This window comes from Taibaiella sp. KBW10, assembly GCF_003852495.1.
Classification (GTDB): domain Bacteria; phylum Bacteroidota; class Bacteroidia; order Chitinophagales; family Chitinophagaceae; genus Edaphocola.
In genome coordinates, this window is sequence record NZ_QAJI01000004.1 from 177138 (window position 1) to 234808 (window position 57671).

General features: G+C 42.0%; 57 protein-coding genes and 1 riboswitch (2 of these 58 cut by a window edge). Of the genes, 39 read left to right on the plus strand and 18 right to left on the minus strand.

The window, feature by feature from the left end; all coding sequences use genetic code 11:
• The 8 genes from DBR32_RS08445 to DBR32_RS08480 all read left to right on the plus strand — a co-directional run.
• On the plus strand, positions 1-274 hold the end of the coding sequence (locus DBR32_RS08445; RefSeq protein ID WP_124635879.1) for a sensor histidine kinase. 803 nt of this gene lie to the left of the window's left edge; only the last 274 of its 1077 coding nucleotides appear in the window; the start codon falls outside the window, past its left edge; its stop codon occupies positions 272-274.
• A gap of 15 nt (positions 275-289) precedes the next feature.
• Positions 290-1024 carry a LytTR family DNA-binding domain-containing protein gene (locus DBR32_RS08450; protein ID WP_124635880.1) on the plus strand — a complete coding sequence of 245 codons (735 nt, stop codon included), beginning with the start codon at positions 290-292 and terminating at the stop codon, positions 1022-1024.
• 39 nt (positions 1025-1063) lie between these two features.
• The gene (locus DBR32_RS08455) at positions 1064-3415 is read left to right on the plus strand and encodes a TonB-dependent receptor (protein ID WP_124635881.1); all 2352 of its coding nucleotides are present in this window, start codon (positions 1064-1066) and stop codon (positions 3413-3415) included.
• Positions 3416-3499: 84 nt separating this feature from the next.
• On the plus strand, positions 3500-4639 hold the full coding sequence (locus tag DBR32_RS08460) for a HAMP domain-containing sensor histidine kinase (RefSeq protein WP_124635882.1): 1140 nt from the start codon (positions 3500-3502) through the stop codon (positions 4637-4639).
• Between the two features lie 59 nt (positions 4640-4698).
• Positions 4699-5712 (plus strand): bifunctional heptose 7-phosphate kinase/heptose 1-phosphate adenyltransferase, encoded by a 1014-nt coding sequence (locus DBR32_RS08465; RefSeq protein WP_124635883.1) that lies wholly within the window; start codon positions 4699-4701, stop codon positions 5710-5712.
• Positions 5713-5749: 37 nt separating this feature from the next.
• A complete protein-coding gene (locus tag DBR32_RS08470; RefSeq protein WP_124635884.1) occupies positions 5750-6688 on the plus strand; it encodes a PfkB family carbohydrate kinase in 939 nt (312 codons plus the stop codon).
• Positions 6681-8105, plus strand: a complete 1425-nt coding sequence (gene pyk / locus DBR32_RS08475; protein ID WP_124635885.1) for a pyruvate kinase — start codon at positions 6681-6683, stop codon at positions 8103-8105. The genes DBR32_RS08470 and pyk overlap by 8 nt, the downstream gene beginning before the upstream one ends.
• A 163-nt stretch (positions 8106-8268) precedes the next feature.
• Positions 8269-8757, plus strand: a complete 489-nt coding sequence (locus DBR32_RS08480) for a hypothetical protein (protein ID WP_124635886.1) — start codon at positions 8269-8271, stop codon at positions 8755-8757.
• A 62-nt stretch (positions 8758-8819) separates the two neighbouring features.
• Here DBR32_RS08480 and DBR32_RS08485 read toward each other — a convergent pair whose 3' ends face one another.
• The 5 genes from DBR32_RS08485 to DBR32_RS08505 form a co-directional block, all read right to left on the minus strand.
• Complete coding sequence (locus DBR32_RS08485) at positions 8820-9974, minus strand: DegT/DnrJ/EryC1/StrS aminotransferase family protein (RefSeq protein WP_233559692.1); 1155 nt, start codon at positions 9972-9974, stop codon at positions 8820-8822.
• Between the two features lie 174 nt (positions 9975-10148).
• Positions 10149-11912 (minus strand): T9SS type A sorting domain-containing protein, encoded by a 1764-nt coding sequence (locus DBR32_RS08490; RefSeq protein ID WP_124635887.1) that lies wholly within the window; start codon positions 11910-11912, stop codon positions 10149-10151.
• Positions 11913-12015: 103 nt separating this feature from the next.
• Positions 12016-12199, minus strand: a riboswitch (cobalamin riboswitch).
• A 90-nt stretch (positions 12200-12289) separates the two neighbouring features.
• On the minus strand, positions 12290-13486 hold the full coding sequence (locus tag DBR32_RS08495) for an NAD(P)-dependent oxidoreductase (protein WP_124635888.1): 1197 nt from the start codon (positions 13484-13486) through the stop codon (positions 12290-12292).
• 138 nt (positions 13487-13624) lie between these two features.
• Positions 13625-16327: a gliding motility-associated C-terminal domain-containing protein gene (locus DBR32_RS08500; RefSeq protein WP_124635889.1), complete on the minus strand. Its 2703-nt coding sequence runs from the start codon at positions 16325-16327 to the stop codon at positions 13625-13627.
• A gap of 16 nt (positions 16328-16343) precedes the next feature.
• Complete coding sequence (locus DBR32_RS08505) at positions 16344-16763, minus strand: hypothetical protein (protein WP_124635890.1); 420 nt, start codon at positions 16761-16763, stop codon at positions 16344-16346.
• Between the two features lie 117 nt (positions 16764-16880).
• Here DBR32_RS08505 and hutI point away from each other — a divergent pair, with 117 nt between their 5' ends.
• The gene (gene hutI, locus DBR32_RS08510) at positions 16881-18104 is read left to right on the plus strand and encodes an imidazolonepropionase (RefSeq protein WP_124635891.1); all 1224 of its coding nucleotides are present in this window, start codon (positions 16881-16883) and stop codon (positions 18102-18104) included.
• A gap of 12 nt (positions 18105-18116) precedes the next feature.
• Positions 18117-18926: an aldo/keto reductase gene (locus DBR32_RS08515; protein WP_124635892.1), complete on the plus strand. Its 810-nt coding sequence runs from the start codon at positions 18117-18119 to the stop codon at positions 18924-18926.
• A 19-nt stretch (positions 18927-18945) separates the two neighbouring features.
• Here the strand turns inward: DBR32_RS08515 and DBR32_RS08520 are convergent, their stop codons facing one another.
• The gene (locus DBR32_RS08520) at positions 18946-19818 is read right to left on the minus strand and encodes an SDR family oxidoreductase (RefSeq protein WP_124635893.1); all 873 of its coding nucleotides are present in this window, start codon (positions 19816-19818) and stop codon (positions 18946-18948) included.
• A 65-nt stretch (positions 19819-19883) separates the two neighbouring features.
• Complete coding sequence (locus tag DBR32_RS08525; RefSeq protein ID WP_124635894.1) at positions 19884-21302, minus strand: arginine decarboxylase; 1419 nt, start codon at positions 21300-21302, stop codon at positions 19884-19886.
• Between the two features lie 155 nt (positions 21303-21457).
• Here DBR32_RS08525 and truB point away from each other — a divergent pair, with 155 nt between their 5' ends.
• The 5 genes from truB to DBR32_RS08550 all read left to right on the plus strand — a co-directional run bounded on the left by truB (position 21458) and on the right by DBR32_RS08550 (position 24873).
• Complete coding sequence (gene truB / locus DBR32_RS08530; RefSeq protein WP_124635895.1) at positions 21458-22201, plus strand: tRNA pseudouridine(55) synthase TruB; 744 nt, start codon at positions 21458-21460, stop codon at positions 22199-22201.
• 7 nt (positions 22202-22208) lie between these two features.
• Positions 22209-22676, plus strand: coding sequence for a hypothetical protein (locus DBR32_RS08535; protein ID WP_124635896.1), 468 nt, complete (start codon positions 22209-22211; stop codon positions 22674-22676).
• 201 nt (positions 22677-22877) lie between these two features.
• Entirely contained in the window at positions 22878-23801 is a 924-nt protein-coding gene (bla, locus tag DBR32_RS08540; protein ID WP_124635897.1) for a class A beta-lactamase, read from the plus strand.
• A 120-nt stretch (positions 23802-23921) separates the two neighbouring features.
• The gene (locus DBR32_RS08545; RefSeq protein WP_124635898.1) at positions 23922-24437 is read left to right on the plus strand and encodes an STM3941 family protein; all 516 of its coding nucleotides are present in this window, start codon (positions 23922-23924) and stop codon (positions 24435-24437) included.
• Between the two features lie 76 nt (positions 24438-24513).
• Positions 24514-24873: a VOC family protein gene (locus DBR32_RS08550; protein WP_124635899.1), complete on the plus strand. Its 360-nt coding sequence runs from the start codon at positions 24514-24516 to the stop codon at positions 24871-24873.
• A 32-nt stretch (positions 24874-24905) separates the two neighbouring features.
• Here DBR32_RS08550 and DBR32_RS08555 read toward each other — a convergent pair whose 3' ends face one another.
• On the minus strand, positions 24906-25457 hold the full coding sequence (locus DBR32_RS08555; protein ID WP_124635900.1) for a hypothetical protein: 552 nt from the start codon (positions 25455-25457) through the stop codon (positions 24906-24908).
• Positions 25458-25716: 259 nt separating this feature from the next.
• Entirely contained in the window at positions 25717-28731 is a 3015-nt protein-coding gene (locus tag DBR32_RS08560; RefSeq protein ID WP_158605943.1) for a fibronectin type III domain-containing protein, read from the minus strand.
• A gap of 361 nt (positions 28732-29092) precedes the next feature.
• On the opposite strand from DBR32_RS08560, the gene DBR32_RS08565 reads away from it, so the two are divergent.
• The 9 genes from DBR32_RS08565 to DBR32_RS15645 all read left to right on the plus strand — a co-directional run bounded on the left by DBR32_RS08565 (position 29093) and on the right by DBR32_RS15645 (position 34926).
• Positions 29093-29833: a hypothetical protein gene (locus DBR32_RS08565; protein WP_124635902.1), complete on the plus strand. Its 741-nt coding sequence runs from the start codon at positions 29093-29095 to the stop codon at positions 29831-29833.
• Positions 29834-29873: 40 nt separating this feature from the next.
• Positions 29874-30362 (plus strand): asparaginase domain-containing protein, encoded by a 489-nt coding sequence (locus DBR32_RS08570; RefSeq protein WP_124635903.1) that lies wholly within the window; start codon positions 29874-29876, stop codon positions 30360-30362.
• 2 nt (positions 30363-30364) lie between these two features.
• A complete protein-coding gene (locus DBR32_RS08575) occupies positions 30365-30832 on the plus strand; it encodes a YkgJ family cysteine cluster protein (RefSeq protein WP_233559694.1) in 468 nt (155 codons plus the stop codon).
• A gap of 115 nt (positions 30833-30947) precedes the next feature.
• Positions 30948-32048, plus strand: a complete 1101-nt coding sequence (locus DBR32_RS08580) for an MBL fold metallo-hydrolase (protein ID WP_233559695.1) — start codon at positions 30948-30950, stop codon at positions 32046-32048.
• 518 nt (positions 32049-32566) lie between these two features.
• The gene (locus tag DBR32_RS15575; protein ID WP_158605944.1) at positions 32567-33424 is read left to right on the plus strand and encodes an SRPBCC domain-containing protein; all 858 of its coding nucleotides are present in this window, start codon (positions 32567-32569) and stop codon (positions 33422-33424) included.
• 25 nt (positions 33425-33449) lie between these two features.
• Positions 33450-33818, plus strand: coding sequence for a VOC family protein (locus DBR32_RS08590; RefSeq protein ID WP_124635905.1), 369 nt, complete (start codon positions 33450-33452; stop codon positions 33816-33818).
• A gap of 19 nt (positions 33819-33837) precedes the next feature.
• Positions 33838-34269: a VOC family protein gene (locus DBR32_RS08595; protein WP_124635906.1), complete on the plus strand. Its 432-nt coding sequence runs from the start codon at positions 33838-33840 to the stop codon at positions 34267-34269.
• A gap of 169 nt (positions 34270-34438) precedes the next feature.
• Positions 34439-34774: an antibiotic biosynthesis monooxygenase gene (locus tag DBR32_RS08600; RefSeq protein WP_124635907.1), complete on the plus strand. Its 336-nt coding sequence runs from the start codon at positions 34439-34441 to the stop codon at positions 34772-34774.
• On the plus strand, positions 34774-34926 hold the full coding sequence (locus tag DBR32_RS15645) for a hypothetical protein (protein ID WP_199724426.1): 153 nt from the start codon (positions 34774-34776) through the stop codon (positions 34924-34926). The genes DBR32_RS08600 and DBR32_RS15645 overlap by 1 nt, the downstream gene beginning before the upstream one ends.
• Before the next feature lie 74 nt (positions 34927-35000).
• Here the strand turns inward: DBR32_RS15645 and DBR32_RS08605 are convergent, their stop codons facing one another.
• On the minus strand, positions 35001-35891 hold the full coding sequence (locus tag DBR32_RS08605; RefSeq protein ID WP_124635908.1) for a hypothetical protein: 891 nt from the start codon (positions 35889-35891) through the stop codon (positions 35001-35003).
• A gap of 152 nt (positions 35892-36043) precedes the next feature.
• On the opposite strand from DBR32_RS08605, the gene DBR32_RS08610 reads away from it, so the two are divergent.
• The 11 genes from DBR32_RS08610 to DBR32_RS08660 all read left to right on the plus strand — a co-directional run bounded on the left by DBR32_RS08610 (position 36044) and on the right by DBR32_RS08660 (position 44626).
• On the plus strand, positions 36044-36610 hold the full coding sequence (locus DBR32_RS08610) for a YdeI family protein (protein ID WP_124635909.1): 567 nt from the start codon (positions 36044-36046) through the stop codon (positions 36608-36610).
• Between the two features lie 3 nt (positions 36611-36613).
• Entirely contained in the window at positions 36614-37039 is a 426-nt protein-coding gene (locus tag DBR32_RS08615; protein WP_124635910.1) for a DUF1801 domain-containing protein, read from the plus strand.
• 15 nt (positions 37040-37054) lie between these two features.
• On the plus strand, positions 37055-37471 hold the full coding sequence (locus DBR32_RS08620) for a DUF6157 family protein (protein ID WP_124635911.1): 417 nt from the start codon (positions 37055-37057) through the stop codon (positions 37469-37471).
• Positions 37472-37506: 35 nt separating this feature from the next.
• Positions 37507-37920 carry an SRPBCC family protein gene (locus DBR32_RS08625; RefSeq protein WP_124635912.1) on the plus strand — a complete coding sequence of 138 codons (414 nt, stop codon included), beginning with the start codon at positions 37507-37509 and terminating at the stop codon, positions 37918-37920.
• A gap of 7 nt (positions 37921-37927) precedes the next feature.
• Positions 37928-38356, plus strand: a complete 429-nt coding sequence (locus tag DBR32_RS08630; protein ID WP_124635913.1) for a VOC family protein — start codon at positions 37928-37930, stop codon at positions 38354-38356.
• 28 nt (positions 38357-38384) lie between these two features.
• On the plus strand, positions 38385-38768 hold the full coding sequence (locus DBR32_RS08635; RefSeq protein ID WP_124635914.1) for a VOC family protein: 384 nt from the start codon (positions 38385-38387) through the stop codon (positions 38766-38768).
• Between the two features lie 92 nt (positions 38769-38860).
• Positions 38861-39580 (plus strand): DUF1003 domain-containing protein, encoded by a 720-nt coding sequence (locus DBR32_RS08640; RefSeq protein ID WP_124635915.1) that lies wholly within the window; start codon positions 38861-38863, stop codon positions 39578-39580.
• A gap of 44 nt (positions 39581-39624) precedes the next feature.
• Complete coding sequence (locus DBR32_RS08645; protein WP_124635916.1) at positions 39625-40503, plus strand: bestrophin family protein; 879 nt, start codon at positions 39625-39627, stop codon at positions 40501-40503.
• Positions 40504-40788: 285 nt separating this feature from the next.
• Positions 40789-41298, plus strand: coding sequence for a T9SS type A sorting domain-containing protein (locus DBR32_RS08650; protein ID WP_158605945.1), 510 nt, complete (start codon positions 40789-40791; stop codon positions 41296-41298).
• Positions 41299-41342: 44 nt separating this feature from the next.
• Positions 41343-42488, plus strand: coding sequence for a tail fiber domain-containing protein (locus DBR32_RS08655; RefSeq protein WP_124635918.1), 1146 nt, complete (start codon positions 41343-41345; stop codon positions 42486-42488).
• 89 nt (positions 42489-42577) lie between these two features.
• Positions 42578-44626: a collagen-like protein gene (locus DBR32_RS08660; RefSeq protein WP_124635919.1), complete on the plus strand. Its 2049-nt coding sequence runs from the start codon at positions 42578-42580 to the stop codon at positions 44624-44626.
• 71 nt (positions 44627-44697) lie between these two features.
• On the opposite strand, the gene DBR32_RS08665 is transcribed toward DBR32_RS08660, so the two are convergent.
• The 3 genes from DBR32_RS08665 to DBR32_RS08675 form a co-directional block, all read right to left on the minus strand.
• Positions 44698-46728 carry a BatA domain-containing protein gene (locus tag DBR32_RS08665; protein ID WP_124635920.1) on the minus strand — a complete coding sequence of 677 codons (2031 nt, stop codon included), beginning with the start codon at positions 46726-46728 and terminating at the stop codon, positions 44698-44700.
• A gap of 14 nt (positions 46729-46742) precedes the next feature.
• A complete protein-coding gene (locus DBR32_RS08670) occupies positions 46743-48242 on the minus strand; it encodes an APC family permease (RefSeq protein ID WP_124635921.1) in 1500 nt (499 codons plus the stop codon).
• 85 nt (positions 48243-48327) lie between these two features.
• Complete coding sequence (locus tag DBR32_RS08675; RefSeq protein ID WP_124635922.1) at positions 48328-49311, minus strand: acyl transferase; 984 nt, start codon at positions 49309-49311, stop codon at positions 48328-48330.
• A 66-nt stretch (positions 49312-49377) separates the two neighbouring features.
• Between DBR32_RS08675 and DBR32_RS08680 the strand changes: the two genes are divergently transcribed.
• Entirely contained in the window at positions 49378-49863 is a 486-nt protein-coding gene (locus DBR32_RS08680; protein WP_124635923.1) for a hypothetical protein, read from the plus strand.
• 11 nt (positions 49864-49874) lie between these two features.
• Here the strand turns inward: DBR32_RS08680 and DBR32_RS08685 are convergent, their stop codons facing one another.
• On the minus strand, positions 49875-52493 hold the full coding sequence (locus DBR32_RS08685; protein ID WP_124635924.1) for a putative LPS assembly protein LptD: 2619 nt from the start codon (positions 52491-52493) through the stop codon (positions 49875-49877).
• Between the two features lie 157 nt (positions 52494-52650).
• Here DBR32_RS08685 and DBR32_RS08690 point away from each other — a divergent pair, with 157 nt between their 5' ends.
• Both DBR32_RS08690 and DBR32_RS08695 read left to right on the plus strand, forming a co-directional pair.
• Complete coding sequence (locus DBR32_RS08690; RefSeq protein WP_124635925.1) at positions 52651-53502, plus strand: N-acetylmuramoyl-L-alanine amidase; 852 nt, start codon at positions 52651-52653, stop codon at positions 53500-53502.
• A gap of 55 nt (positions 53503-53557) precedes the next feature.
• Positions 53558-53881: a cytochrome c gene (locus DBR32_RS08695; protein ID WP_124635926.1), complete on the plus strand. Its 324-nt coding sequence runs from the start codon at positions 53558-53560 to the stop codon at positions 53879-53881.
• 81 nt (positions 53882-53962) lie between these two features.
• Here DBR32_RS08695 and DBR32_RS08700 read toward each other — a convergent pair whose 3' ends face one another.
• From DBR32_RS08700 to DBR32_RS08710, 3 genes are all read right to left on the minus strand, one after another.
• The gene (locus DBR32_RS08700) at positions 53963-54700 is read right to left on the minus strand and encodes a DsbA family oxidoreductase (protein WP_233559696.1); all 738 of its coding nucleotides are present in this window, start codon (positions 54698-54700) and stop codon (positions 53963-53965) included.
• A gap of 136 nt (positions 54701-54836) precedes the next feature.
• Positions 54837-55469 (minus strand): nitroreductase family protein, encoded by a 633-nt coding sequence (locus tag DBR32_RS08705; RefSeq protein ID WP_124635927.1) that lies wholly within the window; start codon positions 55467-55469, stop codon positions 54837-54839.
• Positions 55470-55483: 14 nt separating this feature from the next.
• Positions 55484-56368 (minus strand): NmrA family NAD(P)-binding protein, encoded by an 885-nt coding sequence (locus tag DBR32_RS08710; RefSeq protein WP_124635928.1) that lies wholly within the window; start codon positions 56366-56368, stop codon positions 55484-55486.
• Between the two features lie 156 nt (positions 56369-56524).
• Between DBR32_RS08710 and DBR32_RS08715 the strand changes: the two genes are divergently transcribed.
• Complete coding sequence (locus DBR32_RS08715) at positions 56525-56902, plus strand: helix-turn-helix domain-containing protein (RefSeq protein ID WP_124635929.1); 378 nt, start codon at positions 56525-56527, stop codon at positions 56900-56902.
• A gap of 89 nt (positions 56903-56991) precedes the next feature.
• Here the strand turns inward: DBR32_RS08715 and DBR32_RS08720 are convergent, their stop codons facing one another.
• On the minus strand, positions 56992-57671 hold the end of the coding sequence (locus DBR32_RS08720; RefSeq protein WP_124635930.1) for a GH3 auxin-responsive promoter family protein. The gene runs 817 nt beyond the window's last position; 680 of the gene's 1497 nt are visible here — the last part of the coding sequence; the start codon falls outside the window, past its right edge — the gene reads right to left on this strand; the stop codon is at positions 56992-56994.

Sequence of the window (57671 nt, forward strand, 5' to 3'; positions counted from 1 at the left end):
TTTGGGCGATGTGACCATTGTGATCAATTTTACCGAAATGGAACATTTCTTTAAATTTGAAATAAGTAATCCTTTCGATATTGAAAGCATTGCCCCTAAAGGCACCGGCTTCGGCTTGAAATCCATTTCGAGAAGATTGTACCTCTTATATGCCCGCAATGATCTGCTTAAGACCGATCGCACTGAAGGAGCACAGGCAGAGGATAATGACTATTATACCGCAAGATTATTTATACCTAAAGAAACGATTTATCATCAAAACGAAATTACCTAAAAACAAACAGACCATATGTTGAAATGTTTACTCATAGACGATGAGCCGCTGGCGCGGAGTATACTCAAAGAAATGTTGCAGGAGATAGAAGGTATTGAAGTGGTAGGAGAGTGCAGCAATGGATTTGAAGGCGTTAAAAGCATTCAGGCCTTACAGCCCGATATCGTCTTTTTGGATGTACAGATGCCCAAGATCAATGGCTTCGAAATGCTGGAATTGCTGGACGAAAAGCCTAATGTGATCTTTATCACAGCATTTGATGAATATGCCGTACAGGCATTTGAAGTCAATGCAATTGATTATTTATTAAAACCGATTGAACAATCGCGCTTAGTAAAAGCCATCACTAAGCTTAAAAACAATAGCCATCCCGTTAAGGCCGGCGATCCGGAAACGGAAAAAAGCATTTTCCTGCCCGAGCAGATGCAGCGTATTGTGGTGAAAGATAATGGAGAGATAAAGATTATACCACTGCCACAAATTCTGTATTTAGAAGCGGCCGATGATTATGTAAAAGTACAAACCCAGGATAAATATTACCTGAAATACCAGACCATGACCAAATTTGAGCAGCAACTACCCCCGGCGCAATTTGTGCGGGTGCATCGTTCCTATTTTGTTAATGTAAGTTATATCAATAAAATCGAACTACTGGAAAAAGAACAATATTGTATTTTGCTCAAAGACGGACAAAAGATACCCGTAAGCAAAAGTGGTTATGCCAAGTTGAAATCTTTCTTGGGCATTTAAGCCACAACCGCTACTTTTGTCTGAATTTCATACGATATTATGAGAAAACCGATCATATTTCTACTTGTTTTACTATTTCCTATATCCTTACTGGCACAAAAGAAAGTCTCTATCAGCGGCTATATTAAAGACGCCGGCAACGGAGAAACCTTAATCGGTGCAGCGGTTTTTGCCAATGAAACCAAAGAAGGGACGGCTGCCAATACTTATGGATTCTACTCCCTAAGCCTTAAACCCGGCGTGTATACCGTACGGTTTAGCAATATGGGTTTTAAAGAACAAACCCTAAACCTTAACTTATTAAGCGATACTGCGATTAATATTGATTTGCAGAACGCCAGCACCAAAGACCTGGAAGAAGTGCTTGTAACGGCAGAACGTGCCGATAAAAATGTGAGTGGTACCCAAATGGGCACCATCGGCCTCAGCACTGAACAGATCAAAAAACTGCCGGTTGTTTTCGGGGAGTCAGATATATTGAAAGCCATACAACTCTTACCGGGCGTACAGTCGGCCGGAGAAGGGCAATCAGGGTTTTATGTAAGAGGTGGCGGTCCGGATCAGAACCTGGTTTTGCTGGATGAAGCAGTGGTCTATAATACCGGTCACTTATTCGGTTTCTTTTCCATCTTCAACTCCGATGCCATTAAGAATGTAAACCTCATCAAGGGTGGGGCACCGGCCAATTATGGAGGCCGCCTGTCTTCTGTACTGGATGTGAATATGAAAGACGGAAACATGAAGAAGTTTGGCGGAGAAGGGGGCATTGGCCTGATTGCTTCCCGGCTTACTTTAGAAGGACCTATTGTTAAAAATAAAGGCTCCTTTATGGTTTCCGGCCGTCGTACCTATATCGATGTGATCTCTAAACCCTTTCTGAAAGGCAATGCCAAAGGAAGCGGGTATTATTTTTATGACGCTAATCTGAAAGCCAATTATATTTTAGGCAAAAAAGACCGTTTGTACCTGAGTGGTTATTTTGGAAAAGATGTGTTTAATTTTAATAGTGGAAGCGGTGATTTTAATGTAAAAGTACCTTGGGGAAATGCAACCTCAACCCTGCGCTGGAACCACCAGTTCAACGATAAATTGTTTATGAACGTTTCGGCGATCTACAACACCTATAATTTCCAGTTTACCGGAGGACAAAAAGACCTGTACATTACCCTTAAATCGGGCATTAGAGACTGGAACGGTAAAGTTGATTTTGATTATTACGCACCTTTCGGGCATCATTTTAAATATGGTGTCAACTATACCTATCATAAATTTACGCCAAGCCAGTTGTCCGGAACATCGGCAGACTCTATGCTGATGCCGGAAAACCCCTTTATCAAATATGCACATGAGTCGGCGCTATACCTGACTGATGAATTTGATTTAGGCCCTTCGGTAAAGATCAATGCCGGTATCCGTTATTCCATGTTTAACCAGACCGGACCGTATACCAGCTATACGTTTGACGGCAATGGCAATAAAATGGACAGCACTGTATATGGCAGCGGTTCTTTAGTGAAGACATATGGCGGCTGGGAGCCGAGACTGGGCGCACGTATTTCTTTAAGTGAGTCTTCTTCTATCAAGACCTCTATTTCGAGAAGTATGCAGTATGTACACCTGGTATCTAATAACGGAAGTACCTTACCTACTGATGTCTGGATGCCGAGTTCTCTGATTGTACAACCCCAAAAAGCATGGCAGTATTCCCTGGGCTATTTTCAGAACTTCCTGAACAATGCTTTGGAGACCTCTGTAGAAGTGTATTACAAAGACCTTAAAAACCAGATAGAGTACAGAGAAGGCTATACGCCTAATAATATCCGGGATCCGGAATCGGATTTAGTATTCGGAGAAGGTCAGGCATACGGCGCAGAATTCTTTATCAATAAAACAAAAGGCAAATTTACGGGTTGGATCGGCTACACCTTATCCTGGACCAACAGAAGGTTTGCACAGCTGAACAATGGCGATCCTTTTCCTGCTAAATATGACAGAAGACATGATCTGTCTATTGTAGCGAATTACGAGATCAATAAAAAATTGAACGTTTCAGCGGTCTTTGTGTACGCTACCGGCAATGCGATTACCTTACCTACCGGCTATTATTTTATCGATGGTAAACTGATACAAGACTACAGTAAGATCAACCAATACCGTATTTTTCCGTATCACCGCTTAGATTTATCGCTCAATTATACCCCCAGAGCCAATTCTAAGAAAAGGGTGAAAGGAACCTGGGCGTTTTCAATCTATAATGTGTACAGTAGACAAAATCCTTATTTGCTTTATGTAAGTACCGAAGGTACCTTGCAGCAAGGTACCAGTGTGAAGGTAAAGCAAGTGTCTATTTTCCCGATTATTCCGAGTATTACTTATAACTTTAAATTTTAAACGAAAGATGCACACCAATATGGGTGCATCTTTCGTTTAAGCTAGGAACAAACGGAATCGATTAATTATCCCTATTTTTGAAACATGATAAAACAATTGCTGAGCTGGCGCACTTTTGCGATCCTCTTTGGCTTGGCCATAGTGGCTATTTCTTTTTACTATATCAGTAGTATTACAAAAGAAATGGAGATTGCCGAAAAGGAAAAAGTGAAAACAACTGTTGAAGGGATCAAATACCTCAGCAGCTTGGAAAATAATGCGGATGCTAATTTTGCCACCTATGTTGTAACGCAAAATACGACCATTCCTATGATTATCGTAGGGAAAAATGGTACTATAGAGTTCAGAAATATAGATTCCTCGAAAATACAAAAAGACAGCACGTTTCTATCTCATAAAGTAGCAGAGCTTAAGGCCTTAAAACAATATATTGTAGCAGATTTCGGTTATGGAAAATCGACAATCTATTATGGCAACTCTCCCATGTTGGAGAAGCTGAAGTTGTATCCGCTGATGCAGATGGCCATTATTGTAGTGTTTATTTCTATTATCATTATTGCCATCTTTAATGCGCAGAAAAGCCTGCAAAACCAGGTTTGGGTGGGGATGTCGAAAGAGACCGCACACCAGATGGGGACACCTTTATCGTCCATAGTCGGCTGGATGGAATTGCTGAAAGATCATGAAGAGAACCGGGAATCGATAGTCGAAATGGAAAAAGACGTGATGCGCCTGCAATTGGTGGCCGATCGTTTTTCTAAAATAGGGTCTACACCCATACTGGAAGAAGAGAACGTAGTACCGCGGCTACAGAATATGGTCGACTATATGCAGCTCAGGGCACCTAAAAAAGTAAGCATTACTTTTGATAGCAATGGCGCAACAGAAGCGATCTACCTGCTGAGTGGCCCATTGTTTGACTGGGTGGTCGAGAACCTGATCAGAAATGCCTTAGATGCCATGGAGGGTGCCGGTACCATTCGCATCAACCTTACCAATACCACCCGCCAGATTGTGATTGATATTTGTGATTCTGGAAAAGGGATTCCCAAAACCTCCTTTAAGAAAGTGTTCCGCCCCGGTTACTCGACCAAACAAAGGGGATGGGGCTTGGGTTTATCACTGGCCAAACGTATTATCAGCGTCTACCATAACGGACAGATTTTTGTGAAAAATTCAGAATTAGGCAAAGGAACTACGTTTAGAATAATATTGACCCGTTAATCTAAAATTAAAGGTCATTAATCGGGAATAACCTAACTTTGCACTACCGTTAAATAATTATGAGTCACATTAATAAAGAAGAGCAACAGATCGATATAGAAGATATTTTTGAGCGTTTTGAAGGCCTGAAGATTGTCGTAGTCGGTGATGTAATGCTTGATAAATATTTCTGGGGAGCTGTGGAACGCATATCTCCTGAAGCCCCTGTGCCCGTTGTGAAAGTAAACCATAAGGAAGCACGCCTGGGGGGTGCCGCCAATGTAGCCCTCAATTGTAAACATTTAGGCGCGCATGTAACGATTGCCAGCGTCATTGGCAGCGATGCCGATGGTAAGGTTCTGAAAAAGATGCTGACAGAAGCGGGTATCGGTACCGAATTGCTCTTGAAAAGTGAACATCGTCCTACAACCACTAAATCCAGGATCATCAGCCGTAACCAGCAAATGATCCGTTTAGACGAAGAAGTAACGGAAGAACTGAATATAAAAGAAGAACACCATTTCATCGATACTACCTTGCGTTTTTTGCAAATTGAAAAACCGCACCTCGTTATCTTTGAAGATTATAATAAAGGTGTTTTAAAAGAAAACGTCATCCAGAAGATCATTATGCATTGTAAGAATATAGGGATCACGACTGCTGTAGATCCTAAATTCAACAATTTCTTAAGTTATAAGGATGTAGACATTTTCAAGCCCAATCTTAAAGAAGTCAAAGAAGGTTTGGGGATTACTATCGAAGTACTGAATGAAAAGTCATTATTCGAAATCCACCAGCAGTTACAGGAAGCCATCCATCATAAAGTGACCTTGCTGACCTTGTCCGAACATGGTATGTATTATCATGATGAACATCAGGGCGCGATGATCCCGACCATGGTGCGTAGCGTGGCTGATGTGTCGGGGGCGGGCGATACCGTTATTGCCGTAGCAGCAATGGTCTACGAGCTTACCAGAGATGTATCGGTAATGGCGCGCTGGAGTAACCTGGCCGGTGGCCTGGTCTGCGAAGAAGCCGGGGTGATACCGATTTCCAGGGAAGTATTCCTGAAAGAATTACAACAACAATTTTAATCTGTAAATCATAAATAATTAAAAATTAACATACAAAATGTCACTAGTTATCGTTGGTACCATGGCGTTCGACGCCTTAGAAACACCATTTGGGAAAGTAGATAAAATCATTGGAGGATCTGCGACCTATGCTGCCTGGGCAGCGTCTAATTTCTATCATAACATCAAACAGGTTTCTATCGTTGGTGGGGATTTTCCGCAGGAAGAAATCGATATGCTGGCCACACGTGGCGTGACTTTTGAAGGTGTAGAAGTAAAAAAAGAAGAGAAAAGTTTCTTTTGGAGCGGTCGCTATCATGAAGATATGAATACCAGAGATACTTTGGTGACCGATTTAAATGTATTAGCATCTTTTAATCCCATCTTACCGGAATCTTACCAGGATTGTGAATACCTGATGTTGGGCAACCTCGTTCCTGCAGTACAGCAAAGCGTGATCCGTCAGTTTACCAAACGGCCAAAATTGATTGTGATGGACACCATGAATTTCTGGATGGAAGTTGCGATGGATGATCTTAAAGAAACCATAAAACTGGTAGACCTGATCGTTTTGAATGACGCGGAGGCCAGACAACTGACCGGGCAATATTCTTTGGTAAAAGCAGCGCAGCAGATCCGCGAAATGGGGCCTAAATATATCGTGATCAAGAAAGGAGAGCATGGTGCTTTATTATTCTATAACGACCAGGTATTCTCCGCTCCGGCATTGCCTTTAGAAGAAGTATTTGATCCTACAGGTGCCGGCGATACCTTTGCCGGTGGCTTTATCGGGCATATTGCCAAAGAAGATGATTTTAGTTTTGAGACCATGAAAACCGCGGTTATTATGGGTTCTGCTATGGCCTCATTCTGTGTAGAGAAGTTCGGTCCGGAGCGTATGAAAGAAATCACAGAGAGCGATATTAAACAGCGTTTAGAGCGTTTTGGTGAGCTGACCAACTTTAACCAGGTTATATATACAAAAGAAAATGCTTAGAAAAACAAAAATAGTTGCGACCGTAGGTCCGGCTAGTGATACGTATGACAAATTATTAGGATTAGTAGAAGCCGGGGTAAATGTATTTCGCTTAAACTTCTCTCATGGTGCCTACGAAAAGCATAAAGAAGTAATCGACAATATTAGAAAAATCAATAACGATTTTCCCTTCAATGTAGCGATCCTTGCCGATTTGCAAGGCCCGAAACTGCGTATCGGGGAAATGGAAAATGATGGCGTCTTCTTCGATGAAGGAGATATCATCACCTTTACCAATGAAAAATGCATCGGGAATAAAGAGCAGGTATATATGTCTTATACCGACTTCTCGAAAGATGTAAAGGTAGGCGAGACGGTACTTTTGGACGATGGTAAAATCGAAACAAAAGTATTGGAAATCTTACCAAATGGTAAGGTAAAAGCCAGTGTAATTAATGCCGGAGTACTTTCTTCCAAGAAAGGCGTAAACCTGCCGGATACGGCAGTGTCGATACCTTCTCTAACCGAAAAAGACCTGAGAGATCTTGACTTTATCATTGAACAAGGGATCGACTGGGTAGGACTTTCCTTTGTACGGAAACCGGAAGATATTAAAAACCTCAGAGCCCTGATCGCGGCGAAGAACAGTAATGCCAAGATCATTGCCAAGATTGAAAAACCGGAAGCCCTGGAGCATCTCAGAGACATCATTATTGCCTCTGATGCGGTCATGGTTGCCCGTGGAGACCTGGGTGTAGAATTGCCTTTAGAGCGCATTCCGAATATACAAAAAGACATCGTGCGTAAATGTATACACCGTGCCAAACCGGTTATCATTGCCACGCAAATGATGGAAAGTATGATGGATCGTACGCGGCCTAACCGTAGTGAGATCACCGATGTAGCCAATGCCGTACTGGAAGGTGCGGATGCGGTAATGTTGAGTGGCGAAACCGCTATGGGGCAACACCCTGCTTTGGTGGTCAAAACCATGTCTAACATTATTGTGGAAACAGAGAAGCAGGAAACCGTTTATAATAGAAACCTGACACCTCAAAAGCATTCTCCGAGCTTCCTGAGTGATGCTTTGTGTTATAATGCCTGTAAGATTGCAGAAGATATTAATGCGAATGCGCTGATCGGGATGACACAGAGCGGTTATACCGGGTTTATGCTGTCCAGTTTCCGGCCACATGCTCCTCTATTTGTCTTTACCAAAACACAATCTTTGGTAAACCAATTGAGCCTGAGCTGGGGCGTAAATGCCTTTTTCTATAATAATGAAGAAGGATTGGATGACATTATTTTTGAGCAAATCGACTTCCTGAGAGAAAAAGGGCTGTTGCAGGAGAATGATGTAGTGGTGAATACGGGTAGTACACCGGTTTCGTCCCATCTGCCAACCAATATGCTTAAGATTACAAAAGTGACCTGGTAAGTTAGCAGAATATTTATAAATAAAAAGCGGCTGTTTCTTGTATAGAAACAGCCGCTTTCATAATAGGTAACTTTACGTGTTTGTTATGGACTTGTTTAAATAGGTTGTGCATTAAACCTGAGCAAGCAAAGGCCATCAAAGAGGCAGACAAAAAATATATATTATGAAAACGGGATTATGGATATTAAGTGCAGTAGCTATATTATGTTTCGCCTCTGTAACCAGTGCGGATGCACAAGGAAGAGGAAAAGGACGGGGGCATCAGGAAAAAGCCTATTATAAACAGGATAAAAGAGTGTATAAACAAACACGAAAAACGGTAGTTGTCAGGGATGCCTACAGAAGAGGTGGTGGCCCTCCTGCTTGGGCTCCGGCTCATGGATACCGCATGAAGCAACATCTGTATTTCCCGGATTATTATGCTTATTATGATCCCCGTAGAAATGGCTATGTATATTGGAACAATAGTGCCTGGATTTTTAGCCCAGTAGTACCGCCTTATATGTCGGGCGTAGACCTCAATCGTGCCCGGGTGCAAGTAATCGGTGATCTTCCCCTCAACAAACGACCTGAGGCCAACTGGCGCCGTTATTACCGTGCCTATCCGCCCAGTGGCCGGGTACAGGTCAATATTAACCTGCCCATTAGATAGTGTTTTCTTTATAAAATGGGTGCCTGTTCCACGGAACAGGCACCCATTTGCATTTTATTTGATTAAGAACGGGCAGTAAGTGCGATTACCTTTTCTGCAATGTATGCGACCATTTCGGTGCTCATTTCGGTATGAATCGGTAGGGATAAAACAGATTGCGCCAATTGTTCTGTATGCGGCAGTACCCAACGCGGATCGGTAAAAGCACTCATGGCTTTTTGTAAATGACAGGGAATGGGGTAGTATACCATGCTCGGAATACCGGCCTCGAGTAGCGCCGCTTTCAATTTTGTCCGGTCTATGGAGGCATGCAGCTGCAGGGTATATTGGTGAAACACATGTTTGTTATGCGCTGTTATAAAAGGTGTTTTTATTTTCTCATTACCCGCAAAAGCCTGATTGTATTGGGTAGCCACGGCAATGCGGGCAGCGCAGTACTGGTCAAGATAAGGTAGTTTTACATTTAAGATAGCAGCCTGTATGGTATCTAAACGGCTATTGCAGCCTATGATTTCGTGATGATATTTCTCTTTTTGCCCGTGATTGGCGATCATTTTGATGCGTTCGTAAAGCGCTTCGTCTTTTGTACATATTGCGCCGCCATCACCATAGCAGCCCAGGTTTTTTGAAGGAAAAAAAGAGGTACAGGATATGGTGCCCATGCTACCTGTCTTCCACGTGCTGCCATCCGAAAAAGTATAAGTTCCGCCCAATGCCTGTGCGTTATCTTCTATCACCGCAATCCCGTGTTGGTCTGCAAGGTCTAGAATGGCTTCCATATCGGCCGACTGCCCGAATAAATGTACCGGGATAATGGCTTTTGTTTTTGGCGTAATAGCTTGGGCTATTTGTGATACATCAATGTTAAAAGTATGAGGATCTACATCAACAAAAACAGGTTTTAAACCCAGTAAAGCAATTACCTCTGCAGTTGCGAAATAGGTAAAAGATGGCGTAATCACCTCATCGCCTGCTTGCAGCCCCAAGGCCATAAGGGCAATCTGTAAAGCATCTGTACCATTAGCACAAGGAATTACATAAGATACACCCGTATAATTGGCTAATGCACTTGAAAATGCCGTTACTTCTTTTCCCTTGATAAATCCCGTATGGTCGAGCACTTGCTGGATGGCAGTATCGATCGGTTCTTTTAAATGCAGGTATTGACTTTTCAGGTCAACCATTTGAATGGCTTGTGCCGGCTTGTTATGTGTCATGTATCGGATGCTTTATACGCTCACTACTTGCTTGGTGGGAGTGAATCTACAAAAGTAAACTTCATTTTTGAGATTATTATTGTGTTTCTGTCGCCTGACAAGATGATTTTGTATACCAATGGCTGTTGTATATCATACAACAGCCATTGAATCACTTACTAGAATCGGAAATGTTTATTTTCCGGAAATCACTACTTTCTGTACTTTACTAAATGGCAGGCCATTTCTACTAAGCTGTAAGAAATAAATACCTTCCGGCAGGGAAGCTACAGGAATCGTTATGCTTGAACCTGATACCTTTTGCACCAATTGCTTTTTACCCAGCATATCCGTTAAGCTTAGGGTATAGATACCATTACTATACTGATCCAGGTTGATGGTCAGCTGCTCTTTTGCAGGATTAGGATATACGTTTAAGGTAGCAAGTTGTCTATCCTTTATACTATTTGTGGTACAGTTCACTTTTAACCTTTGGGTCTGTGTGCTGGTGTTGCCTGCAGCATCCGTATATGTCCAGTTCACTACATAATCGCCGCCTTGTGTATAGGTCAGGGAATTTGTCGTTGCCGTAACTACGCCACTACAGTTATCAAGTGCTGTTGGCGGTACCAGGGTATAAGGACAATTGCCTTCCAATGCGATTAAAGTATCTACAGCTGCTACCGGAGCGATGGTATCTGCGATGGTCACCAATTGTGTTTGATGTATCGTATCTGTACCCTGTACATAAGTCCATTGTATGGTGTAGCTACCTTGCGTATTATAGATTAACGGGCTAGTGGTGGTACCTGTTACCGGAAGGGTGTTATAACTGGCGGTTGGCGCAGTCAATGTAGTGTCGCAAGCTGCATAAACATGAACTAAAGGAAGTGTATCCCAGGTGGGTATTGTGGTAGTATGCAAGATCAGTTCATTGGCGATACGCCCTTCTACGGCACCGGAGTCGATACGCAGATAGGTCGTGCCATCTATTACTTCATAAGTAGAGGGTGCCGCAAAGTTTCCGGCACTGGCTAGTGCAAAGTCTCCGGACACTGGATCTACACCAAAAGATTTACCATAGAAAATGCTGAAAGAACTGCCGGCTAAAGTGGTTGTATATACCGATGTGGTGGGAATCACAGGGTTGGTAATGCTGTAAGCATGTACATTCGTCCCGGAAATAAAATAAAGCTTGTCTGCTCCGTATCGCAGCAATTTTGCATTACTGATACCGGTCAGGGTAATCGGTGTATTAAGCAAGTCATTATTGGAAGGCTCCATTTTTACAATCGAAGAGACATTGGAAACTTTTCCTAAGAGCCAGAAGCAGTTGCGAACCGGATCATATTGCATACCGGCAATGGTGCCGATACCCGGCAAAATTGTTGCGGTAACACTATTGGTCAGGGTGTCTACTTTCACGATTTTGCTGCCTATAGCAATATACATAAACCCGTTGGCAGGCACCATATAACTCGCATAAGACGATAAGGCCACCGCCGGATCAGTAACGGGGTTCACGCTATTATTGCTCAGGTCAATCATAGAAACGGGCCCGGATGCTGCGCTCACATAAGCTTTCATATTACTGGCCTTGCCCATACACTGAATGCCGGCGCCAAAGGTTGCATTAGTAAATGTTTTGATCGTGTCAAATCCCGGAAAGTTGGTAATGGCCATTTTAATCGGTGCCGTACCTTTGCCGCACAATATGGCTCTGTTGCCCAGTATTTCAAAATCCTGCAGTACGTCTATACCGGCAGAACCATTGGCCGACTGGTATAAAGCCACCGATCCTACAGCCGGTGCCGTACCCGTTTTAGTTACTTTATAAACATCTCCGTTTGGCGTACCGAAATTGCCTTCGGCAACAACATATAAGCTGAAGTTTTTTGTTTGTGCCTGGGCACTATACATACCGTATACAGCGGCTACCAGAAAAAATAATTTTTTCATTATATCACTTTGTTTTTTAATGACGACCAATAAATACGGAGCGATACAGTAATGTATGAGGAAGTAATACAGAACTATATTATCGTTTTTTCTCCGAAAACTTAATATAAATATGCTTAAAGGCAGGTCTCCTGGCTTGATCCGGATGCATCACCTTCCCATCTTACAGACAGTGGTATACCGATGCATCTTTGAATTGGATCTTACAGTTGCGGGAACAGCCCCCGATTATCACGGGGTTCCCTTTTAATTCTTGTAGTAAAGAAACCTTTTTGCGCCGCGAAGATATGAAAAAGAATTTGCTGTCGGACATTATAAATAAGGAAGGGCTTACTGCAATGCAATAAGCCCTTCGTATACAATGATATTTTTTTTAGTTAATAAGCGTAATCGCTTAAGTATTCAAAGTGGCTGCCCAAAATACCCTTGCTGCAAATGGTGGCCCTGTCAAGGATCGTACTTTCTGCGGCTAATAGTTCAGGAATAATGTGTTTGATGATGTGACTGCCAAACATATTGGAAGCATCTCTCGGTAATTCATTCGGAAGATTGTCTACCGCCATAATGTCAATGATTTGAGCGTCATTGATAAAAGGGGCTGTTTTTGTACCCTTTGTTTTATCATAACCATATACCGGATCAGCAATGGTAGAGGCACCGAGGTTAACCGGTACAGAACCGTCGATATCACAGGTTACATCGCTGATTACGTTAAGCTTGAATGCAGGATCATTCACCTCATCTTTTTCAAATAAACGCTGAATTTTGGCATCCCAGTAAATCCCGTTGATCAGGATGTCGGAACTGATATAGGGTTGAAACAAACATTCATATTGTTCGGGATGGGCATGAAACTCATCTCTGTGAAATTCTTTGGTATTTTTGTTTCTATATAAAGTTTCGTTTTTGAGATTAGTGTACACCGGATGCGGATATTCCTTTTCCAGGAAATCGTTGTGTGCAACGCTGTCAATATCCATCATTTCCATAATATGCAGAATACCGTGGGCCACGCGGCCATCTCCGGTTACAACGATCTTTATTGGAGGTAATTGGATATCCCTGTATTGCTTGACCATTTCGGCCATATCCTTGCATTCATAAGCCGGTTTTAAAGTAAACAGCTCATTTTTTTTGCCATAGGTAAGCAAGGCATTATGCGCACCGACCACTCCTGCAAAAAAGCCAAATCCGATGATCCGTTGACCATTATCATAAGTCAGGGCCTCATAGTCGATCATGGTGATTTTCTTTTCAATCAGCGCATGCATTAATTTTTGGTTGTAGGCTTGTTTCTTCTTAGTATGAGAAAAGAAAAAATAGGTTTTGCCGGGAATCAATTCTGCAACAGGTACTTCTTTGATGCCGAGCAGCACATCACAATCACTTAAATCTTCCTGAAGGTTTACTCCTGCATCGATATATTCCTGGTCGGCATAAGATCGGTTAGGAGATGGTTGTACCACAATAGAGAGCTGAGGGTACGTTTTTACAATATCAATACATTGTTCCGGGGTCAAAGCTACTCTGGTATCTGTTGGTATTTTTCCTTCTTTAATGAGTCCGATTTTCATGTTTATCTGCTATGTTTTCTATTTCGGCAAAGGTAATTGAATTGTTTTAATTTCCGGTTCGGGTCATTTATAATTAACACATAAAAAAAGGTCCATAGCAGAAGCTACGAACCTTTGGGATAAATAAACAACAAAAAACTATCTTACTAAAGTTATGGTTCCTGTTTTCTTGAACGGTTTACCTTCGGTGGTTACCGCATCTATGATGTATACATATGAACCCATTGCTTGTGGTTTACCATTAAAGCTTCCGTCCCATCCTTTATTAATATCGGTGGTTTCGAATACTTTCTCGCCCCATCTGTTGAAGATCTGGAAGGAGTTTAATTTGGCGATACCTCTTAAGCTTGCTTTGAAACTACTGTTGTTTGGCGTAAAGGCATTCGGCATATCAATCACCGTTTGTTTTACCAGCACATCTACAGAATCGCTAACGCTACAACCGTTTTCTGTTCTTGCGGTTACGAAATAACGCGTGTTTACTTCCGGATTCACTTTTGGATTGCTTGCTGTTGCACTGCTTAAGCCGGCATCAGGGAACCATTGGAAATATACACAGTTACCGCCAGGCTCCATGAAGTATACTTCTCCGGGATATACATTAATTGAATCCGGTAAGGTTATGACTGCATCAGGGTGTACTGTAATCGTTACTAATTGTGTATCCGTACAACCTTTATCACTTGTTCCGATCAATTGATATTGTGTCGTTGTGGTTGGCGTTGCAATAGGATTCGCAATATTCGGATTACTTAAGTTCAGGCTTGGAGACCAATGATAACTCTGTGCACCATCTGCTTTGAGCTGCACCGGACTTCGCGGACAAATACCCGTATCGGTCTGGTACATCTTGAGGAAGTCTCCGGGGTTCACAACGACCTGGACCGTATCGGAAATAAAGCAACCGAGCGGTGGTTTCACCGAAAGTACATAAGTTTCAGTCTGTTGTGCCGTATATAGATAATTGGCTTCATTACTGATTGGTTGTATACCCGGGAATCGTCTCCATTCATATATATAATTGCTGGCATAAGGTAATACCATCGGCTCTAAACGTACGCTATCATATTGACACACAATCCGGTCTAAGCCAAGACTCACGGAGTCTACAATAGGACGTTTGAATAAGTGTAAAATTCTCAAACTGTCACAACCGTTCATCGCAGGGAAAGTATCTACATAAGTACCTGTTTCGGTATAACCGAACATATCTTGCCAAGGACAAATAGAGTCATATATTTCAACGAAAGGCATTTGTTTTACAAATACACAAACGGTGGTATCGTAGAAACAGCCAAAATCGTTTTTAACCGTAAACGTATAACATTTTGTACCGAAAGTATCTATTCTTGCAGTCATGTTACCGCCATTTCTCGCAATGATCGTAGGATCATTGTTCCAGAAAGAATCTACCGCATAGTTTTTGAAAGAATCCAGATTAGATTGGAAATTCGGTGCGAACTCTAATCCCCAGAAGAAGATGAACCCATTATCAGAAGCAAGGTTATCTGTGATCTGTAAGCTCCAGCTACCATTAAGCGGACAACCGATTAAGCTGCTGAAATTCTGGAATGGTTTATAGGCGCCTTGTGGTAGAGAGCTACCCGGTGTTAATCCCGGAGAAGGTACCAGGAATCCGGCTACTCCATTTTGTTGTAACATCGTACCCCAAGCAGCTGATTGTCTGAACTCATACGTCCATCCAATACCCGGAATATTATCGCCGGGGCCCGGATCGTTAGGACCACCAAGGAAGGTTCCACCACCATTAGGATATTCTTTTAAAACAGAAGATTGACCATTAGGGCAGATGATTTTCATTTCCAGGTCACCCAAATAGCTGTGTTCCATATTTACATACACGCGCGCCAGATCACTGGCCTGTGTGATCACATCGGCAGGGCCAAAGCAGTCTGCAGTGATTGAAGTCATATAAGAAACGCCGCTACCATCTGGTAAGAACGTTGTATCGGCAATTGGTGGTGCACAAATTTCTCTTACTTTCTTAAAGTCAAATATACCGAAAAAGTTTACCGTATCGTTTTGACATATCGTATCGCGCTCAGGTCCGGTACCGGTAAAATTCGCAACTTGGGAAACAAAAACTTTTAAGGCTTTTACTTTGGTACAAATGGCATGGGTATCGGTAACTCTTAAAACGACATTATAGATACCGGTAGCACCATAAGCATGATTTACCGTTTTGGTATTATATATGGTACCATCGCCCATTTCCCACTTATAGATTGTGTTTGTCGTATCGCTGTTCAGTACGTAGCTTGGAACTCCATTGAAGAAAATGCTTTGATTGATACAGGATTTCACTACACGGTTAGTCCCGCTCTGAACGTGGGCAGGCGATGTTGTGAACGCAATCGTGTCAATACTACAAGGAATAAGACAAGTAATTGTAGCTGCAAAACCAGTAGAGGTATTTACCGCGTCACTAACCATTTTAAAGGTTAAAGAACCCGTAGCATTATTTGCGGTAATGGTTGGAGGTAATGTAGTACCGGTGTAGGCACCCAATAAAGGGGCTGCAGTAGAGTTACCATTATATACATACAGAAAATCTGCATTGTTCTCTAAAGAAAATGCAGAAAAGGTTGTACTGATTTGTGTACCGGGTGTTGCCGGAGTGAAAACGGTTGTCCCGTTTACATTGTTGGAATAGTTACCCGTAGCACCGCCATCGTCATAGAAATTGACAATACAATTGGATACATTGTTCGTTCCTGTGAGTGGCATCGTTATCGTCGTCTGTGCCATAGCAACATGCGACAACATGCCTGCAAAAATTACCGATAAAACGGCAAATAAGTGTTTATAAATATTATTCATAATAGACGGGGGCTTATTAATTAATAAAATTTCTCATTCCTCTGATCAGTAAAACCTTATTGGTCCCATTAATCCAAAAGCCTACATCACCATAATTGAAAAATGGCAGATCATACTTTAAAGGATTGAAAGTATTTGGGTTATAAACGGTTTCAGCGCTCAGACCGGGAACATACTTATTAAATAACGGCTGATTATTCAGGGCCGGAAATTTATCCATCGCGGTAGCAGCATCTAGATCCATAATCTGGATACGCTCATTGAGCAATTGATTGAGCAGGGCAAGCCTTTGCGGATCTTGTGCTAGAATGCTATTCAGGCTACTGCCATAAACAGCCGCAATTTTTGGATTGATGGTGCTATTAGAACTTTGCGCTTGTGCCTGGCCGAATAAACCAAGACCGGCAAACAGGAATAGTAGAATCTTCTTTCTCATTAATATAATCTTAAAAGGGTGACCCATAATAAACTATAGACGTGTTAAAGGTAAAAAAAGTTGGTCGATTTCTTAAATTTTTATTCTTTTCTTTGTAAAAACAATCAGCTCAAACAAATGCTTACCCTCCTCTCAAATATAAAATCACTCTTACAGATCAGAACCATCGAAGAGACCCGCGTTTTGGGACTGGATATGAAATTCCTGCCCCAAATCGAAAATGCCTATCTTATCCTTGAAGACGGTAAGATTCATTCCTATGGCTCGATGTCGGAGTTACCCATGTTACAAATCAATGAAACGATTGATGCCAGCGGTCGCATGGTGCTGCCTACCTGGATCGACGCTCATACCCATTTGGTTTTTGCCGCTTCCCGCGAACAGGAATTTGTAGACCGGATCAATGGCTTGTCCTATGCGGAAATAGCCGCCAAAGGAGGAGGCATTTTGAATTCTGCAGCGAAACTGGCCACGGCTACAGAAGAAGAATTATATGTACAGGCTGCCAGACGGCTCGATCAATTAATTCTGTTGGGTACCGGAGCTATCGAAATAAAAAGTGGTTATGGCCTTTCGGTGGAAAGTGAATTGAAAATGTTGCGCGTGATTCAAAAGCTTAAAGAAGACTACCCACATATCCCGATAAAATCCAGTTTTTTGGCGGCGCATGCTTTTCCGTTAATATATAGGGAAAACCACCAGGCTTATATTGACATCATCATCAATGAAATGTTGCCTTTGGTGGCGGCTGAGGAATTGGCCGATTATATGGATGTATTCTGTGAAGAAGGTTTTTTCTCTGTGGCCGAGACAGAACAGCTTCTGGAAGCCGGATGGAAATATGGATTAAAACCCAAAATTCATGCCAATCAATTACACCGCTCCGGAGGCGTACAAGTGGGGGTTAAACACAAAGCTGTAAGTGTTGATCATTTGGAAAGTATGGGTGAAGAGGAAATTGCCAGTTTACGGGGTAGCAATACCATTCCGACTTTGTTGCCGGGCGCCGCTTTTTTCCTGGGTATGCATTACCAACCTGCACGCTTGCTGATCGAAGCCAACCTTCCGGTATGCCTGGCTTCCGATTACAACCCGGGTACCTGTCCGTCGGGCAATATGAATACCTTACTGACGATTGCCTGTACCCAATTAAAAATGACCCCTGAAGAGGCGATTAATGCGCAAACCATCAATGCCGCCGCTGCCATGGAGCTTGAATCTGTGATGGGCAGTATTACGGTAGGTAAAAAAGCGAGTTTGATTCTGACAAAACCAATCCCTTCTGTAGCCTATTTGCCTTATGCCTTTGGTGAAAATTTAATAGAAAGAGTGATTATCTAATCCCATCTTATTATGGAAGTGACATTACACAATGGCGTGAAAATGCCCATGCTGGGTTTGGGCGTATGGAAGACGAGTGAGGGGCAAGAGGTGGAAGATGCCGTTGCCTTTGCTTTGGAACAGGGTTATCGTCATATTGATACCGCTTCCTTCTATAAAAATGAAACCGGCGTTGGTCACGCGATACGCAACAGTAGTGTAGCCAGTGAGGAAATATTTGTAACCACTAAAGTGTGGAACGAAGACCAGGGGTATGCAGCAACGTTCAAGGCTTACGAATCCAGTTTGTCTTTGCTAGGCTTGGATTATGTGGATTTATATTTAGTACATTGGCCGGTAAAAGGCTTATTTAAAGAGACCTGGCGTGCCTTGGAAGATCTGTATCAAGCGGGTAGGGTAAAGGCCATTGGCGTGAGCAACTTTTTGCAACATCATCTGGAAGCGCTATTGCCGGATGCACGCATCGTGCCCATGGTCAACCAACTCGAACATCATCCTTACCTAGTCCAGGCTTCTTTACAGGGATTTTGCAAGGCACATCAAATTCAGTTTGAAGCCTGGAGCCCTTTAATGCAGGGGCGCATATTTGAGATAGAACGATTAAAACAACTTTCTGAAAAATATAGGAAGACCATCGCACAGATTGTGTTGCGCTGGAATATACAAAATGGCATTGTAACCATTCCTAAAAGCGTTAGCCCTCGGCGGATACTGGAAAACAGTCAGATTTTTGATTTTGACTTGAGCCCGGAGGATATGCAGGCGATCAATCAATTGGACAGACAGGAACGCATTGGTCCCGATCCGGATGTCTTTTGTTGAAAAAGGGAAAAGTAAAAGCTTATTTTACCTTTGAGGCTACATAACTATCTACAGTACCAAATAAGAAATCGGGATAGGCAGTGGCAAATTTTGCCTTAACAAATCCACCCAGCAAAGGCCTCGCTGCAGGCTGATTAAGACTTTTCGTGTCGGTTGGAATCAGCTCATAAGCCGCATTGGGATAATAACTCAGCACGCGAAGCGCCAGTTCTACACGATTCATATAGTCGCTACCACCAATATGATAAATGCCTGATTGGCCATCTGTCAATAAAACCAACATCGCTCTGGCGATATCCCAGGCATTGGTCGGAGAAGCAAACTGGTCATAAGGCAATTTTAAAGTCAGCTTCTGGCCTTCTTCACATTGTTGTATGATACGCGCAATAAAATTTTTACCCCTGATCTCATCACCATATACATTAGTAATTCTGAGGACTAAGGTATCGGGTAGTTCTGCTAATGCTTTTGTTTCCGCTTCCAGTTTATGTTGCCCGTAAACACTCAGGGCATTTACCGGAGCCGATTCAGTATAAGGGCCGCTGTTGCCGTCAAATACATAGTCGGTAGAAATATAAACCAGTTTTGCCTTACATGCTTTGGCCAGCTCAATCAGGTTCAAGGTACTCTGTACTGTTTTTTGATAACTCTCTGCTACATTCGTTTCACAATAATCTACATGGGTCAGGGCACCGCAGTGCACAATCACGTCGGGTTGAAATGCTGCTACATCAAAATTGTCAGGATTGCTTGGTTCCAGCGTATTATAATATACTGTATCCGGGGTTGCAAAAGAAAGGTGCGTACCAATCACTTCATGCCCCTGCTCGGTAAAATGTTTTAAACAATTACCGCCCAATAATCCTGATGCTCCCGATATAAATATTTTCATGTATAGAAACGAAAAAGTAAAAATTTAAAATGGTATTGTGCCCGTTTCTTAGTTAAAAGAAAGAGCTATTTCACATAACCCAATATCTTCAACATACTCAACGGCGTTTGCTCCTTAGCATACAACCAGTCTTCCATTTTTCCGTTCTTATCGATATTCACGATTACGTGTTTTGGAGATGGGATCATGCAGTGTTTAATACCGCCATAACCCGATAACTGATCCTGGTAAGCACCTGTATGGAAGAAACCGATATACAAAGGCTCTTTATCCACCGAATCTTTCTCATCCAATTTGGGTAAAAATACGGCATTGATATGCTCTTCAGAAGTATAGAAGTCATGTCCGTCGCAGGTCAGGCCACCAAGGTGCACTTCCTGGTATTCATTTTCCCATTGGTTGATCGGCAACATAAGGAATTTCTCTCCGATACCCCAGGTGTCTGGAAGGGTAGTGATAAAGGAACTGTCGATCATATACCAGATCTCGCGATCATTCTGCATTTTCTCGCCCAGTACACTATAGACTATAGCACCGGCTTCCCCAACGGTAAAAGAACCAAATTCCGTAAATATGTTGGGCATATCTACCTTGTTCTTTTTACAGACATTTTTGATGGTGGAAACAATCTCATTGGCCATATATTGGTAATCATAATCAAAGCCTAAGTTGTGCTTGATCGGGAAACCGCCGCCGATATTGATGCTGTCCAGTTCCGGACAGATCTTTTTCAACTGGCAATACAGATTGATCACTTTACTTAAAGAACTCCAGTAATAGATGTCATCCTTAATCCCCTTATTCATAAAGAAGTGCAGCATTTTCAGCTGAAACTTATTGTTGCCTTTAATCTTATCTACATAAAATTCAAGTACATCTTCCTTACGAATACCCAAACGGGAAGTGTAGAAATCGAAGGTCGGTTCTTCCTCCGCTGCAATACGGATACCCAGGTTTACCGGCTCTTTGGCACGGACAAACTTTTGGTAATCGTCGATCTCTTCTTTATTATCCAGCACCGGAATCACATTATTCCATCCTTCATTCACCAGCTTGGAAATACTTCTGGTGTACTGTTTGGTTTTATATCCATTACAGATAATAAAACGGTCTTTATTGATTTTCTTCTTTGCATACAATTGCCGGATGATATCAATATCATAGGCAAAGGAAGTTTCCAGATGAATATCATGTTTCAGCGCTTCTTCTACAATAAAAGAGAAGTGAGAACTTTTAGTGCAATAACAATAATTATAACTGCCGGGATATTTATGCTTCTTAATCGCATTGGCAAAAAGTTGTTTTGCCCTGTTGATCTGCATGCCTATTTTAGGAAGGAAAGTAAGCTTAAACGGCGTACCATACTTATCGATAAGCTTCTTAATGTCTACACCATTAAATTGTAAATAATTTTCGTGAACATCAAAATCTTCCTGAGGAAAATGAAACGTTTGATCTACAAGACCACGATAAGTATTATTCATCTATATAAAAAACGAAAAATGGGGTTATAATAAATAGGATTAATTAAGGTGCAAACGTACAAATAAATCATTAAATATTACGAAGTCCGTGTATTATTTAATATTTAATACTTCCCCCATTTGGAAATTGTCCCTGAATCCATCACTTTTGCAGCATGAATCAGAATCTTACCGAAGAGGAAATAAAAGCAGGAGCTGTTGTGCTGATCGATAAAGCCTATCGTTGGACTTCCTTCGATGCCATCAGCAAGTTTCGAAGGGCTACCCATGCTAAAATCGGGCATTGCGGCACTTTAGACCCTTTGGCCACCGGCTTACTGATCTGCTGTACCGGTAAGATGACCAAACAAATCGAACAATTTCAGAAACAAGATAAGGAATACACGGGCATCATTCATTTGGGGGCCATCACACCTACTTATGATTTAGAATCAACACCGGAAAACATGGTCTCCGTAAGTGCGCTTACCGAAGCCCAAATCCTGGAAGCGGTAAAACCCTTTACCGGAACCATACAACAGGTACCCCCGGCACATTCGGCCATTAGAAAAGACGGGAAAAGGCTTTATGAACTGGCTCGGGCCGGCCAGGAGGTGGTGATCGAACCGCGTACCGTAACGATCCGTGAATTTGAAATTACCAAGATTGAGCTACCAGAAGTGCATTTCCGTGTTTTATGCAGTACCGGTACTTATATCCGTTCTCTGGCTCATGATTTCGGCAAAACCCTGGGAGTAGGTGGTTATTTACAGGCTTTGCGCCGTACGAAGATTGGGGATTGCTCGGTAGATGAAGCCCGTAATATAGACGAGTGGCTGGAATACCTGCAGCCCATGACCTTTGTTAAAACACCTAAGCAAAGACCGGTAAACCGGAAGAAAAAGAATTTTGAAGAATAATATATTTATGCAAATAATTGAATTAAAAGACAGACCGGACATTACCGGTAATGATAAAGGGAGCAAGGCTTATCTGCAATTAGCCGCCTTGTTAAGTGAAATAAGAAAAAGAGAATTGCCCGATGCAGTAGCCGGTTTGATCAATAATGATGTGGTTGCGCTGAATGCAATCCCTGACGGGGGGAATGAATTATTAAAAGCCATCAGACAGAGGCAAGGTAATATGATCAAAAACCTTGAAAAGCACGTTAAAGTCGTGACCAAGAACTATTATCGTAATATATGGCTGCCGGTAGGAATGACAGCCTTTGGTCTGCCCATAGGCGTTACGATCGGAGTGTCGCTGGGCAAAATGGGACTGCTTGGGGTTGGTCTACCTATTGGGATGTTCATAGGTATTCTTGTCGGTGTCTCTTTAGATAAAAAAGCTTTAAAAGAAGGCAGACAGATGGATATAGATATTAAATACTATTAATCCCATCATTAAGTATATCGTTCATTATATTTCACGAAGAGCCGCCTATCAGGTGGCTTTTTTGTGAAATGTGATGAGAGAATAGGCATTTTTTATTTTATGCGATGTCATTATTATGGTGATCCAAATGTTGCCTTTGGCTCTTTTTATGTAATATTGAGCACGAAACAGATTTATGTGTTTACGGTAAAAAAACATAAAATGAACCCTGCAAGAATTATCATCATTAGCCTGATTGCTTTGCTATGCGGATGCGCTCCTGCCCAAAATAACAGTAGTGACATTGTGCATCATGATGCCAAACCTAATGATGTATTAAGAAAGAAAATTGAAGGAATCATATCAAACAAAAAAGCAGATATCGGGATATCCATTATTAATCCTGGAGAGCATGACTCAATACAGGTAAATGGAGATAGGTTTTATCCTATGTTGAGTACTGTGAAATTTCCCATTGCCTTAACCATTTTGCATAAAGTAGCAGCGGGAGAGTTGTCGATGACTCAAAAAATATTCATTAAAAAAGCGGTGCTCTTAAAAGATACCTGGAGCCCCTTTAGGGAAAAATTTCCGGGAGGAAATATTTCGATAAGCCTGGAAGAAGCGATGCAATGGATGATTTGTTACAGTGATAATAACATGACTGATATGCTGCTTCGTTTAATCGGGGGGCCGGATTCCGTGCAACATTTCATCAACAGCAAACAACTTATCGTAAAGAATAATGAAGAAGAGATGCACAAAGACTGGGCATCCCAATTTGTGAATGAAGTAACTCCTAATGAAGCCACGCGTTTACTGATGATGTTTGATAAAGGAGCAATTCTGAATAAAGAAAATACGCAATGGCTATATAATACCATGGTAAAGAATACAACAGGCGTAAAACGGCTTAAAGGAAAGCTTCCTGAAAATGTAAAAGTAGCCCATCGAACGGGCACATCCTTTACAAATGCTGCCGGGATGACCGGTGCCATCAATGATATCGGCATCATAGAATTGCCCGACGGTAAGAAAATTTATATTGCGGTATTTATTCATGATACTTATGAAAAATTTGATGATGGAGAAGCTATAATCGCGGCTATTGCAAAGGAAGTTTATGAATATAATATTAAAAAATAGAATGGCGTTTATACGTAAAGGAAAACCTAATCTATAACTATCTTTACAGGCGTTTGAGTCCATTTAAACAATGGGCTTGCGGAACAAACGGGCCCATATAGCCTGGCAAATAAGTATAAAATGAAAGAAACTATTATCAATTTTGACAATAAGAAACGCGGTAAAACATTAATTTTTGGTATCGCACTGGTAGTGGCATCCTTATTATTTGTGTATTATTTGGTTGCCTTCGCCCCGAAAATAGAAATTTATTACTTATTACTCTTTTTATTGTGTGCCGGAATGGGGACGTATATGCTCATTGTAGGCATTAAAAATTATCGAGATAAAGATCGTTCAGGATTGATACTCAATGCGGAGGGCCTTGTCTTCAAAGGCACGCCCGTTGCCCGTAAAATCGGGTTGGTTAAATGGGCAGACATCACTTCCTTATCTACCGGCAAAGTCTTTGGCAGTTCTTTTGTTTTTCTAAAACTCAAAAACCCGGAGCAATACCTGCAACAAGTGGCTCCGCAAATTCAAAAAAGCATCCTTGCGCATGGCCTCGGGGTGACCGATAATGAACTGGATATTGATTTTGCCGGATTGCAAAACCTGTTGGAACAATATTACAATGCATCCCAATCGGCGCAATAACCGGGGCCTAATAGCAGAAGTACTAAGAGAAATAGAAGTATTAATTTAGTTTTGATTACCTTAAATTACAATAGAGATGCTTATTGATGTCCATCCAAAACTACCTATGCGTGATAGAGTGAGAACGCTCGATTTTTATGTAACCCAATTAGGCTTCGAGGCATTGGGAAGTGAAGACTTTGAAGCGTATCTGATGTTACGGAAAGACAGCATAGAAATTCACTTCTTTGAATTTAAGGCCTTGGATCCCAAAGAAAATTATGGGCAGGTTTATATCCGTACAGACGATATAGATCATTTGTACCAATCACTATTAGACAAAAAGATACCCATACATCCTAACGCGCCGTTACAGATCAAACCCTGGGGACAAAAGGAGTTTTCTTTACTGGATCCCGATAATAACCTGCTGACTTTCGGACAGGGTGTCCTATAAATAGTCCGGAAACCATTTAGTAGTACTTATGATTATTCTATTACAATAGGTTCCGCAAAATATAAGGGCTGCTGTTGCTCATTATTAAATAAAGGCGCATTGTCCACCATTTGCTCCACTTTACTCAAGTATGCCTTCACTTCTGGTGTATACTCGTTGGGGTATAGTTGCAAGTCGTCCTTCTTAGGGAAGAAAAAGAGCTCGAAATAAACGATTTTTCCCGTTTCATTAAGCACACAATTACTCAGGTGAATCCTGAGATCATTATTGTTGAATTTAGGCACCTTCATCTTTTCTTTAGCAATATTTTTCTTCAGGTACTTTTCAATAGACTTCCGGGTTTTAGTGGCCACATCATTGCCTACTTTTACCCCATTGAGCGATAAAAGATGCCCCCTGTTGAGTACTTTTACTATAGTATCCTTTCCGGTATATTGGCTTACACTGGTTACCTTGTCATTCACCATTTCCCATTCCAGTTTATTGCCTTTATAGGTTGTCGTTCTGGTACTGTTTTTTTGAGCCCATACGGAAGCGGTACTGATCATCATCAGTGTGCAAAGTAGTGTTCCTTTTATATTCATGTGTGTATTGTTTTTCCTGGTACAAGATAAGCCCCCTGGTTTTAAAATGCAAGTCCGGCGGCTTGAAAACTATTTGTTATTTTCTTGTAGATATGATGCAATTTGTGATTATTAAAATAAAATTACCTGATCGTAAAACAGCCTATAAGAGCGGCCTGTAAAGCATACAGCATATAATCCTAAGACTATATGCTGTGCTTTCAAATCCTCAATAATATGTGCCCGTTCTAATGTGTATATGTCCGAAGGTGATTTCGTATTATGGCGTAATCACCAGCTTTGCTGTGTATAATTTACGGGAATGGATTTTCAGGATATACGTTCCTGCAGGCAGGTCCTGATGCAATAAAGAAAATTTATTATTGTTGATATTCTTAGACTGGTAGATCATCTGGCCATTGATATCCATGATGTCAATCTGGTCGATCGGGTAGGGCGATTCAATAACACTTCTGTTACCACTTTTCGTCGGATTAGGGTACACGCTCACGGTGTTTTGTCCCTGCTCATTCTGGTGTATTTTCACCACATTAGAAAAGCTTTCCTTACCGTCGGCAGTCGTCATTTTGAGTCGGTAATAATTTTCTCCTTTTGCCGGCTCCTCATTAAGAAAACTATATGCTCCTTTAAGGCTGGTATTTACCCTGGTATTGTAAATGTCGGCATAGTCCTTACCATTAATACCTTGTTGTAGTGTATAGCGCTCCAGCGGATCTTCGCCGGCCACTTTCCACTGCAATAAATGTGACATTCCTTCTACTTTGCCCGAAAAATCCAGCAGGTGTAGGGGTAAAGGGCTGCCCAGCATTTCGAAAGATACGCGGTTAGATACTTCATTGTAAGAATCGTTAGTGAACAATACGATAAAATAATTACCGGCCTGTTGTGGCATGGACGAGTCTGGTATGCCTCTGCTGCCAGATGGTTGCCCGTTGATATAGGTATAGCTGATCAGCGGATTCACATTCGGATCGTCCCCATCATGATAAATACCCAACCAGTCTTTAGGATTGCCCGGTCCGTCCAGCCAGGTCGCAGAGATGTATTCGCCCAGGTTATAGGTCGTTTGGTTTGTGGTGAGTGTGGTAATGGTGTCTCCAACCGAAAAATAAGTGCGCGCACCTGCTTCAAAATACTGATCTCTTAAAAAATAAGTAGCAAAATAATAGCCTTTAGGCAGGTTTGATACATTATAGACCCCATTTGCAGCAGTAATATAAGTCCATTTCACAGAAGCCGGGCCACCGGGTGTCATCCCGATTTTGTATACACCAATCCAATCATTCGTTAATGCCGGGGCATTGCTATAGGTAATGGGTACGGGCTGTCCGACACTGTAATGGGGAGAAGAGGTACTTAAAGAAGGTGAAGGTCCATAATAAAAGGGCACCCTTGCTGCAATCTCAGTATAACCACCATCTCCGAAATAGGCCACATAATATTCATTTGGCTGTGTCAGCGTAAAGTTCAGGGTTCCGTTGGCTCCATTCGTATTCTGCCAGGTTTGAGAAGGGGTCGAAGCGCCGGGAGTCTGTCCCTTTTTATAGAGGCCAATCCAGGCCGCCGGATTAGGGCTCCCATTACTAAAGGTGACATGGATTGTACTGCCTGGAGTATAATGATTGGTATCCAAGCTCACTACGGGATTAACCACAATACTATTGTATACCTTGAAGGAATCTGTTACAGACCAGGAAGACCAGCTTTGGTTACGGTCCCGATGGCGCAATCTTACATAGTGCCAGCCATTCGGTATGGTACCGGCAGCCAAGGTGTACTCATTGATATTAATACCGAGGTTTTGATCGGCAGAAGTGTCGGGTGTACTTCCCGGTACTGCTCCGAACAGGTCTTCATAGTGACGGTAACTGCTTTTTTCCGGTACAGTGAAATTGCGATCCAAGGCTACCTGAAACTCCGTAGAGTTCAATCGTTCACCTGCAGCAGACTGAAAGTTTGAGCCGCTAAGGGTAAGCGGTAACTGCAGAGAATCGGCAAAAGTATTGGTTATAGATGGGCGTACCGGCGGCGGGGCATTTTTATAGCGGTGAAAAGAATCGATCACCATATTTTCCCGTTTCCCGTATATGCTCCCGATGGAAAAAGTGGTTACATCAATCTTATCATTGATCATATCTAAATCTACCAATTGATAAGCCCATTGTGAGATGGTTTTTTGTACATCATCAAAATTTTGCTCTGTAGCCATACCCCAATACTGATCCCAGGCGGTACCTCCGGATATAATATTATATGCCGGTACATCCTTCATTTGTCCCCTTGCATAAAGGTGATGATGCGCGCCGACATGCATAAAGAACTTAGGCGATTGCATGGCATAAGGTACTACCGTATTACGGATCCAGGGAGAAATGTCGCCCACATACTGCTCTGCCTGATAAGGGCGGTGTGCAATCGTGATGATCCACTTTACCGTAGGGTCAGCATTGGCCGTATCGATTACTTTTTTGATCCAGTTAAATTGGTTGCCGCCGGTATTCTCTGTATTCATATAAGCGATTACGAGGTTGCCCGATTGGAACGCATAATAGTCTTCCGTACCGGAGTATATCCCTTTATAATGCATACTGTCCAGCACAAAGTGATTATAATAAGCCTGCATTTGCAGCGTACCATAGGTTTCATGGTTACCCACTGCAGTTTGTATAGGCAGGTAAGGAGAAAGGTAGCGGGATTTCTTCAGGTGTACATTTTCGTAATGATCCAAAGTACCCACATCTACCTGATCGCCCAGGTTAAGAATAAAAGAAACCGAATCATTATAATTAGGTCCGTATAACTCCGTCATCTTTCTTTTTGCCGCCACCATGAGTGAATCATAACGGGGTTGTGCTTTGATCTGGTTATCTCCGAGGATTAGAAAGCGCATCCGGCCACTGGCATTCGGTGCCGCTCCGACTACAGGAAGGGTACGGAAAGAACAGATGATACTGGAGTCATTATTGCTCACCACACGGTAATAGTACTTGGTTGCAGGTTGCAGCGCCTGCAACTTTACCGTATGGTAAAAATAGTTATTACTGTAACCCACATCGGTCATCACCTGTGTGCTGCCCGATAAGGTTTGATCCAAATTGTTAGGCGTAAGGCCGTAACGAACTATAGGACTCACCGCAGCACTTGTTTTCCAGTTGACAACGATAGAGCGTGGCGTAATGGCCTGAAGATAGGGGTCGATGGTCTGTGCCCGAAGCAATGCCGGCAAGATCAAGAAGACGGCTGCTATCAATCCTTTAAGTAAACTTTTGTTCATAAATTTCATTTTCCAATTGGCTGCGAAAGTACCGGCCTTATATTGCCTCCCTGTTACGCATTTATTACCCCTCTGTTACCTTCCAGAACAAACAGGTTAAACAAGGGATGTGGGTGTATTAGGGGATAATGCTTAATGATTTGAGCAGATCACATAGAAGCCATTTTCAACAAAATGAACCCGTTGTTCTGTACCAGAATAGCAGCGGTAATGAGTGCCGAATCCGGTGATCTAAGCATGATTTATAAAAAAACACGTGTACAGAAAAGTGCAATTCAAGGGAAATAGGCATAAGCCTAAGGGTCTTCCCGATTTTATATAGAATATATTATCTTTAGCGGCTCCCTTAAGTAATATTATCATGGAATTTGATTTTTATACTAGATACCTCAGCCTTGGTGAAGAAGACTTGTTCTATATCCTGAACAATCCTGAAAAGCATCAACCTAAGGCCGTAGAAAGTGCCCGTCAGGTATTGCAGGAACGAGGGATAGGAGAAGATGATTTTAAAGCCTATAAGAAAAAGACTACAGCGGCATTTGTTGATGAACGCGCGCAAGATTATGGGGAATATGATATTTTTAATAGCATAGAGGGTTCAGACCTGATAAACCCCAAAATGGATAAGTATCATAAGCGGATAATGGCATTATCAGTATTCCAGGGCATTTTCGCTTATTTCGGTATCATTATGGCGATCCGAAATATGATCATATTTGACTATTGCACGGTTGAGTCCCTTTTTGGGATAATGTACAGATTTGCCTTTTTTCCTTTACTTATCTATTTTCTTTACAAAAAAAAGCCCTGGGGATGGATATTATTTGTTTTCAATTTAATATTACCCATACCTTCTTATCTTCGATCAATATATGGTACTTTGTCCAGGGGTATGTACGATGATTGGAATATTGGATTTTTAGTGGGACAACTCGTAACGTATATCCTACTGTTCCTTTTACTCCGATTTATGTGTTTCAGATATGTACACCAATATTATGGTATATCCGTGGCGCGTCGCAAACAGGTACTGAAGTATAGTGTGCTCATTCTGCTGGCGATAGAATTTCTTTCTTATCTGTTCCGACAATTATATCCTTAAAAACATCTTTTGGCGTACATTTGCATCAAATTTTCAATAAATGTCCATCAGAATATTAGTAACAGGCGGTACTTTTGATAAAGAGTACGATATGATCAATGGTAAACTGGATTTTGAGGAAACACATGTGCCCGAAATGTTGCAATTAGGCCGTTGTACCATAGAAACCGAAGTGCGCACCCTGATGATGGTGGACAGCCTGGAAATGACGGACACCGACAGAGAAGTGATACTGCATAATTGTAAAAAAGCATCAGAAGAACGCATTCTGATCACACATGGTACCGATACCATGGCCGAAACGGCCGAGTATCTTGCAAAGGAAAATCTTGCGAAGACGATTGTGATCACAGGTGCTATGATTCCCTATAAATTCGGAAGTTCCGATGGCTTCTTTAACCTGGGTGCGGCCCTGGCCTTTCTGCAAACCTTGCCACATGGTGTATATGTTGCTATGAACGGTCGTTATTATGCCTGGGATAATGTACGTAAAAATAAAAAAACGGGCTTCTTTGAAACCCTGAAATAATCGTGGATACAAGTTTTATAAAATCGGCTAAAGAACATCAGGTACAATACCGTAACTTCTTGAAAAAGGCCAATAAGAATAAGGTGTTAGACATCTTACCTGATCTGCATGAAGAGGCCTTTACGCATGTAGACTGTCTCACTTGTGCTAATTGCTGTAAAAATTATTCTCCGCGATTTAAGATGCCCGATATCAAACGTATTGCCCGGCATCTTCGCATGAAAGAAGTGGCATTTATCGATACTTATCTTAAGTTGGATACCGAGGGTGATTATGTAGTAAAATCCAGTCCCTGCCCGTTTTTGGGATCAGATAATTATTGCAGCATCTACGAGGAAAGACCCAGAGATTGTGCCCGTTTTCCCTATACCGATGAGGATGTATTGCTCAAACAACCCGATCTTACCCTTAAGAATACCACTGTTTGTCCGGCCATGTATTATGTGATGGAGCGGCTCATTAAGTTGTAAGGACTACCGTCTGATAACGGTAATCTATCGTTAAACTTATGGACAACATGTTTTCTGTCCACGTATTGACCTAATATTGCCGGCAAAAGAGATTACTTTGAAATTCTTTAAGAAAATGATGTTCGTTTTATTGACAATCGTTGTATTGCTTGCCGCTACGGTATGGCTTTATATGCGCCAGGACAAATTTGGTGCCGTACCTACCGGAGCGCGTTTAGAACGTATGAAGCAATCGCCTCATTATAAAGATGGTGTTTTTCAGAATATACACCATACCCCCTCCCTGACAGAAGGGTATTCTATGCTGGGCGTGCTGTGGGATTTTATCGTTACCAAATATCCGCACACCATACCGGTAGACCGTATCCCTTCGCTAAAAACAGATTTAGGACACCTGAATCCTGAAGAAGACGTGCTCGTTTGGTTTGGTCATTCGTCCTATTTTATACAATTAGAAGGCAAAAAAATATTGGTAGACCCTGTATTAAGCGGAAATGCTTCTCCAATCGGCGGTACCAATAAATCTTTTCTGGGTACCGATACTTATACCGTAGCCGATCTTCCTGCTATTGATTACCTCATTATTTCGCATGATCATTACGATCATCTGGATTATGAAACCGTTAAAGCTTTAGAGGCCAAAACGGCACACGTGATCTGCGGTCTCGGGGTAGGTGCACACTTTGAAAAATGGGGCTATCCGGCCGATAAGATTATCGAAAAAGATTGGAACGAAGAAGTTGATTTGGGCAAGGGAATGGTGATCCATACCACACCGGCGCGGCATTTCTCGGGCAGAGCCTTTAAACGAAATGGTACCTTGTGGATGTCTATGGTGCTCCAGACACCAAACAAAAAAATATTCGTTGGTGGAGATAGTGGCTATGACACACATTTTGCCGAAATCGGCGCAAAATATGGTCCCTTTGACCTGGCCATTTTAGAAAATGGTCAGTACAATGATCGTTGGCACTATATCCACTGCTTACCTGACGAAGTGATTAAAGCGGCGCAGGATCTGAAAGCCAAAAAATTATTCCCGGTGCATTCCTCTAAATTCAAATTGGCCAATCATCCTTGGGATGAACCTTTGATTAAAATAAAAGAGAATGCGGCTAAAAATAACCTTCCCCTCATTACCCCGATGATTGGTGAAAAAGTAGACCTTAACAATGATCAGCAGCAATTTAAAGACTGGTGGCTGGGTTTGCATTAATAGCGCTCGAGATATAAAGTATATAATATATAATAATACAATATGACAGCCCGGGCAATCCGGGATTGGGACACTATGTTTAGGTGTATGCCAGATGTCAGCCTTGACTGGTCGCGGGTAAGTAGCAAGCGGCTTGGAATCTTTATGCGAGGGCACCCCGCCATTTTATACATTCAAAAATAATAGTACCATTTATCGGCGAAACACCCATCGAAAAGTTTGCCTACACACCTTGTGTAGATAATCAATGATGGTATAACAGATAAAAAAGCCGAAACCAGAATATACAAAACGGTTCTATGGATTACGGACAGAATACCCAGTACTTTTATTTAATTCTTTATCGAAAATGCATTAAATGGGATGTATAATAAGCGTGTAGCGAATGATATAAAAAGATGTTGATGGGGTTACATCAGCTTCAAGATGAAACAAAAATAATCATAGGTAGCATCAAAAAATAATATGCTAAAATGCAATAGAATGCTTATTTTTAAATCATTAAATGTTACACAATTATGAATTCACCTATTGTTATTTCAGAAATATTTAAAGTCCCCGCGGCGCAGATTTGGCAAGCGTTAACCGATAAAAAGGCGATGGAAACCTGGTATTTCGATATTCCTGATTTTGTCTTGGAAGAAGGGGCCGTATTTAATTTTTATGAAGGAGCGCAGAAGATGTTCCATCACCAATGTACGATACAGGAAATTGAAACCCATAAAAGACTCAAGCATACCTGGACGCATCCGAGCCACTCTAAGGGTGTTTCCGTTGTTTCCTGGACTTTGGAAGACCGGGATGGAGAAACAAAAGTTACTTTGGTGCATGATGGGATTGAAAATTTTGAAGATGCGGGTGCAGATTTTTCTAAAGAGAATTTTGAATATGGCTGGGATGGCATCATCCGTATAAACCTGCGTAATTACCTGTATCATATTGAAAGGCTGCCGTTTACAATTGAGATTAATGCCCCGAAAGAAAAAGTATGGGAAGCCCTTTGGGATAAGGATAAATATACGATCTGGACCAATCCTTTTTGCGAAGGCTCTTATTATGAAGGGGAAATCGAACCCGATGGCGATATACGCTTTCTGGCACCCGATGGTTCCGGTATGTACAGCAGTATTATGTATTTGAAGGAGCAGGAGCAAATTGTTTTTAGCCATATTGGTGCCGTAAAAGACGGAGAAGACCTTCCGGTAGACGAAGAAACGCAAAAATGGACGGGTAGTTTAGAAATGTACACGCTAACTGAAAAAGACGGTGTAACCACCTTAATCGCTGAGGTAGATATTGATGAAAAGCATAAAGCATTTATGATGAAACAATTTCCATTAGCCTTACAGGCTTTAAAGACCCTGGCAGAATCCTGATCAATAATATAACCACAAACAGATAATGGACGTGAAACGGCTGAGCCCGATGCTCTGGACCGATCGACTGGAAGAAACCATCGCCTTTTATGTAACGGTGCTCGGATTTACCTGTGCCGAATATAATGATACATGGGGCTGGGCCGCGCTACACTGCGGTGCAGCAGAACTGATGCTGGCACGGCCCAATGAGCATATGCCTTTTAAGACGCCGCAATTTACAGGGTCCTTCTATTTTCAGATCGACGCGGTAGATGACTGGTATGAAAAAATTAAAGAGCAGGTATCCATCGTCTATACTCCCGAAACCTTTGAATGGGGTATGCGGGAATTTGCCATCCGGGATAATAACGGATATATGTTGCAATTCGGAACCTCAATAGAAAACACTTAATTCCTTAAATAAAATAACAATGGCAAAAGTAAGCACCTATCTTAATTTTCCCCGACATACGGAGGAGGCTTTTAATTTTTATAAATCCGTTTTTGGTGGCGAGTTTGGCGGCATGGGCGTAATGCGCCTGGGGCATATGCCACCACAGGAAGGCGCACCGGAACTGTCGGAAGAAGATAAAAACTTAATCATGCACATTGAATTGCCGATTTTAGGCGGACATAGTTTAATGGGAACCGATGCACCGGAATCTTTGGGCTTCACCGTAAATGTTGGTAATAATGTACACCTCAATTTGGAACCGGACTCTAGAGAAGAGGCCGATCGCTTGTTCCAGGGGCTTTCAGAAGGTGGTAAAGTAACCATGCCGCTGCAGAACATGTTTTGGGGGGCTTATTACGGAAGCTGTACCGATAAATACGGAATACAATGGATGTTTAATTGTAAATAATACATATCATAAAACGTAAAGAGGGGCGGGTACTGTTGTCAGTAACCGCCCTTTTTATTTGTTAGCAATTGTATAAATTCCGAAATGTATAAGTATTTATTCCCGATTTTGCAATTGCCTTAAGCTTGTTTTGTCGAATTTTACATAAAAATTACAAAACGATAAAACAATGGAAAATAATAAGAACTTTGTAGCAATTAATTACATCGACTGTGACGATCATTATAAAGACCGTTTCGAGACTTTGTTTGCGAGCAGAGCACACGCGATCGACAGAATGCAAGGGTTTGTAGACATGCAAGTATTAAAACCACAAGACGATAGTGGCAGATATCTGATCGTGAGCTTTTGGGAAAATGAAGATGCCTTTAAAGACTGGACCAAATCGCCGGAATTTATTGAAGGACATAAAAGAGGTTTCGAAGATATCGCCATCGCGAAAAAAGAAGGTAAAACACCTCCGATGAAATCTGATTTTAAAACGTATAAAGTAATCAGCAGATAATGGACACAAAAGTAAACGAAGAAACCGCCAAAAGTGGAAAAAAGAAATGGCTTAAGCGATTAGGGGTCTTCGGCTTTTTGTTTTTTCTGATTAAGGGCTTAGCCTGGATCGCTGTTGCAGTTGCCGCCTGGTATGGCGTTAAGCTGTTTTAGCCTTTCCCGGATAGTACTACGATACAAAAAAGCGATGGANNTCCATCGCTTTTTTGTATCGTATAAATGCCTTATTATTTAAACGCTGCGGCTATTTTCTGCAAAGCCACAGGATTGCTAATCGTGGTATTGACTTCCTGCAATTTTATAGGATCCTGATCGCCTGTACCCGTAGCCAGGGGTAACTGTGCCGGAATCTTAGGTTCCGATCCAAAAATCGTTTCATAAAGCAAGACCGTGCCCAAAAAGCCCGCATCATTCAGCATATGCAGGGTATTGGTGCCAAAGCGCAACTGATCTTTGCCCTCCTTATCATATACATAACCTTCCTTACCCGCATAGGCCGCTGCAACAGCAGTGCCGAGAGGCAGTATCCCCGCATTGGGTAAGGTTTTGGCTACCGCCACTGCATTATTGGTCAGGTCTTTTTGGTATTTGTCAAACTCCTTTGGGTCTTCTTTAAAAGGCAGTGGCGACATCAGTTCGTAGACATATACGGCCGCATCCGGGCTGTTTTTGGCGGCCATAGCCATCAGCGTTTTACTGCTAGCTTTATACTTATCTAATTCCTGCAAGGCTACCGGCGTTTTCTCCTGCAAAATGATATAGTCATAATAATTACCGTCCTTATCATTAAGCGCAAAATCTTTTTCCGCAGTGGATTTCTGGGCTTTGAGGATTTCTTCAATAGAAGCACCCATTTCCACCAGTTTGTCGATCTGTAGGTTTTGATTATTCTCTTTGCATAAAGCGGCTAAAATATCTGGCATACTCACATAAAACTCTGTATGGCTGTTGCCCACAAAAAGAATTCTTTTTATGCCTTCCGCAACCGGGGCTTTGGGCTTGGCCAGACCAGCCGTGGCAGCAGCCGTTTTATTATCCGTACTGTTTTCTGTTTTAGGATCAGTACAGGCAGTCAATAATAGGGTAATGGCCGTAGCTGACAGGAATATTTTTTTCATTGATTTATTGTTTTGTATTGTTCAAAAATACAAAATTCAGTGCAGATCCGTTTTGTAAAATCATAGCAATCAACAGGATCTTTAACGATAAATAAATTTTGTGAGAATCGGAAAAGGTGTATTTTTAGTTACAGAAACGTATATAATATTTTATGGATACCACGACACAATGGTTGGCGGAAATAGACCGGTTACATCAGATCATTGCTAAGGTCGGACTGTCTGAAGCCATTAAATGGGGAAGCACGATATACACGTATCAGGAACGTAATGTAGTGGCCTGCGGTGGATTTAAGCACTTTTTCTCTTTGTGGTTTTACGATGGGGTATTTCTCAGTGATCCCTATAAAGTACTGGTCAATGCGGGTGAAGGCAAAACCAAAGCCCTGAGACAATGGCGCTTTAGCAGTATGGAAGAGATCGAGGAGCAGAAGATACTGTTGTATATCAAAGAAGCCATGCGTAATGTTGAAGAAGGCCGGATTTGGGTTCCTCAAAAATCTGAGGCAGTAAGCCTTCCGGAACAACTGCAAGAAGCGCTACAGCAAGATGCCCTTTTTCTTGCGGCTTTTGAGGCCCTGACGCCTTACAAGCAGAAAGAATATGCGGAATATATCACAACAGCTAAAAGAGCAGAAACAAAGTTAAGCCGTATAGAAAAGATGAAACCCTTGGTATCACAGGGTGTAGGCTTGCATGATAAATATAAAAATAATTAGACGATGGCAAAACCAAATAAGACGGTAACCACCGATGCGAGTGTTTCCGATTTCATAGATGCAATACCTGATGCGCAGAAAAGGGAAGATAGTTATGCCCTGATTGCATTAATGGAGGCATATAGTGGTCATAAAGCAAAAATGTGGGGCAGTAGTATTATTGGTTTTGGCCATTACCATTATCAATATGCCAGCGGCCATGAAGGTGATGCGGCACTTTTGGGATTTTCACCCCGGAAAGCAGCAATATCTCTATACATTTCCTGCGATATGGAACAACATAAACCCTTACTCGAACAATTAGGCAAATATAAAATGGCGAAAGCCTGTATCTATATTAAGAAACTGTCTGATATTGACGAAAGCGTTTTAAGGCAATTATGCCAGGATAATATCGCTTATCTCAAAAAAACATACCAGGTATCCTAAGCTTGAGCAGCATTTATGAAACAATATACAACAAATTACAGCAATACTTTTATAGAAGTCGCCGAGGACTGTCCTGCAATACAGGGCGAGGTGCCGCCACAAAAAGGAGATAAGCTTTCTGTGGCAAACATACAGTACGAAATGATACAGGCACATCCGTACCATTATACTTCCGATGAAGTAATCTTTCAATGTCATGCGGTTAAAAATGATCTTGCGGACAGCGAGCGGACTGCCGCCTTTGCCCAATATTTTTCCAGAGGCCAGGCCTGTTTAAGGACTTCTCCTTTAGCGAAGCGCTATGGTTTTGGTATACACCACGATGCAGCGGGTAAGGTTGCCTTGTATGGCAGGGAAACGGAGACCTACCATCAGTTTTGTGCCGATGAACAAGTCAAAAAAGTAAAAGCCATGCGCGCTAAAAGAGCTTAAATCTATATTTTATAATACATTAAAGAAAAGAAGCTATGGAAAATCCGATTAAAGTACAAACCAGTATTCATGCACCGGTAGACACGGTCTGGGATGCTTTTAACGACCCGGAAGCCGTCAAGCATTGGAATAGCGCGGCGCCAGATTGGCATTGCCCTAAAGCATCAAACGACTTGAGCCTGGGTGGCCGGTTTAATTATACTATGGCGGCCAGAGACGGGAGTATGGAATTTGATTTTACAGGTACTTATACCGATATTGAGGAGCACAAACGCATTGGGTACACCCTTGGTGATGGACGTAAAGTGCGCCTGCAATTTGAGCAGGAAGGCGACCATACCCTGGTGACCGAGCTTTTCGAAGCCGAACAGCAAAACCCGCGTGAGCTGCAGGAAGGCGGATGGCAGGCAATATTGGATAATTTTAAAAAACACGTAGAAGCAAAATAATAAGCACATGGTAAAAGCAAGCTATCCTTGTTTGTGGTTCGATGGGAATGCACAGCAAGCCGCGGAGTTCTATTGCTCCGTTTTCGAGAATTCCAGCATTACTGCAACCAATCCTTTTGTCGTAAAGTTCCTCTTGAATGGTGTCGAGATGATGGGTTTGAATGGCGGTCCGCAGCATACCTTTTCTGAAGCCGTTTCGTTTGTGATCGAATGTGATACACAGGCCGAAATAGATCATTACTGGGAAAAGCTGAGTGCCGGTGGCCGGGAAAAAATGTGTGGCTGGCTGGAAGATCAGTTTGGTCTGAGCTGGCAGGTTGTACCTAAAGTACTGGGCGAATTAATGAGCAATCCGGATAATGCCCAGAAAGTATTTGCCGTATTTCAGCAAATGAAAAAATTTGAAATCGCACCTTTGCTCGAAGCTGTAAAATAAAAACACTTAACCTTTAAAAAATAATATTATGGCAGGTTTTAATCCCGTACATTGGTTCGAGATCTATGTTGATGACATGGACCGGGCGAGAAAATTCTACGAAACTGTATTAGCGCAACCCATGACGGAGATGAAAACGCCCGAAGGTATGCCAATGCAAATGCTGGGCTTTCCCTCCGTATTAGAAGGCGAGGGTACTTCCGGGGCCTTAGTGAAAATGGAAGGCGTAAAATCAGGTGGCAGCGCTACTTTGGTGTACTTCAGCTGTGAAGACTGTGCTTTGGAGCAAAGCCGTGTGGTCGCTGCCGGTGGTACAATAATGCAAGCCAAATTCTCTATCGGCGAGTATGGTTTTTGTGCGGTTTGCTGCGATACCGAAGGCAACTGTTTCGGCTTGTTTTCGATGAGTTGATCAAGCGTGTAAAATTCATTTCATTAAAAAGGCTATCCCCTCACCGTGGATAGCCTTTGTTAGTATATATTTGTATGCATAATCTTATTCTTATGGAGCAAACTTTTGTCAGTGATATTTCTGCAACCTCCTTTCCCTTATCAGAGCGGGTGGGAGCCCATGCCATCAGTGTGGGGCTCTTCAATGAAATCGTAAAAGACCATCCGAAGTTTAACCATAATTCTGTACTCTCTTTAGAAGAATTGAATACTTACAGAATGAAATATATAGCTACCTATTTCTCTAAAGAAGAAGATGTACTGTCGGAAATGGAGCAAAAAGTAATGGATACCCTGGGCGACGATACCACCATTACCAATAAAATAGATGATGAAGAGAACGAAACCGTAATGACTTATGGCCAGCGTGTGGCCGATAAGGTTGCTTCCTTTGGCGGTAGCTGGACGTTTATTATTTCGTTTGGCATTTTTATCCTGATCTGGATTCTTTTAAATATTTATTTACTCAGCAACAAAGGATTTGATCCCTATCCGTTTATCCTGCTCAACCTGATCCTGTCTTGTATTGCCTCTTTACAGGCACCCGTCATTATGATGAGCCAGAACCGGCAGGAAGAGAAAGACCGGGCAAGGGCAAAGAAAGATTACATGATCAACCTGAAAGCAGAAATAGAATTAAGAGCTTTGCATGAAAAAATAGACCATCTTATTATTCATCAGCAACAGGAGCTGCTGGAAATACAAAGAGTGCAGATCGAGATGATGAATGATATTTTAGAAAAAATAGGCCCTAAATCCGCTACAGAAGCTTAATTTAATCGAATCGATTCTTTATTTTTGACAAAATATTAAAACGGATGTACGTCTACGATAGCAAAACCTGGTTTGACTTTAAATTTTTATTGTCGAAGGCAGATACCCTCAGAAAAATGTTGCCGATATTAATCATGACCTTTATTTACTGTGGAGTGATAGCTTATCTGGAAATAGAAGTACTGGAACTGTCAAAAAACAGTTGGGTCAAAAATATAAACCTACTACATTCTACCTTAGGCTTTGTTATCTCTTTATTGGTCGTTTTTCGTACCAACACCGCTTATGACAGATGGTGGGAAGGCCGGAAACTATGGGGATCGCTTGTGAACAACAGCCGTAACCTTGCCATCAAACTATCAGCAGTACTCGAATCTGAGGATAAAGAATACCGGAATTTTTTCAAGAAATATATTCCCATGTATGCAGAGTCTTTAAGGCTACATTTACAATCGGAAAGTACGCGGTTGAGCCTGGATATGAAAGAGCATCCGGAACTGCATGTATTGGAAAAAGACAAACATATTCCTAACCAGGTGGCAAAACTGCTGTACCTGAAATTACAGCAGATGTTTAAAGAGAAAATATTGACAGAGGCCCATTTCATCACCCTGAACAATGAAATATCTTCCTTTACCGACATTTGTGGCGGTTGTGAGCGTATAAAGAATACACCCATACCTTATTCCTATAATTCTTTTATCAAAAGATTTATAGCCGTCTATATCATTACACTTCCTATCGGTTATGTATTTCAACTGGGCTATTATGTAGCACCTCTTGTTACGTTTATCGCTTATGTTTTGGGTAGTCTGGAGCTGATCGCAGAAGAGATAGAAGACCCGTTTGGCGGCGATCCCAACGACCTGCCTTTGCAAAAAATCAGCAATAATATTCATAAGCACATCAACGAGATACTTTAATCTTAATTATATTTTAGGCCAAACAAAAAGGGCTGCTTCTTCCGGAGCAGCCCTTTTTGTTTGGCGAGCCCCGATTTTCGCTATTTAAAGCATGGGAACATAAGGGTTTTAACGGCAAAAAATGGGTGATTTTCCTAATGTTTTTCCTGTCATTTTGATTCACCTTTGACTTATAATTAATCATAAAATATATTTAAAAAACACTGTTCCCTATTTTTAAACATAGTAATTAATGTTTAATGTATATAAATGGTGTCACTATTTTTCACTTTAAAATCAGTTGTTATGAAGTCAACACTATTAATTATTGTGCTCGGTACAATAGGTTATTGTAGCCAGGCACAGAGTATCAGTCCTTCTACGCTTAATGCGACAGGAGGCAGCGCAGCGATCTCGGGCAATACCTACGAATGGTCGATCGGCGAGATGACGCTTGTACACACCGCCACTGCCGGTTCGATTACCGTTACACAGGGCTTACTCCAGCCACGCCCCGCTCAGGTAGGTATCAATGATGTGCAACTAACGTATGACCAACTAAGCGTTTACCCTAACCCTACAGACAATTTTGTATACCTGGAAACAAACCTGAATGCGGCTATAGCAGTACAGTACGGCTTATACGATGTATTGGGCAAGTCTCTAATGAACAAAGAATATAAAGTGGCTTCTGGCAAAGACCGTATGAAAATAGACCTGAGCCCTTTTGCAGCGGGCAACTATTTTCTGAAAGTTACTGTACAACAGCAAGGCCGTTCTTACCAGAACAGTTTTGAGATTAAAAAAATTAAATAAAACAACACCTAATCAATTTTTAATAATATCATAAATCAATTTATATGAAAAAGTTATTACTCCTTTCGTTTTGCTTCATAGCATTTATCAATAGCATTTGGGCACAGGTGCCTGGTGCATTCAATTATCAGGGTGTAGCCCGCAACGGCTCCGGAGCTGCTTTGGCCAACCAGGCGATCGGCTTGAGGATTAGTGTACTGAACACGACCAATACGGTACTATATGCAGAAACACATGCGGCCACAACCAATACTTATGGCCTGTACAATGTGCTTATCGGTAGTGGTACTGTTGTAACCGGTAGTTTTTCCAGTGTTGATTGGCTGGACGGCGAGCGTTTTGTAAAAGTAGAAATAGATCCTGCCGGTGGTACGGCTTATGTAGCCGCAGGTACCCCTACAAAATTAGTAAGCGTACCTTATGCCATGGCGGCCAATTCAGTGCAGGCCACTTCTGGCGGAGGTAAAGGTATGGTCGGTAGTGCCACGTCCAGCTTATGGTGGGGTTTTTATGAAGGAGGTGTCTACAGAGGTTACTTAGGTAGCTACTCCGGAAAAAATGAAGATGTAGATTTCGGTACAGGTGGTGGTAACACTTTAGGTAGTGTACACTTAACCATTGGCGCCAGCCCTAAATTTACCGTAGATTCTATTGGTAATGTCGGTGTGGGTACGCGTTTCCCAAGATATCGTTTACAAGTAGATGGTATTACCGGAACCTTTAATGATAATGGTATCCGTATTCAAAATACAACAGCCAATACGGGCTGGAGTTTCTACGCTTCCTCTTCGGGAGAAATGATTATCGGTAAAACGTCCAACTTAGGTACGTTTAATGCAACAACAGGTGCCTATACTTCTCTTTCTGATGCCCGTTTAAAAACCAATATCCAAAGCATAGGATCAGTATTGCCTAAACTGAAAACGCTTGATGCAAAACGTTATGAGTTTAAATACAACAACCCAGAACATATTCAATCTATAGGTTTCCTGGCACAAGACGTACAGGCAGTATTCCCCGAATTGGTAACGGCAAATAAAAATAATGAAGGTAATCCGATCGTGGAAAACCAATTAAGCATGGACTATTCCGGTTTGAGTGTTCTGGCCATAAAAGCCATTCAGGAACAACAGGTACTAATTGAAGAATTAAGAAAAGAAATAGAAGTCCTGAAAACAAAAATCAAATAAACATGTCATAAGGTTTCTGTTGAAACACCTATCGGCAGAAACCTTATACTATGCTCAAAAAAATATACAATACTCAAAATATTATTGGTATGAAAAAGTTTTTACTCAATGCGGCGTTGGCATTTACAATGATCAACATGAGCTATGCTCAGGCGCCTAAATTATTTAATTATCAGGGTGTGGCCAGAAACACCAGCGGTGTGGCTTTAGCCAATCAATCTTTGGGATTGAAAATAAGTATCCTGGAGGGTTCTGCTTCCGGTACGGTAGTATATGCCGAAACACAGCAGGCCACCACCAATGCCTTTGGATTGTACAACCTGTCTATTGGTAATGGTACGGCAGTTACGGGCACGATGGCTGGGGTCGACTGGGCTACAGGAGATAAATATATCAAAGTAGAGATCGATCCTTCTGGTGGTACAACATATACCAGCCTGGGTGCGACACAATTATTAAGCGTCCCTTTTGCCTTGTATGCTGCTAGCGGCACGCCCGGTCCTCAAGGGATAACAGGCCCTGCCGGTCCGCAGGGTGCCACAGGCCCGCAAGGTCCTGCCGGATTATCGGGTGCAACCGGTGCGCAAGGGCCACAAGGTCCGGGAGGAGCTACCGGCGCCACTGGTCTACAGGGACCCGCAGGTAGTGCCAACGTCAGCGGAGCGACCAATACCCTGATGAAATTTACCGGTGCCACCACGGGCGGCAATTCTCAATTGACCGACGACGGAACCTCTGTGGGACTTAATGTGGGTACCTTAAGCCCCAACGTTAAATTGCAGGTAAACGCAACCGGTATCAGCAACACGATGAGAGGCTTGTTAGGCACTGCTCCGGCAACCAGTATTGCCACCTCCGGATCTATATATGGCGAATCGGCAACCGGTATCGGCGTGATCGGGGTGAGTGGTACGCAAAATGGGGTATATGGCCTTTCTACAGGAACACTGGGTGGTACTGTAGGGGTAGCCACCGGTACCGGTAATGGTATTTGGGGCGTAGCTACCGGCGCCGGTATTGCGGGCTTCTTTGACGGAGGCGTCACGGGTCGCGGCATCATCGTCTCTACGGGTGCTTCCGGATTTGGAACCACCACGCCCACCAGCAGACTGACCGTAATGCAACCGGCTACACCAGTACCAGCCATAGATACTTTTCCTGCCATCACCGGTTATTCCTACACGGCTCAGGGTTGTCTGAAAGGAGGTGTATATGGTAATTACAACGGAAGTAACTATGGTACCGGGATACAAGGTATCGGATACAATGGTGTCAATAACCAGGATGTGAATAGTATTTTTACTACCGGTAATCAGGACATCGGTGTATACGGATCGGCCAATACAGCAGGGGTGGAAGGAGCTTCTGTAAATGGTATTGGTGTGGTAGGATATAACAAGAACGCTTCTTTTGCCGCAACAACCGGTGGAGGTAATGCTTACGGAGTATATGGTTATGCCAATACAATCGGGGGAGCGACTGCACCAACTACCCGTTATGGTGTATATGGCTATGCAGTAGGCGCTACAACCAATTATGCCGGTTATTTTTCCGGAAATGTGCAGGTCACCGGATCTATTTCAAAAGGTAGTGGTACGTTTAAAATAGACCACCCTGTAGATCCGGAAAATAAATACTTATACCACAGTTTTGTAGAAAGCCCTGATATGATGAATATTTACAATGGCAACATCACCACAGATGCCAATGGGTATGCAACGGTAAAATTGCCCGCATATTTTCAAGCGTTGAATAAAGAGTTTCGGTATCAATTAACGGTAATCGGTGCTTTTGCGCAGGCCATCGTTTCGGAAGAAGTAAACGCAGATAAATTTGTGATCCAAACCAATCAGCCTAATATTAAAGTAAGCTGGCAGGTAACCGGTATCCGCCATGATAAATATGCAGAGGCACATCGTGTAGTTGCAGAGGTTGAAAAAGAACCCGAATTTAAAGGTAAATACCTGCATGCTGCAGAATGGGGCAAACCGGCAGATAAAAGTATAGATGCCGTAACCCGTCCTAAAGAAACGTTGAATAGCGATAAAACAGCAATACCTGCGACCAAAACGGGCCAGCAAACAGAAAGCAAAGCACGTGCGAACACAACAGGTGGTGCGGAATTGAAAACAAAATAAGTACAGTTCATAAACAAAATCTTACCTTAAACAGAAGCGCCCCGTTTTTCGGGGCGCTTCTGTTTAAATATTTAAGCATTTGCTGAATGCGCTCGCTTCTTTCTAAGGAGGAAGAATGTTTCAATACACAAACTGATCAGGGCCAGAATGAGGCACCATTTCCAGAGGGGCATTGATGACTCAGAGGATACCTGTATCGAAGTTGCAGCATCTTGCCAATTTACAGAAGCAGGTTTTAAGGCTGCTTCAATAGTTGCCTTCTCTGCCGGTTCTAACTGAGATTCCAGGATATCATTATTAACCGCAATTAAAGTGCTGTCGTTAAGGTCATTTCCTTTGATTGTATAAAAGCCTGTTTGGCTAATCGATTTACCTACATAGATATTTGTCCCGTTTCCAAAAGGTGTTTGCGGCGGCACGGATTCCTGCCCCTTACCCCATATTTTAAAAACACTTCTGTTGGCCGTACTGAGTGGTACAAATACCGGTTGTTTACTGTTTGCCGTAATCGCATAAATAGACTGGGCGCCACTTTGCGCGCACATTCTGTACAGAATAGGCATAAACAGGTTGCTTAAGACAAAATTGCCCGATTGTTCATCTAAAGCGCTGGCCGAAAGGTATAATTTACCTTGGCCGATTGCGTATTGTGCCAGCAAAGGTTTCCCGTTTTTCATCGTCAGTATACTTTGCTGACCGGCGTTCAAGCCCGCAGTAATAGGGTAGTATTTTAGTACAGTCGGTAGTTGTACATTGGTGGGTACAGAGGCAATAACGTCTTTGAGTAAGGCATGTTCGGATTGTACACTACCTACCTGTTGCCGGCTGGTATCTTCCGCAGCAAAACTGATAGGAGCGAGTGCAGCCAATTGCTGGTTAAAAGCTGCGATATCCCGTATGTTTTTAGGGATGATGAAGAAGCTCAGTCCATTTGTCAATCCCGATTTAATAGATTGTACCAGGGCGGGAGATAGGGTAGCTATATTTTGTAAAATAATCAAATTATAACGGCTCCAGTCTTTGTCGTTTATAGCCGCGATGCCCTGTTGTTGTGTGATAAAGCCATTGGCCGGGCTTAATGCTGCAGTTATATATGGGCTGGGAGCGGCTTCTGTAAGGTTCAGCACCGATAAGGTGGCATTGGTTTTTGCCGTCATCCTAAAGGTATCATCGTAATTGATGTGTTCATCTTTCAGTACAATAGCGATTTGATGCCAACCCGGTGTATTAATGACCAAAGGAATGGTATCGAGCCGGGTAGAATCTGTAGTGAAGGAAATTGTTTTTGCGGCCCTTACCTGGTTATTGACCAATACCTGCACCGCAACTGTACTTTGTTCTTGCTTGCCCGATCTGCCTATTTTTACGACTAAGGGATTTTCCTGTCGGGTATCAATCGTCGGGTTTACAAAGTAAGCTGTATCAAAATAAAGGTTGGCAATATCTTTATGTGTATTCGTGATGAAATGAAAATTAAATTCCTTGGCCGGCTTATCTACTGCCTGACTCAGCAAGGTGCTTTTTTGTATATCAGAAAAGATATATACATCTGCAGAGGGCACATTATTATTTTGTGTGGCATTACTAACTGCCGTGACGATTTGTTGTAAACTAACCGTTTTTGCACTAATGGCTATGGCTTCAATTTGTTTCAGCGCTTCACTCTTTGTGACCGGGCGGGAAGCATACATATTGTCATTGGTCAGCAAGATATATTCCTGTGCGGGACCTTGCTGTTCTATCGTTTTTCGGGCATCTGAAATTGCCTTTTGTAACAGATTAAGCTGGCTGTTGCGGCTGGCGGCCATACTTTGGGAATTGTCTACATAAAAGACCTGAATGCCACTTTTCTGCGCAGTAGCACCCTTCCAGAAGGGTTGTGCAAAGGCGAGCACCATTGCCAATACAAATAAGATACGGCTTAAAAGTAGCCACCAGTTTTGAATTGTAGCGCTTTTTTTAGAAGTTACTTTGATGGATTCTAGTAAACGGGTGTCAGAGAAATGTACAGTTTTGTATTTCCTGAAATTGAATAAATGTATAATGATGGGTATGGCAATGGCCAAACCGGAAAGTAAAAATAAGGGGAATAAAAAGTTCATGTTACAAGTTCAAATTAGATCGTGGGCTGCTTTTCTTTACGGACAAACAGGTAATAAACGGGTAGGCCGATCAAAACGACAATAATACCAAACACACAGGTCTCCCATTTGGCAATCAACAAACCTATAGCCATAGCACCCGCCAGTATAAAGTAGATGATCGGAATAAGCGGATAACCAAACGCTTTATACGGACGTTCCGCATCGGGTCTTGATTTGCGGAGCCTGAAAATACCATAAATCGTAATGATATAGAAGATAAGGGTTACAAAGACCACATAATCCAGGAGCAGGCCATATTTTCCGCTCAGGCAAAGGATACTGGTCCACACACATTGTGCCCATAAGGCCCATCCCGGCACGGCATTTTTATTTAACTGCGCTGCTTTTTTAAAAAATAAATTATCCAGGGCCATCGTATAGAACACGCGTGCGCCCGTCATGATCAGGCCATTATTACAGCCAAAAGTGGAGATCATGATCATGACGGCAATCACTAAAGCGCCGATATTGCCAAAGATGCTGAACGAAGCTGCTGTGGCTACGCGGTCTTGCGGGGCAAAGGCAATACTGGGGCTCAACTGAGTCGCTTGATACAGGTCTCCCGTGGTAGCAGGGGTCAGCGGCAATACCGCCACATACATCAGGTTGATGGTAATATAAATAATGGTTACCAACAGGGTGCCTAAAAACAAACTGAGACCGACATTGCGCTGTGGATTTTTTATTTCCCCTGCAATAAACGTTACATTTTCCCAGGCTACACTGCTGAATACAGATCCGACCATGGCAGAAGCGACCAAGCCCAGGCCTGCCGTCAGGGTAATGGAAGAATTAAATAAATGCCAGCCATTATCGGCATTGCCGTTTATCGGCGTTGTATGGCTTAATTGAAAGCCTGTTGCCCAGTTCGCATTCCAGATATCTGCTTTTGCGGCCAGCAGAAAGCCAAAAATAATTAAGCCAAATAAAGACAATAATTTAGCATTCGTAAAAACCCTTTGAATAAGTTTTCCTTCTTTTACCCCTCTCGAATTGACCCAGGTCAGAAAAATAATGAGGGCAATAGAGACCAGCTGTGCAGGATATAGTTTAAAAGAATCACCTATAGAAAAGAGAATATTAGCATCTTTCATCTCCAGTGCAGGAATAAAGTAACCGGCAAACTTACTAAAGGCAACACCTACTGCAGCAATGGTTCCCGTTTGAATAACCGTGAAAAAACTCCAGCCATACAGGAATCCGGTGAGTGGATTATAAGCCTCTTTCAAAAAGACATATTGCCCGCCTGCTTTGGGAAACATCGAAGATAGTTCCCCATAAGAAATAGCCGCAAAGACCGTCATGATACCGGTGATGAGCCAAATAAGCATTAGCCAGCCCGCACTGCCCACATTTCGTACCATATCGGAACTGACAATAAAAATACCGGATCCGATCATCGATCCGGCAACGATCAGGATACCATCGGTAAGACTTAAACTGCGTTTGAGTGCTGTTGGGCTTTGCTCCATAGTGTATTTGTGCTTATAGGTACCAAAGTATTAAAAATAAAACAATTGCTTGTATAATCCATTATTTTTTTGTGCCTGCCCGGTGTTATACTACCATAAGGCTACAGCCCCTTAAGGCCGCGAAATCCCTTCTGCCTAATACTTCAAAGGTATCATTATAGTGTATTTTACCCACGTCTTCGGTGGCGATAAAGGCACAGGAATCAATATTGGCCAAATCGATCACATTAAGACAACCACTACCATAAGCAAAGGTGTGTAAGGGATCACTTTCATCCCGCAATAATACCTGCATGGTTTTGTCGCAAGCAAAAAAACCATCTTTAACTGCATAGGCCTGCGAGAGTAATTCGCTCATGCCATATTCAGAATGAACGACGGGCAATTGCCATTGTTGTTTTAAATAATCGTGCACTTCCATTCTGGTCCACTCTTCTTTTCTTCCTTTCATGCCACCCGTTTCCATCACGATTACATTGTCCAAAGACATAGGATAGGCTTCTGCAAAGTCCAGCAATGCAAAAGTGACCCCGATCAGTAGTATCTTTTTTTGTTTGTTTGCAGACAAGACCTGGGCTAGTTTTTCAAATTCGTCGAGATAGAAACCACTCTCGGGCCGGCCACTTAAGCGGATAAGGTCATTGACCATATACACCAGAGAGGAATGCTTTCGCTCCAGATAAGAAGGCAGCAGGCCAATAATAATATAGTCTTCTACCGCACCATAAAAATGATGAAAAGCAGACCGGTAAGCATATTCATAATATTCAGGATGGGCAATATGATGCCTGCTGGGAATCATACCCGTAGTGCCGCTGCTTTCAAAAGTCAAAGCCGTTTCGAAAAAACCTGTTTTGACTTCATGGCTTTTAAAAAAGGAAATGGGCAGAAAGGGAATGTCCGTAAGTGTGCTTACAGCAGCCACATCAATGTGTAGGGCATTACAATAATCCTTATACAGGTTATTGGACTGATATTGGAATGAAAATAACTCCAATGCTTTTTGAGGGAAATTGTCTTTATTTGCATCCCTTAACCAGCTCAAATCCGGAAGAGCATTTGTCGACATGGTATTATTTATGTATATTTGAATGCAATAATAATACATTTAGACTTAGAAAATATAAACAATCCTATGTCATCACCATATAGAAAAATAGCTGCTGCTTTAGTTTTTATTTCTTTAGGTTTTGCTTCTTGTGATAAGAGCAAAGATCCTACCTATTCTGTCATTCCAGAATTGACGTATAAAAGCGTTAATACAACCAGTGTCAGTTATAAAGATACCGGCCGGTGGGAGATGTATTATGATTTTGTAGATGGCGATGGCAACATTGGTACCGATTATACAGATTCGGCTCTGGTGGTTAATATCAAGAATGTAACCACAGGCGTATCGTATAAATATCCTTTTCCTTATGTACCGCCTGCATCGAGATATGGAAAGAAGTACCTGAAAGGGGCTGGTTCTATTTCCTTAGCTAAAAATGTATTCTTTTTACCGCGCATTGATACAATACATGTAGAAAGAGATACCTTCAAATTTGAAGTTTTCGTAACGGATAATGCGGGTAATCAAAGTAATACCATCAGCTCTCCTGATATATTTGTACATCCTTAATTAATTCTTTCTTAGTAATTATCCTGGTAAGCTCTTCGCCGCACCAGCTTCAAGTCTTGTAAAACCGAAGATTTTACATTGATGGTGAAGTTGTAGTTCTTGTAGATTCCGAACGGTGCGATATTCAACATCATCTGCCAGCAATGTAAGTCGCGGGTGATGTTGATCGAAGTATACCCAATCGATTTGCTCACAAAGTCGTAACCCGAAGTTACATTCAACATCATTTTAGAGGTAAATCTTATGCCTCCGCTAAACGTCAGGTTGGGACTGAAGATATTCGTGTCTTTACTCGAAGCGAGGTTTCTTTTTGAATAACTTAAAGAAGAGGTTATATTAATATTCCATGGAATATTGAAATCATAATAATCATTGATGCCATTGTTGCGCAACAATAACTGTGCTTCCGCATTATTCTTTCTTTCTTTTTCTACATTTTCATCTTTATGTTTCTCTCCTCCCTGATAGTTAAAGCCCAAACCCACATTAAAGGTTCTTAATTGTAATAAAGGCCCTCCGTCATTGATCAGGTATGTTTTGGAACGATACCCGTTTTTGAAACGATAAGTGTCAAACTGGCCACTCATCGTAATATCCAGATGCTTGGCAATATTGGTGCGCGCATTCAGGTTAATAGGGGTAAGGTTATTCGAATCGGCAAAGAAATTATAGTTGGCACTCAATCCTAAACCATCAATGAGCGATATCGTTTTAGTACCTACAGAATCCTTGGTTCTTACCTTCATTTGTAAGGTATTATTGATAGATATCCCTGCAGAACCCAGGGGCATTGCATTGTTGGGATAACCGATATTACCCGGAGACAGCACATAGGGTGATTGCGGATTCGGAGGTCCGTATTCGCCCTGATAATAATATAGATAATTATAAGGGCTGTTGGCAAAACCGGGTGTATAGTTAAAGTTCAAGGCCGGGGTTAACACATGACGGATACCCATCACCTTTCCTTTTTTAAACATCTTCACCCCATAGATACGGGTATTCAGACTTGAAGTAACCCCAAAATCCCGTGTGGCAAAAAAGCCCATGTTCATAGTGGTGTCATCTCTCCTTGTTGTTGGATTATAGGTGCGGAACAATTGCTTCGTATTCCAATACTCATTATAAGGAATGTTCACACTGAAATTCACAAAGCGAAATATATTGTAAGCCGCTCCGATGCTAATGGCATGTTTGATCCCGCTACTGAAATCGGAAAATTTGATTTTATTCAGGTTAAAGGTAGAATCGTTGAAGTCGTATTTGTTCTGTGCGGCAACCATATAGGTCGCCGAGATTTTTTCATACCATTTAGGATTCCCTATTTGGATCTTACGCTGAAAAGGTGTGATCTGTGCCACGTTAAAGGTAATGTCCGGTAAGGTTATCGATCCGGTTCCGGTATTACTGCTTTGGTTATGCCTTAAGGCAACCGATAAAGCATAAGGTTTCCCCGTCCAGCTTTTGGTATAGGCTACAGAAGTCAGGTACTGGTTGTTTAAGACCATTCCGGAATTCATACCATTTACCCTGTTGTAGCCGCCGGTACCAAACTCTACCTTGGCATTAAAGCTGGCACCCGGCATAGACTTGGGATCTACCTGATGCGTCCAGTCTACCCTGAAATCTTTTTGGCTGGTCGGTCCCACATCATAGGACTCTCCGAATTTGCTCAGGCTATAATTAAGGTTAAGGCTACCATTATATTTATACTTTTTAGCATAATTGGTTGAACCGTAAACACCAAAACTTCCTTTAGAGAAAATGTCGAACTGTACCGTGGCGCCTATATATTTATTAATGTCAAAATAATATCCGATGCGCTGCAAACCCAAACCCCTGTTTTCTTCCATTGTATACGTGGGTAATATAAAGCCCGATTTCTGCTGTGGATTGATCGGAAAGATGCCGAAGGGAAACATCAGAGGTGTTGGCAAATCGGCAATTTGTAGATTAGCCGGCCCGGTGGCAATCACTTTGTTGGGAATGGCCTTGATCTTTTTGGCATAGATGCCGTAATGCGGATGATCCAGGTTGCAGGTAGTATAAGTACTTTTATAGCCATAGATCGATTGATCCGGATTCCGCTTGATCTGTTGGCTGATCATAAATGCATCGCCATATTGCGTACGGGCATTCCGTACGATCGCACGCCTGCTCTTAAAATTGTACTTTAAAGAATCATATTGAAATTTTTCGGAACCCTGCGTAAATTCCTGCTCCGATATTTTACGTCCGCTGGTATCAAAAGTAGGGTAGGCGCGCACCACATTGTTTTTTTGCTCCAATTCTACAACACCCGATTTGAGCTCAATGTCCTTTTGGGTGATGACCGCATCCCCATACAGATAAAATATATTCTGCTCCATATCCATGATGGCGGAGTCTTTAGCGCTAGAAACGATCTCATCCTCAGGAGCATCCTTGGAGATTTTAATGCCGAGTTGCAGCTCTTTGTCGGCATTGCTTAAACTATCCTTTTTTAAAGAGGCCTGCGTCACAATAGTATCCGTTTCTGCTTCGTTTAATGTTTGGCTGAATGACGGAAAGGAACAACACAGGAATGCTATAAAAGCAACCAAGTGATAGCGATACCTTAGGGGTAATATGTTAACGAATTCTATATGCATGTAAAAGCCTCGCAAAAATACTATTTCTTTTACTCCAAAAATGTTTTAAATATTTTTAATTACCTTAACCTTCTATTATATTTGCAGTCTTATAAGAAGTGTATGGAATATAGGGCTTAAAACAATAAGGAGTATCAGTATTTCGTTAGATAACGTTATGGACAAAATGAAAAGTATAGCCGCGCTATTTTTAATATTTACCTTAGGGATCAGTAATTTTTTATTTGCACAAAAGATCGTTGCGAAGGTCGTGCTTGATGCCGGCCATGGTGGAAAAGATCCGGGAGCCATTGGTACTTTTTCAAAAGAAAAAGATATTGCCCTGGCCATTACTTTAAAAGTCAGGGATATCCTGAATCGTGAAGTGCCGCAATTGAAAACCATACTGACCCGGGACAACGATTTTTTTGTTGAATTAAAACAACGTCATGAAATTGCCAATAAGGCAAATGCTGATTTGTTTGTATCAATTCACGTCAATGCTACAGCGGGTACACGTACGCGGGTATCGGCGGGGACTAAAAAAGTAAAAAAAGGTAGGAAATATGTTCAGGTACCAGTATATAAAACAATCGTAAACAGGGCAACAAGTGTTGCAGGAACAGAAACGTATGTGCTGGGTTTGACCAGAAACTCTCAAAAAGAAAAAGCGATAGGAGAATATAGTGAAACCGTAGCTGATGAACCGGGCTTACTCGATGAAAGCGATCCTACAACCGCCATTATTATTGCACAGTACTCTCAGGCCTTTTTGGGTAGAAGTGTAACCCTGGGCAGTAAGGTACAGCAAAACTTTGCAAAGGCCGGCCGGGGCAACTTTGGCGTAAAGCAAAAATCACTGGAAGTTCTGGCGGGAAGCGTAATGCCGGGTGTGCTGATTGAAGTAGGTTTTATCAACAATACAGATGAAGAAGCCTACCTGAATTCTGCCGCAGGACAAATGGCTTTGGCACAATCAATTGCCGACGCGATTAAGGATTATAAACTGGAAGTAGAAAAAAAGAAATAATTTTTTTTATTAACAAAAATGCGCCTACTTTAGTGTCATAAATTAGTAAAAAAACATGAAGAAACTAGCTATTATTTTAGGAATGGGTATTGTGGTAACCATGATCAACTGTTCTCCGAAAAAAGCAAGCCAACCGAGTGCCGCGCCGCAAATGACTAAGGCAATAGCACAAGAACAATATACCATAGCGCAATTAGCTTCAGGACAAGCTCTATATGCTGCACATTGTGGCACCTGCCATAAATTATATAAGGTAGAAACATTTAATGATGCAAAATGGAACCAGATACTCAATAGAATGATTCCTAAAACTGATGTTTCTACAACAGACGGAACATTGATCCGCGCTTATGTGCTGGCCAATGCCGCGCAAAACTAAATATCAGATAATTCATTATCGTAAAAAAACCGGGGTAAATTGCTTACCCCGGTTTTTTTATGTTTATTTTTTATTTAGGTCTTAATCACAAGTTCCCTCAGGTGTGCAAGAAGGACCTTCAGTTACCTCAATTGAAAGTACCGGATGATTACTCCGCCATTCCGTAAATGATTTTTCCAGTGTTTGTAGAAAAGCTTCAGGAGCCTGTGCGCCCGAAACCGCGTATTTACGATCAAACACAAAGAAAGGAACACCATTCACCCCAATTTGTTGTGCCTGCTCGATATCTTCCGATACTTTACGTGCATAGTCCTCATTTGTAAGGGCTTCCGTAACGGCTTCTTCAGGCAAACCTATAGCTTGCGCTATGCCCTCCAGCGTCGGTACATCAGATACATTCTTACCTTCAGTAAAATAAGCACGGAAGATTTGTTCCTCTGCCGCGTCGCCGAGCCCTTTGGTCTTGGCCAGCTGAATCAAGCGATGGGCTTTAAATGAATTCGTCATCACTGCCTTTTCAAAATCGTATGTCAAGCCTGCTTGTTGTGCCAGCTGAATCACATGCTGATGCATTTCTGCTGATTGTTCATAGCTGATTCCCTTACGCGTGGCCAAGTATTGGTATATGTTTTCGTGTGCGCCGGCATCCTCCTCAATGGTAGGATCTAACTGAAAACTTTTCCAAACGATTTCTATATTGTCCTTACCTTCAAATTGCGTCAGGGCTTGTTCATAATTCCGTTTGCCGATATAGCAGAAGGGGCACATCACATCGCTCCATACCTCTACCACCATTTTCTTTTCATTATTAAGTTCCATTGTTTCTATTTTTTGCTCCCTTAATCATATTGTTTATATATCCAATATCCGGAAGCATATACAATATACACTAAAGGATTCCCGGCCCATTATTTATTATGGCGAAGAATCCTTTAGCATTTTTGATCTTTGAAGATTAATCAATGATTGTTACAAATTCTTCTTTCGGCGTACGTACTTTTTTAAGATTTACCAACCAGTCGTTAGGGGTATCTCTGTAGCCCAAAGTAAGGATCGTTGTGCTTTTTAAGCCTTTCTCCGTTAAGCCCAATAAAGCATCCAATTCAGGTCCGTTAAAACCTTCCATAGGCGTAGCATCAACTTTCAACTCGGCGGCAGCGGCAATGGCCATACCAAATCCGATATAGGATTGACGGGCCGCATGTTCAAAATTCTGGTTTTCCGGGCGAGGTATGTACGTCGCGATCAACATATTTTTATAATCATTCATCGCCTCAGCAGGTAAGCCCCTTTGCGTAGTGGTATGATTGAAGATCGTATTAATCCTGTCCTCTGTATAATTATCCCAGGCAGCAAATACCAGGATATGAGAAGCATCGGTAATCTGTCCTTGGTTAAAGGCGATTGGTTTGATTTGCTCTTTTAAGGCCGCATTAGAAATGGCAAAAACGCGAAAAGGTTGTAAGCCCGAAGAAGTAGGCGCGAGGTAAGCCGCTTCGATAATTTGGTCTACTAATTCTTGTGGCACTGTTTCGCCATTCATTTTTTTAGTGGCATAGCGCCAGTTTAAAGCATCTAATAATTGCATTGTGTTTTTATTTTTTATTTTGAGTATACATTTTTTAAAAATTCGCTGACAGATTGTGGCGCTTTGCCCAAAAGCCGCGCTAAATCGTCAGTAACCGTGTCAAACTCCCCCGCAGCAATCGCCTGGCTAAACTGCGATAAAGTATCGATGACCACACTTGGTAAACCGGCAGCAGATAAAGCGTCGGTAAACGTTGTAACATCCGGGGAGGTATATTGAAGCTCCGTTCCGCTAGCTCCTGCAATTATCGTTCCAATTTCTGCAAAGCTTAATTGTTCCGTTCCATTCAACTCGTAAATTTTATTTTCGTGCTGAGCAGCCTGCGCAATTATATTTGCTTCAGCTTGTGCAAAATCTTCCCGTACCACAAAAGATGTTTTCCCATCTCCTGTAGGAAGGAATATTGATTTTGTTTGCAGCAATTGATCCCCTAAAAACATTAAGATAACCTCTGCATACAAATTATGCCTTAATATAGTATAGGTCATTCCCGAAGCTTTGATCCATTCTTCTGTTTGGACGTGCGTCGATACAACCGGGTATAAGGGCGCCGCTGCAGATTCATTTTTACGGACAGTACTGGTGTATAATATATGTTTTACACCGGCTTCTTTGGCTGCCGACACCACCTGCTCATGTTGCGCCATACGGGCATCGATATCGTTTCCCGATACGAAATACAGGATGTCTATGCCTGTGAATGCTTTAATCAGGCTATTCTTATCATCATAAGTTCCTATTTTTACGCCTATACCTTCGTTTTGATAGGCTTTTACTTGTTCACTTTCGGCATTTCTTGCCAGAATGGCAATGTCCGAAACCGGCACCTGTGATTTTAGAAAGTTTACTACGGCACCACCCAGTCCACCTGTTGCACCTGTTATCAGTATTTTACGCATCTTATTCTCTGTGTTTTTTAAATTTTTATTGATTAAAAAGATATATTTACTTACTTTTGGTAAGTCAAAGGTATAAAGTAAGTTATATTAAAACAAGAAGGTACCTGAATGTTTTATACTTACCTAAAGGAAACTAACATTGAAAATCAATTAGTTATGATTAAAAATAAAGTAGAGAAATTTCCAATTCATGAAGATTGTCCGGTTCGGAATGTGTTTGATCGCTTTGGAGATAAGTGGTCGGTGTTGATTTTAATTGCTTTGGATACCGTGCCGCAGATGCGTTTTAATGAATTACATAAAGGTATAGACATTATTTCCCAAAAAATGCTGACCGTGACGCTGAAGACACTGGAAGCTGATGGCTTGGTTAAACGAACAATGTTTCCGCAGATTCCACCCAGAGTCGAGTATGCGCTTACAGAACGGGGTAAGAGCCTGATTCCCCATATTCATAACTTAGTGGCTTGGTCTAAGGAGCATATGTCTGATATACAGGCTTCGAGAGCAGCCTATAATAAACAATTGGTATAGCAAATGCTTCTGCTTTCCAATGCAGGCGAGCAGCGTGGAAAATCTAAAAGTAGTATTAAAAGAGATAATTGCTTTCTAATTAGAGGGCTTTACAAGGTGAACTTGTGCAGCTCACCGGCAAGGGCATAGTCATTATTCAGCCTGGGTATTTTGTGTTGCCCGCCCAGTTTTCCGACCGACTTCATATATTGTTTAAAACTGTTTTGTTGCAGGCATTTAACTTTAGAAGGCTGTATTTTATTGCTTAAAATCAGATTGTTATAATCTTTATTCTGTGTTCTTAATGCATGGTCCAAGGTGGAAGCAAAAGCCGGCAAATTATCCGGAATGGCATCAAATGCAATCAGCCACTCATAATAAGGGCTGCCTTCATTAATTTCTAATTGCGGAGCCACAACAAAATCAATTACATGCACCTGATGGTGGCTTGCGGCATGTACCATTGCATATTCTACATCGGTTCCAATAACCTGTTCGCCAAAAATGGAAATATGATTTTTACTACGGCCTTTTACCACAATGCGATAGGGATCGATACTGACAAATTGTACAATATCGCCCATATTATAAGCCCAAAGCCCGGCATTGCTGCTGATCAGAAGGACGTAATTTTTACCTAAAGAGACATCCTGTAAGGCCAGGCGTTGAGGGTTTTCTTTATGGATTTCTTCCAGGGGCACAAACTCATAAAAAATACCGGAATTGGTATTGAGCAACATACCTTCTGCGTCCACATTATCCTGAAAGGCAAAAAAGCCTTCAGAGGTAG

Bases quoted from the DNA above. Each gene is read 5' to 3' on its own strand.
- DBR32_RS08560 (WP_158605943.1), bottom strand. From the start codon at position 28,731: ATGAACAAAAGTTTACTTAAAGGATTGATAGCAGCCGTCTTCTTGATC.
- DBR32_RS08665 (WP_124635920.1), bottom strand. From the start codon at position 46,728: ATGAACTTTTTATTCCCCTTATTTTTACTTTCCGGTTTGGCCATTGCC.
- DBR32_RS08450 (WP_124635880.1), top strand. From the start codon at position 290: ATGTTGAAATGTTTACTCATAGACGATGAGCCGCTGGCGCGGAGTATA.
- DBR32_RS08455 (WP_124635881.1), top strand. From the start codon at position 1,064: ATGAGAAAACCGATCATATTTCTACTTGTTTTACTATTTCCTATATCC.
- DBR32_RS15645 (WP_199724426.1), top strand. From the start codon at position 34,774: ATGGACACAAAAGTAAACGAAGAAACCGCCAAAAGTGGAAAAAAGAAA.
- DBR32_RS08625 (WP_124635912.1), top strand. From the start codon at position 37,507: ATGGAAAATCCGATTAAAGTACAAACCAGTATTCATGCACCGGTAGAC.
- DBR32_RS08660 (WP_124635919.1), top strand. From the start codon at position 42,578: ATGAAAAAGTTTTTACTCAATGCGGCGTTGGCATTTACAATGATCAAC.
- truB (WP_124635895.1), top strand. From the start codon at position 21,458: ATGAATCAGAATCTTACCGAAGAGGAAATAAAAGCAGGAGCTGTTGTG.
- DBR32_RS08500 (WP_124635889.1), bottom strand. From the start codon at position 16,327: ATGAATAATATTTATAAACACTTATTTGCCGTTTTATCGGTAATTTTT.
- DBR32_RS08600 (WP_124635907.1), top strand. From the start codon at position 34,439: ATGGAAAATAATAAGAACTTTGTAGCAATTAATTACATCGACTGTGAC.
- DBR32_RS08505 (WP_124635890.1), bottom strand. From the start codon at position 16,763: ATGAGAAAGAAGATTCTACTATTCCTGTTTGCCGGTCTTGGTTTATTC.
- DBR32_RS08555 (WP_124635900.1), bottom strand. From the start codon at position 25,457: ATGAATATAAAAGGAACACTACTTTGCACACTGATGATGATCAGTACC.
- DBR32_RS08715 (WP_124635929.1), top strand. From the start codon at position 56,525: ATGATTAAAAATAAAGTAGAGAAATTTCCAATTCATGAAGATTGTCCG.
- DBR32_RS08535 (WP_124635896.1), top strand. From the start codon at position 22,209: ATGCAAATAATTGAATTAAAAGACAGACCGGACATTACCGGTAATGAT.
- DBR32_RS08640 (WP_124635915.1), top strand. From the start codon at position 38,861: ATGGAGCAAACTTTTGTCAGTGATATTTCTGCAACCTCCTTTCCCTTA.
- DBR32_RS08480 (WP_124635886.1), top strand. From the start codon at position 8,269: ATGAAAACGGGATTATGGATATTAAGTGCAGTAGCTATATTATGTTTC.
- DBR32_RS08485 (WP_233559692.1), bottom strand. From the start codon at position 9,974: ATGACACATAACAAGCCGGCACAAGCCATTCAAATGGTTGACCTGAAA.
- DBR32_RS08690 (WP_124635925.1), top strand. From the start codon at position 52,651: ATGGACAAAATGAAAAGTATAGCCGCGCTATTTTTAATATTTACCTTA.
- DBR32_RS08670 (WP_124635921.1), bottom strand. From the start codon at position 48,242: ATGGAGCAAAGCCCAACAGCACTCAAACGCAGTTTAAGTCTTACCGAT.
- DBR32_RS08580 (WP_233559695.1), top strand. From the start codon at position 30,948: ATGATGTTCGTTTTATTGACAATCGTTGTATTGCTTGCCGCTACGGTA.
- DBR32_RS08565 (WP_124635902.1), top strand. From the start codon at position 29,093: ATGGAATTTGATTTTTATACTAGATACCTCAGCCTTGGTGAAGAAGAC.
- DBR32_RS08650 (WP_158605945.1), top strand. From the start codon at position 40,789: ATGAAGTCAACACTATTAATTATTGTGCTCGGTACAATAGGTTATTGT.
- DBR32_RS08515 (WP_124635892.1), top strand. From the start codon at position 18,117: ATGGAAGTGACATTACACAATGGCGTGAAAATGCCCATGCTGGGTTTG.
- DBR32_RS08460 (WP_124635882.1), top strand. From the start codon at position 3,500: ATGATAAAACAATTGCTGAGCTGGCGCACTTTTGCGATCCTCTTTGGC.
- DBR32_RS08645 (WP_124635916.1), top strand. From the start codon at position 39,625: ATGTACGTCTACGATAGCAAAACCTGGTTTGACTTTAAATTTTTATTG.
- DBR32_RS15575 (WP_158605944.1), top strand. From the start codon at position 32,567: ATGAATTCACCTATTGTTATTTCAGAAATATTTAAAGTCCCCGCGGCG.
- DBR32_RS08620 (WP_124635911.1), top strand. From the start codon at position 37,055: ATGAAACAATATACAACAAATTACAGCAATACTTTTATAGAAGTCGCC.
- hutI (WP_124635891.1), top strand. From the start codon at position 16,881: ATGCTTACCCTCCTCTCAAATATAAAATCACTCTTACAGATCAGAACC.
- DBR32_RS08595 (WP_124635906.1), top strand. From the start codon at position 33,838: ATGGCAAAAGTAAGCACCTATCTTAATTTTCCCCGACATACGGAGGAG.
- DBR32_RS08590 (WP_124635905.1), top strand. From the start codon at position 33,450: ATGGACGTGAAACGGCTGAGCCCGATGCTCTGGACCGATCGACTGGAA.
- DBR32_RS08550 (WP_124635899.1), top strand. From the start codon at position 24,514: ATGCTTATTGATGTCCATCCAAAACTACCTATGCGTGATAGAGTGAGA.
- DBR32_RS08710 (WP_124635928.1), bottom strand. From the start codon at position 56,368: ATGCGTAAAATACTGATAACAGGTGCAACAGGTGGACTGGGTGGTGCC.
- DBR32_RS08470 (WP_124635884.1), top strand. From the start codon at position 5,750: ATGTCACTAGTTATCGTTGGTACCATGGCGTTCGACGCCTTAGAAACA.
- DBR32_RS08615 (WP_124635910.1), top strand. From the start codon at position 36,614: ATGGCAAAACCAAATAAGACGGTAACCACCGATGCGAGTGTTTCCGAT.
- DBR32_RS08680 (WP_124635923.1), top strand. From the start codon at position 49,378: ATGTCATCACCATATAGAAAAATAGCTGCTGCTTTAGTTTTTATTTCT.
- DBR32_RS08545 (WP_124635898.1), top strand. From the start codon at position 23,922: ATGAAAGAAACTATTATCAATTTTGACAATAAGAAACGCGGTAAAACA.
- DBR32_RS08520 (WP_124635893.1), bottom strand. From the start codon at position 19,818: ATGAAAATATTTATATCGGGAGCATCAGGATTATTGGGCGGTAATTGT.
- DBR32_RS08610 (WP_124635909.1), top strand. From the start codon at position 36,044: ATGGATACCACGACACAATGGTTGGCGGAAATAGACCGGTTACATCAG.
- DBR32_RS08655 (WP_124635918.1), top strand. From the start codon at position 41,343: ATGAAAAAGTTATTACTCCTTTCGTTTTGCTTCATAGCATTTATCAAT.
- DBR32_RS08675 (WP_124635922.1), bottom strand. From the start codon at position 49,311: ATGTCGACAAATGCTCTTCCGGATTTGAGCTGGTTAAGGGATGCAAAT.
- DBR32_RS08685 (WP_124635924.1), bottom strand. From the start codon at position 52,493: ATGCATATAGAATTCGTTAACATATTACCCCTAAGGTATCGCTATCAC.
- DBR32_RS08705 (WP_124635927.1), bottom strand. From the start codon at position 55,469: ATGCAATTATTAGATGCTTTAAACTGGCGCTATGCCACTAAAAAAATG.
- DBR32_RS08570 (WP_124635903.1), top strand. From the start codon at position 29,874: ATGTCCATCAGAATATTAGTAACAGGCGGTACTTTTGATAAAGAGTAC.
- DBR32_RS08605 (WP_124635908.1), bottom strand. From the start codon at position 35,891: ATGAAAAAAATATTCCTGTCAGCTACGGCCATTACCCTATTATTGACT.
- DBR32_RS08630 (WP_124635913.1), top strand. From the start codon at position 37,928: ATGGTAAAAGCAAGCTATCCTTGTTTGTGGTTCGATGGGAATGCACAG.
- pyk (WP_124635885.1), top strand. From the start codon at position 6,681: ATGCTTAGAAAAACAAAAATAGTTGCGACCGTAGGTCCGGCTAGTGAT.
- DBR32_RS08700 (WP_233559696.1), bottom strand. From the start codon at position 54,700: ATGGAACTTAATAATGAAAAGAAAATGGTGGTAGAGGTATGGAGCGAT.
- DBR32_RS08695 (WP_124635926.1), top strand. From the start codon at position 53,558: ATGAAGAAACTAGCTATTATTTTAGGAATGGGTATTGTGGTAACCATG.
- DBR32_RS08495 (WP_124635888.1), bottom strand. From the start codon at position 13,486: ATGAAAATCGGACTCATTAAAGAAGGAAAAATACCAACAGATACCAGA.
- DBR32_RS08465 (WP_124635883.1), top strand. From the start codon at position 4,699: ATGAGTCACATTAATAAAGAAGAGCAACAGATCGATATAGAAGATATT.
- bla (WP_124635897.1), top strand. From the start codon at position 22,878: ATGAACCCTGCAAGAATTATCATCATTAGCCTGATTGCTTTGCTATGC.
- DBR32_RS08490 (WP_124635887.1), bottom strand. From the start codon at position 11,912: ATGAAAAAATTATTTTTTCTGGTAGCCGCTGTATACGGTATGTATAGT.
- DBR32_RS08525 (WP_124635894.1), bottom strand. From the start codon at position 21,302: ATGAATAATACTTATCGTGGTCTTGTAGATCAAACGTTTCATTTTCCT.
- DBR32_RS08635 (WP_124635914.1), top strand. From the start codon at position 38,385: ATGGCAGGTTTTAATCCCGTACATTGGTTCGAGATCTATGTTGATGAC.